The sequence below is a fragment of the Bacillus sp. 0102A genome, assembly GCF_036765155.1.
Taxonomy (GTDB): Bacteria; Bacillota; Bacilli; order Bacillales; family Bacillaceae; genus Bacillus; species Bacillus subtilis_G.
The window spans coordinates 1-53,142 of sequence record NZ_JBAIZW010000013.1; the positions used below are offsets into that span (position 1 = coordinate 1).

Consider the following 53,142-nt stretch of genomic DNA (forward strand, 5'->3'; position numbering starts at 1 on the left):
GCTTTTGAAATCAGCTGAATATCTAAAGAAACATTACAAAACAAAAAAGCTTGTAGAAAAAACATCGTTTTCTCTACAAGCTGAAGGTATAAGGCTTAAGGCCTTATACCTTTTTGATTAATCATTCCATTGATACGTCCAATATACTTCTTCTTCAAACCATGTTGCCATAACAGGTTCATTGTTTTTTAATTTTTCTTCAAGCTCTCTAAGCATGCCTTCTGTTTGAGTTCGGTGAGCTCGTAATGCATTCAATTTAATATCAGCTACTTCTTTGATATCAAGTACGACATCAGCTTCGCCGAGTACCTCTTCTCTGTTGCGAGTAATCGCCATGCAGAGTGTGCGCGGACGGTCTTCTTTCTTTTTGCGGTACAATGCACGAATGACCGCTTCCCCGCATGCATCATGGTCAGGGTGCACACCGTGTTCAGGATAAAAAGTGACAATTAAACTTGGTTTTACATCATCTATGATCCCTTCCATGATATCAGCTAAATACTCATCGTCCTCAAATTCGAGCGTTTTGTCACGGAGCCCAAGCATCCGAAGGTCATTGATATCCATTTCTTTGCAAGCGTTAATGAGCTCTTGTTTTCTTAGCAGCGGCAACGTCTCCCGATTCGCGAAAAATGGATCGCCCATATTTCTGCCCATTTCACCTAAAGTGGCGCACGCGTACGTAACGGGAATGTCTTTTTTTCTGTTTAAGGCAATTAGGCCTGCCACTCCGTATGATTCGTCATCAGGGTGAGGCAGGATTACAAGTACGTGTTCTTTCATTATTTTTCACCCTTTTCTTTAAACTGTGAACGGTTTTTCACTGATTTGCAGAGAAATAGCCAGTTTACCGCCCGGCAGGTGTCCCGCCATTAATAAGCGGTTTTCTTCATCCACAGTGTATTCAGTCAAGCCTTCAGCATAAATCCAGCCTTCTTCTGTTTTTAAGCCAATACGGTAAGGTCCGCTGCCTTTGATTTTTGCCTGATGATAGGTGACTTTTGCATTGCGGATGTATGCAACAACCGTCATGTTTTTTTCATTTAAGTGCGCTGAATAAGAACCGGTTGTGGTTTCTAAATGGATATATACAGGGCGGTCCGCATATCGTTCTAAAGATGCTTGCACATCTTCTTTTATGATTGCTTTCATGATTGCTCCCCTCTTTCTTCTTTTAAATGCTCTGCACGTTCTGTATGTAATTTGATCAGCTGATATTTCACAGCCGGTTCGAGCTGTGAATTCACAATGCGCTGGATCGCAGCATAAAATTTTTCGAGCATCGGTTTCCGGAGTCTCGGATGTGTTCGTTTATCCAAGAGCTCTAGGTCAATCGCCTCTGCTACAGCTTCTGGGTCATCACTTGCGAGAGATCGATTGTTCCAAAGTGAAGCGTAGGCTTTCACTATCTCTTTATCATTGTCCATCGTCTCGCTCCTTTATGTCTTACATACATGAAATGATTATACATAATATATGCTTCAGGTGAAAAGCCAAAGGCCTCAATGGCTTTTTGATGCCCGTTTCCAATTTATTTGTGAAAACGTAAACAAGAGCAAAGCAGCCCATATACAGCTGAATGTAAAAGCCTTCGAAATTGAAAATGGCTCATGATAAACAAACAGCCCGATCAGCAAGGTAATGGTCGGTGCAATATATTGTAAGATGCCGACTTGGTACAGCGGCAGCCGTTTCGCTCCTTCCGCAAACAATAATAGCGGTAAAGCCGTCAACACACCGGCAAAAAAGAGAAGCATCCAACTCCCGCCGCTTCCCGCACCTGCGGGATGGATATGGCCGCTCAGCAGCAAATACCCCAAAGCAATCGGCATAATCATGAATGTTTCTAGCGTTAAACCAATAGCGCTTGACAGGCTTGTTCTTTTTTTGCTGAACCCGTACAGCCCGAAGCTGAATGCGAGCAGAAGCGCAACATAAGGAATGGAGCCGTATTGGAATGCTGAGATGATAACCCCGGCCGCAGCAATCGAAACCGCCATCAGTTGCAGGCGATTCAGCTTTTCCTTTAAAAATAAAATACCGAGGAGCACGGATACAAGCGGATTAATGTAATAGCCAAGACTAGCCTCAAGCAAAAAGCCATGGTTGACGGCCCATATGTATACAAACCAGTTAATCGAAATCAGGATGGAAGCGAGAAATAAAGAAAGGATGCCGCCCTTGTTTTTCAAAGTGCGCAGCTCCTGCCACCCCGTTTTCCATTGACGCAGGAAAAAAAGCACGATACACATAAAAACAAAAGACCATATGATACGGTGAGCCAAAATATCAAGTGCCGGCAGCTGTTCGAGAAGCTTCCAATAAAGCGGAAACAGCCCCCACATGATAAAGGAAACGGCTGTGAAGAGAACACCTTTTTTAGTTTCTGAATATTGCATTGATATCCCTGCCTTTCTTTAGAGCATCTTAGATTATATCACGTGAAAGATCGGGCGGGCATATACTATTTTGTCCGTGAAGAAAGGGTGTGACAACGATGTTTGAGTGGAACAAGTACTTTCCTTTCCACAATCAATTTTCCAAGGAAGCATTAAAAAAAGCAGATCCAAAAGAAGTTGAAACGTATGTAAATCGTGTAATGGAAAGTGTGTTCGGCAGTGATTATGCGGCTCAATTTCCTTTCCGCGATCCTCTCCCCAAAAAAGACCAGCCCGCCAAATCTGACCCTAAACCTGATATCGATCTATTTGAAACAACAGACCATGTGTTTGTAAAGGTGCCAATCAGTGAAAGCCAGCTGGAACAGTTGAAAATTAAACACACTTCTCACGCATTAATGATAGAAAATTTCCCGAATTTGGACCATCCCAAAAAGATAAACCTGCCTTGTTTAGTCAAACGCAAAGGAACAAAAGCCGTCTATAAGGACGGCCTTCTGGAAGTGATGTTTCAGAAGCAGCATGACTACAATATGTCCGAGGTAGAAATCATTCGATAAAAAACGGCCTGCACCGATGCAGGCCGTTTTTGTTAATAGAAACCGGGGTATCCGCCGTATGGCACGCCGGCACCAAAACCGTACGGTGCGCCTCCGTAACCGTAAGGGCCAGACGGATAAGCATAGGGACGAGGATAGTTAAACAGAGCACTCCCGAGAAAGCCGCCTAATAAACCGCCGACTAAAGGAGCGCCAAACAAGAAAGGACTTCGCGCCGGGTATCCGGCTGGACCTGGATTCCCGCGATAATAGGAATGAGGGTACATGATTTTTCCTCCTTTATGTCTGCCTATATGTAAGATATTCAACAAAGAAGAAAAACGATTGGGCTAAGACCTGAATCTAGGTATTGTTACATCACAAGCTCTGCCAATAACACACAGCCAAGCCCAGTTACTGAGAGAACTGTTGTAAGCAGCGGTCAAGTTTGAAATTTCTTTCATGCTCAAACCGAAAAATCCCTTTACCATCCAAAATCCAGCATCATTTACATGACATGCGATGACATCCGCTCCTGTTTGCAGTGCCATTAATGCCGGGTTTACACTGCCCGCCCCCATAAGCTGCCATTCCCGCTTCAATTGAAAGAACGATTTTATTGATATCCATCCCAAGTCCGATGGCTACTAAAAATAAAACTACAATAAGTGAGACAAACGGATTTCATTTTACTTTAATAATTAATGAGAAATAACAGAATCAGCATTCCGTACAGAAAGCGCTTTCTCTGATAACTAAAAAAAATGTTTTGGCGATATGATTATTATCTTTTGGTTAAATGACATATTCAAACTAATCTCCTAATCTATGTTGTGTCAATTATACTATGAGTTTCCCTCGATCCCCTTTCACCTATCCAAATGATTTTTAGTTATATGTTGATTAACTTTTGGTTATATGTTATGTTTTTTTCAAGTTAGCCCAGTCTTTATATCTATTCATTGTCTGGAAACAAACAATGTGAAAACAGACAGACACAACTTCACAAGAGGAGGAAATTCACATGCCATTATTACGTTTTGATTTAATTGAAGGCCGTGATGAAAAAGCATTGCAATTGTTATTAGATACTGCTCACCAAGCGATGGTCGAAGCGTTCGGTGTTCCGGAAAGAGACCGTTATCAAATTGTCCATCAGCATCCGGCAAACGAGCTTATCATCCAGGACACAGGATTAGGATTTCAAAGAAGCAAGGATCTGGTCATTATCAGTATGACAAGCAAAACAAGAACAGAAAGCCAAAAGGAAAAATTGTATGCCCTGCTGGCTGAAAAGCTAGAAGCAGAATGCGGCATTTCCCCAGAAGATTTAATGGTTTCAATTACCGAAAATGGTGACGCCGACTGGAGTTTCGGTCTTGGTGAGGCGCAATTTTTGAATGGAAAACTATAAGATAATGAAAATGGCATAAAGTTTGCATGTAACAACCGGCTGCTCCATAGCAAAAAAGAGAGAGTTTCATCAGATACTCTCTCTTTTCTTCACTCATTTCTTTTTTATAAAAGCGGAAACCACCAAGACGAGGTATAGCGGAGTAATCCAAATGTGGTGGATGGAGTCTGGATTCCCTTTTTTTAAATCCAGTTTCGATGCCAATGTAATTCCAATGGAAGCTGGCTGGGTTTTGAGCGTAAATATAAACTTCAGGCAGATAGAGTTCCGCTTACTGATGTGCAAAACGAGATAAAATATCATCCCCATTAATCATAGGTTTGCTGCTAATAACTTTGTCACGCAATGATCATTTCCTATCTTTGTATATCATCTTCATATTAACCTTTTGCAAATCTGTAAAAGCTATTCTAACGAATATAAAAAGTCATGTAAACGGCATGAACCGCCCCTCATATGACTTTTTCATTGAACATAGGGTCTTTCCCGGACGCCTCTTTCCTTATTTCTCTTCTTCGCACACTGTTTCGCCGGGCTCGCAAAATTGATCGGCCCACGCCTGCATCTCTTGGAATACAGCTTGAAGCGCTGTTCCTTTTTCAGTCAGCGTATAAATGACTTTGACTGGCGTTTCAGGAAGAACCTGACGTTCGACGATCTCGTTTTGTTCAAGCTCCTTAAGGCGCTCCGCCAGCATTTTTTGGCTGATCATCGGTATTGTTTCCGTTATCTCTTTAAAGCGTTTCGGCCCATCCATTAGCACATGGATGATCAGACCGTTCCATCTTTTTCCCAGCAATGAGAAAGCAGATTCCATTTTAGGGCACATAGTATTTCCCACAAGTCCTCATCCCTTCATCTATTGTTTGACATGTATTCGATGATCCATTACAATAATCTTTCAAGTTACATTTAGTAAGTTTCTAACTTTTCTATTATCATACCACGTTTATCCGAAGGAGGAAACACTATGACGAATACTCTGGATGTTTTAAAAGCACGTGCATCCGTAAAGGAATATGATACAAATGCCCCTATCTCTAAAGAGGAGCTGACTGAGCTATTGGACCTTGCCATTAAAGCCCCTTCAGCTTGGAACCTACAGCATTGGCATTTCACAGTATTCCACAGCGATGAATCAAAAGCGGCGCTTCTTCCTGTAGCCTATAATCAAAAACAAATCGTTGAGTCTTCTGCTGTTGTTGCCATTTTAGGCGATTTAAAGGCAAATGAAAACGGTGAAGAAGTATACGCTGAATTGGCAAATCAAGGCTATATTTCAGATGAAATCAAACAAACATTGCTCGGCCAAATTAACGGTGCCTACCAAAGCGAGCAATTCGCTCGTGATTCCGCTTTCTTAAATGCTTCTTTAGCCGCTATGCAGCTTATGATTGCCGCAAAAGCAAAAGGTTATGATACTTGCGCAATCGGCGGATTTAACAAAGAGCAGTTCCAAAAGCAATTTGATATCAGTGAGCGCTTTGTTCCGGTTATGCTTATTTCAATCGGCAAAGCAGTAAAACCTGCCCATCAAAGCAACCGCTTGCCGCTTTCAAAAGTATCAACTTGGCTGTAAGGATATGAAAAACCTTAGTCCGAATGACGGACTAAGGTTTTTTTATACAATCGCATCTTTGTACCATTCTCGAGCCTGTTCAGCTTCATGCTGCGTCAGCTGATGACCCCCACCCTGCCAGAAAACGGAGGCTGATGCCCCGCTGTCACGTAAATAGCGGTGAAGCTCTTCTGATTCTTCCTTCGTGCAGAGAGGGTCGTATTTCCCGGCACCGATAAAAACAGGGAGTCCCGTCATATCAGGCAGCTTGATACCGCGAATCGGAACCATCGGATGATGGAGAATGGCCCCTTTTAAGACATCTTTATAATGGAAAAGCAGGCTTGCCGCAATATTTGCGCCGTTTGAATAACCGACCGCAATCACTCGGCCGCGATCAAATTGATGCGTTTCTGCAGCCTCGTCGATAAAATCTTTCAATTCTCTTGTCCGCTCCACGAGGTCCTTTTCATCAAAGACACCTTCACTCAGACGTTTGAAAAATCGCGGCATTCCATTTTCAAGCACAGATCCTCTGACACCAAGCAAATGGGCATGAGGGTCTATAAACCGTCCCAATGAAAGCAGATCGTGCTCATTTCCGCCGGTGCCATGCAGCAGCAGCAGTACGTTGTCAGATGTCCCTTTTTCATAAATATGCTTCATAATAAATTCCCCCTTTTAAAGTTCAGGCAACATGTCTGTTATCTGTTGTCTATGTTTCTCCAGCCATTCAGGCAGTTTTAATGAGGTCCCCAGCTCCGCAAACGTTTCATCTGTCATAAAATCCGGTTCATCTGTGGCGATTTCAAATAAGATACCGCCTTTCTCCCTGAAATAAACGGATGTAAAGTATTCTCTGTCAAGGATTTCTGGCGAATGCTGTGACGTGATGCAATCCTTCTGTTTTCATTTTCCTACTCCTATTTATCTCGATTTCGAGATATTTATTATTTTAAACCTTTATTAAGCAGGATGCAAACGATGGGTTTTTGATTAAATAATTGAAAAAATCATTTTTTTCTAATAATTTTCTTGTGATCTTTTCTTACAACTGCTATTATAGTGAGAATTATCATGTTTCAGGAGGAAAGTAAATGGTTAAAAAAGCACTTATTGTTATTCTCATTCTTTTGCCATTCGTTCAGCTTGCGCTATTGCCGCTTGTGAATCGAATTGAACCGATTATGTTCGGCCTTCCGTTTTTCCACCTTTGGCTGCTATTGTGGATTATCATTACGCCGTTATGCTCGTTTGGCATTTACCAGATGCAAAAAAAAGATGGAGGGCTTGAATAATGCAAGGGAATCTCACTGCACTTCTCATTACATCTGTTATCGTTTTAACCGTTGTCTGTATCGGATTTCTCGCCGGAAGAGACAAATCCTCACGCGCCTCGGTGGAAGAATGGTCTGTCGGAGGCAGACGCTTCGGCGGCCTTCTCGTCTGGTTTTTAGTAGGCGCCGACCTTTATACGGCATATACTTTCTTAGGGTTAACCAGTACGGCATTTACGGGCGGAAGTGTTGCGTTTTTCGCCATTCCTTATTCTGTTTTGGCCTACTTTATCGCCTACTTCTTCCTGCCGAAACTTTGGAAAGTTGCGAAAACTCATAAATTAACAACACTGGCGGATTACGCCCGGGAACGGTTTGACAGTAAGCTTTTGGCAAGCCTTGTTGCCATTGTCGGTGTGCTCATGCTTATTCCGTACATATGCCTTCAGCTGAGCGGCATTCAAGATACGCTTCAGGTTGCCGGCACCGGATTTATTAACGTAAAATTCGTTGTGATCATCTCATTTATTCTTGTTGCTCTTTACACATTCTTCAGCGGGATTAAAGGGCCTACATTTACAGCCATCATTAAAGACATTCTAGTGTGGGTCATTATGCTGTTTATGGTAGTGTCTCTCCCTCTCATTCATTTCAACGGCTGGACGCCAATGATTGACACGTTAGTGAAGGAAGCGCCGCAAATGCTGACGATACCGGCAGAAGGGCCAAAAGGCATTCCTTGGTTTATCACAGCATCTATCGTTTCCGCCCTGGCACTTTTTATGTGGGCACATGCAGCAACAGGTGTTTTTACAGCGAAAAGCGCCGATGCAGTAAGAAAAAACAGCATGTTTTTGCCGCTTTATAATATTGTGTTAATTTTGGTCATTTTTCTTGGCTTTATCGCCTTCCTTGTCTTGCCGGAAGATACAAATCCAAGACTGGCGCTTCTGCATTTGATTCAAACATCTTACGGCGGGGTGGCACAAGGTTTTGCATATGCCACTATCGCTCTTGCTTCATTGATTCCTTGTTCCATCATGGCAATCGGGGCATCAAATTTATTTGCCAATAACCTATATCGGGATTTGATTCATCCGAATGTGTCCCAAAGCAAGCTGACCCTTGTCACACGTTCAATGGTGTTTGTTGTTATCGGCCTTGCGCTTCTGTTTGGAATGCTGTTCCCGACTGCTCTAGTGACACTCCAGCTGTTAGGCGTATCCGGCATGGTGCAAATCTTCCCGGCGATTGCTGTCAGTCTATTCTGGAAACAACAAACGAAAGAAGCGACGGTTATCGGATTATTAGTCGGCCTTGCGGTAACGTTTATTGTGTATACCACTCAATCCGCACATGGCATTTATGAAGGATTCTGGGGATTAGCAGCCAATATCATCGCTGTGGTGATTCTCAATCCGCTGTTCGCCAAAAAGGCAGGGTCCAATCCTGTTATTGAGGGGTTATTTGGTAAAAAACAAGCGCCTAATCCAAATCAGAGGGGCGCATAAAAAACCCCCTGCGCGGCTGCCGCGCAGGGGGTTTTTTACATTTCTTTTTTCAGAGTTTCAATTGCTTTCTCCATTTGCGTATCATTATTTGACAGCTTCTTTTGAAGTTCTGTCATTAATTTCGTTGTTGTATCGCCAGTCAATACGCCTGTTTCTTTTAGCTTCTCTTTTTGCTGGAACTGTTTGACGACAGATACAAAATCCTGATCATACGTACTGTTAACCTTTACCTTGTAGCCAAGTGCTTTGAACATTTGCTGAGCCACTTTGACGTTTGTGCCTGAATCACCGGATTTATACGTTTTATCCGCGTCCAAATACGGGAGCTTCGCGTAATCAGGCAGCTCTGCTTTCACCTGAGGCTTGATCCCCTTTTTGTGAATCCATTCACCGTCAGCAGTTAGCCATTTGGCGACTGTCAGTTTGACGGTAGAGCCATCATCATATTCTTTTGCTGTCTGTACCGTGCCTTTGCCAAAGGTTGTTTCCCCGATTAACGGTATGCCTGACGATTCATGAAGGGCAGCGGCCATAATTTCCGCGGCGCTGGCTGTGCCGTCATTTATTAAAACGACGGTAGGCTTGGTCACTGTTCGTTCTTTTTCTGCCTTCATGACTTCTTTAGAACCGTTTTTATATTGAACCTGCATGATGTTTTTTCCTTTATCAATGAACAGGTTGCTCATTGTAATCGCCTGCTCCATTAAACCGCCCGGGTTGCCCCTCAAGTCTAAAATAAAGCCTTTGGCGCCTTTTTTCTCTAAACTATCAATGGCATTTGTCAGCTCTTTAGCAGTTGTTTCAGAGAAAGAAGTAATTTGGATTTCGCCGATTTTGTTGTCTTTCATCTCGGAATAGACGGTCTCTACAGGAATGGTATCGCGCTTAATGGAAAGATCGATATGTCCGACTCCCGCTCTATTCAGCTCAAGCTTCACTTTTGTGCCCTTTTTTCCGCGGATTAAAGCGACGGCTTCATTTACATTCATGCCTTTGACGCTTTTTCCGTTCACCTTAAGGATTTGGTCCTTCGGTTTGATTCCGGCTTTTTCAGCAGGTGAACCTTTAATTGGCGACACAATAAGGATTTCACCGTCTTTCTCCTCTACTTGTGCACCGATCCCTTCAAAGGATGCAGAAATTGTTTCGTCGAATGATTTTGCTTCCTCTTGATCCATATATGTGGAATACGGATCATCCAGAGATTCAATCATTCCTTTAATTGCTCCGTCTACTAATTTTTCATCATCTGTCTTTTGGTAGTAATCACTTTTGATTTGCTCATACGCTTTATTTAACTTGTCGAACTGGCTGTCTCCCGCGCTAATTGATTTCTGGCCCAGGATACTGGAATTGCCCGTAATAAATAAAGTAAGCGCCGAAGCGACAACCGCAGTGATCAGCACAATAAAAAACAGTTTAAATTGCCGTTTCAATTAAACACCACCTTTTTCTTCTTACATTATTATCATGGACGAATTCTTATTCGTCAACTCGGAGCAAAAATGAAAGAGAAACGCCCTTCTTTCGCTTTTCATAAACCTATGTCTTTATACGACATATGATAAAGAAAAAGGAGGATTCGAGATTGAGCCGATATTTAGAAATGCTGTCCTTATTCGGTGTCGCAGGAGCTCATCCGGGCGGGCTGGCTTTTTCAAAAGCGGTCTTGCAAAAAGCTGCGCCCTCCCCCGATCAGCCGATTCTTGATGCCGGATGCGGAACAGGACAAACAGCGGCTTATTTAGGACATTTGCTGTATCCTGTAACAGTTGTTGATAAAGACCCTATCATGCTTGAGAAAGCGAAAAAAAGATTTGCAAATGAAGGGCTTGCCATCCCTTCATATCAGGCGGAGCTGGAACACCTCCCGTTTTCTTCCGAGTCCTTTTCATGCGTTTTGTCAGAGTCAGTCCTCAGTTTTTCCCATCTGTCATCCTCTCTTCAGGAGATTTCAAGAGTATTGAAGCCCGGCGGGATGCTGATTGGTATTGAAGCAGCTTTAAAAAAACCGATGCCGCCTGCAGAGAAAAAGCGAATGATGGATTTCTATGGTTTTACTGATTTACATGAAGAAGCCGAGTGGCATAAACTCCTAAGGAGTTATGGCTTTCAAAAAACGGAAGCGATGTCACTTCTTCCGGACGACATGGAATTTGAACCAACCACTGAAATGGATTTATCGCAAACGATTGCTCCTATCTATTACGATACGCTTCAAACACATTATGAACTTATGCAGATCTATAGTGAGTACATGGGTCATTGTATCTTTATCGCGTATAAGTAAAACGGCGTATCACCCCCTGTTTTCGTCCAACCTTTTTATCCTATCTATCATATGCTGATAGAAAGTCAGTATAGGAGGGAAACAATATTGGAGAGATATTACCATCTTTGCAGAAACCATCAAGGTAAAGACGTCAGAATTACAGAGAGAGGCGGGAGAGTTCACGTCGGCAGAATTACCCGTGTAACAAGAGACAGAGTTTATATAGCTCCTCATGTCGGCGCAGGGCCTAGAGGTTTCGGTTACGGCTATTGGGGCGGCTATTGGGGGTACGGAGCAGCTTACGGTATTTCCCTCGGTTTAATTACAGGAGTGGCTCTGGCTGGTTTATTCTTCTGGTAAGCATAGAATCATTGTCTGACCAAATGCTAGATTCACCAGACACAGTGAAGCCCGCTTACCAATTGTAAGCGGGCTTTCTCTTTTAGATTTTCTTCACTTTTTCAAAGTACTCTTCCAGCGTTAAATCATTGTCGTGGATGTCCTTTGCGGCCTTTTTGCCTACATAACGCAGGTGCCATGGCTCATATTCATATTTCGTGATATCTTCTTTATTTTTCGGATAGCGAATGATAAAACCATATTTATAAGCATTGTCTTGCACCCATTTTCCGTCGGCCGTGCTTCCGAACGCTTCATTTATCTGAAAGCCATTACTCCGGCTCGAGATGTCCATCGCCAGGCCTGTTTGGTGCTCGCTTTCACCCGGGTAAGCGACCGCTTCCCTTGCCTTCTTTTCCCCTTTTAGGTTTACTTCATTGTTAAAAATGACTTTCTGTCTATCATACGCACGGTATCCTGAGACAGCTGCCAATTCATAGCCTTCCTTTTTCGCAGCATCGAACATCGTTTTTAATGCGTCAGCCGCTTCCTTTCTGATGTAACGTTTTTGAATCTTTTCTTCAAAAGAAAACTTTACATCAGGTATAACAAGATCGCTAGGTTCATAGTTTTCGGGCAATGCGTATTCTTTATTGACCAAAGCGAGTATATTTTCTGGATTTTGAATGGTTTCCAGACCGTCTACTTTTTTAGTCTCATTGAAATATTTGCTTTCCAATAAAAACTCACTATCCTGAGTGTTTTCTTTTTTGCTGTCAGCTGTTTTTTGTTCGGTTTGCTTCGTTTCTTCTGTGGTTTTCGTATCCTTTTGAGCATCTCCGTTCGATATGCTGCAGCCGGCTCCGACGATTGCCGTTACACTCAGAGCGGCAGCCAGTGAGAACCATTTACCGGACTTTTTCATTTACATTACCTTCCTTTTATCAATCGTTTCCGCATTCATAAAGAAGAGGCTGCCGGCACCCAGCACGCCTCTTGATTTATTTTACTGTGATACGGAATGTAAAGCCACTTCTATCATATCATGAAATGTGGTTTGACGCTCTTCCGCTGTCGTTTCTTCTCCTGTTAATACGTGATCACTCACGGTGAGAATTGACAGCGCTTTTCTTCCGTGCTTCGCTGCTAATGTATACAATGCAGTCGTTTCCATCTCTACGCCCAGCACACCGTATTTTGCAAGCTTTTCGATTTGCGAATCGTCGTTGTAAAACTGGTCAGCTGTAAATACGCTTCCTACACTCACCGGCACGCCTTTATCCTTTGCGGCATCATAAGCGTTTTTTAAAAGTTCGAAATCGGCGCAAGGCGCATAATCAATGCTTCCGAAAGCGACTCTGTTCATTTGTGAATCAGTAGAGGAAGTCATAGCCAAAATGACGTCCCGCACTTTGACATCTTTACGGATAGCGCCGCAAGAACCTACTCTTATTAGATTTTGCACATCGTAGCTTTGCATTAATTCATTCACATAAATTGAAATAGACGGAACGCCCATTCCTGTTCCTTGCACGGAGATTTTTTTGCCTTTATATGTACCTGTAAATCCATACATGCCTCTCACTTCATTGTAGCATTCTACATTTTCAAGATACGTTTCAGCAATAAATTTTGCTCTGAGAGGATCTCCCGGCAAAAGCACTGTATCCGCAATCTGTCCTTTTTCAGCACCTATATGTACACTCATCTCATATCCTCCTAAATCTAAATTATCGTCCAGTCCGTTCATTTTACAACGAATGTCATGATGAGACAAACTTCAGCATTGATTATAAAGGAATATGGCACAAAAAGAAATGTTCCGAGGCCGTTTGGGCACTTCCTGAGAAAAACGGGATAATCGAGGTGTTTATTTGAAAACCTAACCGCAGGAAGGAGGGATGAGACATGGGTAAAAAACAGCGCAATCGGATCACCGGCCAAAAAAAGAACAATCACATACCTGCAAAAGATGTCATTGCAGCTGAAGAGGCGCACGAGAAAGAGTATTCCGCTGCCAAACGCAAGCCTTAAACTTAAGAAAACTGCGGAAATCCGCAGTTTTCTTTTTGTTATGTCGTTTGCACAATCAGACGATTGATTTTCCTCCATCCGGCGGGAAGCAGTTTGTAATATGTTTTCCCTTTTCTGCCTTCATCAATCAGAATCACGTCTCCTGTGGCCACAAATCTCGCGTCATAATCACTTGGAACGGTGTCAAATACATTAAACAAAGAGAATGCTCTTTTCAGCACGTCTTGATGATCGCTCCCGTTCAGTTCAGTTCGATAGACGGCTCTGTAGCCCTTTTTTTCGCCAAACCGGGGTGTTTGAAATATTGTCACGTCATAGGAACAAGACTTCTTTTTAAACACGGATAACATCATCAAGATCCCCTCCCTTTTATTTCTTTAACATATTGGCGTTTTTGCCCGGTTTTCCTTTCTCTATTTTTGTCGAAACCGCTTAATCTTTTCGTCAAAACCTTTTACTAGGAAATACAGAAGCAGGCCGAGACTAAAGCCTCCTAACACGTCGGAGACAAAATGAACCCCCAGATAGACTCTGCTTATGCCGACCAAAACAGTGATCACGCCGGCTATGGTATATACCATTTTTTTATGTTTGGACAAAAACGGGAGGTGCTTCACTAAAAAATAGGCAATGACAGGATAGACACAAGCAGCATTCATGGAGTGGCCGCTCGGAAAACTGAAGGATGATTCATGAACCAGCGGTGCAAAATCAGGCCTCACTCGTTCAATCCATTCTTTTAAGACTTTATTTAACAGCCGATCTGCACCGAATACCAAGAACATCAATAGGCCGTCCCATGTTTTTCTGTAAAAAAACAGGCCCGCCCCAATGATCAGGATAAGAGGGAGGAGAAAAGAAGAAGCACCAAGGTGCGTGATCCCTGTCATGACATCATTAAGCCATGGATGGCGGATCAAAATAGCCGCCCTGCTTATCGCTTCATCTGCAGATTGAACAGCATTTGTATGAATGGCCGCAGCTAAAAAAAGAAAAATAAGAAACAAGCTAACAGGCTTGTACAACATTTTAACCACCTCGATTTTCACAGAAGTCATAGAACACGAATAATAAAACCGGAGCAGAACACCCCGGTTTTAAGCCTCAATCATCTTCATCCAGCTCTTCATCTATCATACATTTTTCTATCAAATAATCAAAGGTAATATCAGCGATTTCAAACAGCTCATCCTCACTAGGTATGTAGCCCCGCCGCGCAAGCTCTCTGTAAAAAAATTCAGCGATTTCTTCCGTATCAATCACAAGATCTATTTCTTTCATCTCCGTACCGCCTCCTTTTTTATGTTTTATGAAAAAACAGGCTGAATTATACCCAGTGTTCTAAACAATTCTTTCAGTCATATACATTGAATAAAAAACAAGCCATGGGAGGCTGACACTATGATTGCTAAAATGATGGAAGCACTGGACGGAGACAGATTTGATATCTTAATGGAAAAAACGCTCAAAGGAATGACGCATGTGATGATTTGGGGCTGTCTGCCTTATTTTTTATATGTCTTAATCCGTATGTTCTTAAACTAACTGAAATGCTCTTTTAAACTTTCCAGAACAAACATCATCATATCTTTATATTCTTCATCTCGAAACATTTCGTACAGAATCTTGTAGTCATTATAAATATCCAGAAGCTCATCAACAATTGATACAGCAAGGATGTGAAGGGTATCTTGATCTTCATCATCGCCTTCAAACTGAAGAAGAGCAGACGATGCGATATCTTCGCCGATCTCATGGCCAGTTTCTCCGACATAGTGGACAAACAACATCTGGTGTACAAACTGGTCCATTTCATATTTTCTCAGCACCAGTGTGAGATCCTCTTCCTCCGTTTCAAGCCACTCTCCATCCTTTAAACGGGTCAGCTCATAAATGATATCTTCCCAGCCATCTTCTAAATATCTCCAAATTTCTGTTCTGTGACCGATAATGCGAAAGAGTTCTTTTCCATAATCTTCCACATAAACGACGTCCCCAATAAGGAATTCATACTCAATATCAAGCTTTTCCATGTCGACAATGACACCCTCATAATCTTTGTACAGCTGAATGGACGATTCAAAGTATAAGACTTCATTATGATTGACTTCATAAAGATAGTGTTTATCAATTTGGTGTACTTTAGTGACGGTGCCGACTGTTCCATACATAATGACGACTACGATATCCCCTACTTGGAATTTCGGTTTATTTTGCTTCATGGTGTCTCCCCCTCGCCGCAACATTTCTCATACGCTATCGTATGCCGGGTGACGCCAATTCGCATGGGCATGAAAACCAAAGGAAATATCCAATTATGGTGTGGATGAGGACATAAAAAAATCCGCAATGATCTGCGGATAAACAGCTGCTATCTGCCGTGCACTTCAGCCTCGTATTGATCCCAAGCTTCATCAAACGTTGCCATCGTGTGCAGGTAATCAGCGCTCAGCTCCAAATATGAACTGATTTCATGATAATCGGTTGAGGTTTTCGGAAAGCTGTGATCCTCATACGCCTGATTGGCAAATTCACTGATGCTGTCCTGCGGCTTAGGATGTCTGTATTTCAATAAATAATGATAAAAGGATTTCATGGATTTCCCCTCCTGATGTCTGTCTTTTGTTGTTCTATTATACAGTTCAAGTGTAAAATTACAACAAAAGAAACCGAAACATCGTTCAGGAGAAGTCAAAATAGTTGCGTTTCAGAATCCTTTCTGTCTCCATGAGCTGTCGATAGGTCAGGCTTTGAGGCAGTTTTTTTGTTTGAATCAAAAGCAGCTGATCCTCAATCTCCTTTATTGTGGCTTCCTCCTGATAGGTCATTCCGCAGGAAGCACAAACCATGGCGGGCGTGTCTGTCAGTTCTATAGCTCTTGTTCCGTCAGGGAGCTCCCAGTACACCGTGTTCCTGCCGGTTACCGCTTCAAGCTCGCCGCACCATTCGCATGTTTTCATGAAGAATCCCCTCCGTTTTCAGCCTCTTTCTGTTTTTTCTGCTGCGCCAAAAATTTCTTTTCTTTTAGCTGATCTCTTTTCTCACGCCGGTCTTTTAATGTTTCATGTTCCGGATTCGCGGTGAATGCCTCTCTCCTTTTGATTCTGGCTACATTTTCCGGTGTAAACGAAACCTCTTTGTCAGCCAATATAGCACTGAGCCCGATCGGCTCCTTTTTGTCAGCGATTTCAGGGAAAACGGACTCAAAATAGGCGTCAGCCTGGTTAGGGATATAATTCTCCGGTTCTGGATATGACGTAATCACACCTTCAAAATTTCTTAAGATGACTTTGTCAGGGCTTTGCGACAGTACATAGTTCGGCTGCAGGGCGATTTTCCCCCCGCCGCCTGGTGCGTCAACGACAAAGGTCGGAACCGCATAGCCTGAGGTATGGCCTCTCAGCCCTTCAATGATCTCCAAACCTTTGGAAACGGGGGCTCTGAAATGCCCGATGCCCTCTGACAGATCACATTGATAAATATAATAAGGACGGACTCTGATTTTCACCAAGTCGTGCATGAGCTTTTTCATAATTGGAACCGAGTCATTAATACCGGCTAGCACGACGGCCTGATTTCCGACCGGCACGCCTGCGTTCACCAGCTTTTCACAGGCCTCAACGGATTCCTCTGTCATTTCGATGCTTGTGTTAAAATGGGTGTTCAGCCAGACTGGATGATATTTTTTCAATATCTCGCACAGATGATCGGTAATGCGCTGCGGAAAGACGACCGGCGCCCTTGTTCCGATTCTAATTACTTCCAGATGCGGGATGCTGCGCAGCTCCTTTAAAATGTATTCTAAAATTTGGTCATTAATCAAAAGCCCGTCACCGCCAGAAATTAAACAATCGCGGATTTCAGGTGTTTCCCTGATATAAGCAATCGCAGCATCTAGCTGTTTTTTAGGGACTCCCATTCCGATTTGTCCGGAAAAACGCCTTCTTGTGCAGTAGCGGCAGTACATGGAACATTGATTCGTGACAAGAAACAGCACACGATCGGGATAGCGGTGTGTCAGACCGGGTACCGGTGAATCTTCATCCTCATGGAGCGGATCTTCCAGATCGTATTTTGTTTTGTGCATTTCTTCAGAAAGCGGTACAGACTGCATACGGACCGGGCATCTCGGATTATCGGGGTCCATTAAAGAAGCATAGTAAGGTGTAATATTTAAGGGGATCGTTTTGGTAGAAATTCTAACGCCTTCCTCTTCATCCTCGGTCAAGTTAATCACTTTTTTTAAATCATCTACTGTTCTTACCGTATGTGTCAGCTGCCAAAGCCAATCGTTCCATTTCTCTTCCGGAACGTCCTTCCATAACTCGATCTCCTTCCAATGCCGTTTCGGTTTATACCATTTGCTTGCCAAATGAATTCCTCCTCGTGCATTATTTGTCTTACAGGTGCTTGCTCCAAATATTCATGTTTTCAAGACCTTCGGCTATATAGCAATTATTGATTAGCCTTCCGCCATACTGATAACCAGAACGGTACAACACAGCATTCATCCCAAAAGACGCAGCACGGGCGAGAGAAAATACGTGAAAGATTTCCTTCTCTGCCATTTCTTTTTCTAATTCCTCGATTAAAAAGCTTGTCAGCGAATGGCCCCGATATTCCGGAAGCACAGCGCAGTCAGTCATTTCTGCATGCCCAAGCTCTGGATTCATGTCTGCGCTTGCTGCGCTGATCAGGCGGTCATGATCAAACATGACATAATACATCGTATTTTCATTCATCGTCTTTTCAATATATGCGGGATCAAAAACCGGGGTCGGATACGTACGAAATACTTTTTTATACAGCATCGAAAGCTGGTACATGTCATTTGTTTCTGCTTTTCTCATTGTAAAGGATGGCCTGTTTTCAGTGCGGAGGTGAAGTGCTGTGCGATATAAGGCTTCGATCATCTCCTGTTCCTTTATATAAGAATCGGTTTGACTCCGTTTTTCTGTGAGGAAACGGACCATGACACAAGCCGGATGGCCGAGATAATAGCCCTTTAAATAACCCTCCGGCGCAAACAATTGTTTGGCAAGCACAGCCACATCATGCTGTTTCGTATAGATGATAATTTTTTCCGCGTCCTCTTCTTTTGCCGCCGCCACGATATCAGGCAGGGCCTTCTCAATGGCTCCGTCATAACGAACGACTCTCATTCGTTTATTAAAGCTGTCATGGTCCAGAACTGCTGTGACACCGTTACTCTTTATCGACTTGAGCATCCTCATTCTCCCCCTCCCCGCCTGTATAAAGCCCGCACCAATCCATAACAAAAAGTGCAATAATTTTAGCAGATTCTAGCATGGCTTCAATCTCAATGTATTCATTTGCCTGATGAGCTGTTTTTGTTTCCCCAGGCCCGAAGACAATCACTGGCGTATCGCCTGCATGGTATAAAAGCCCTCCGTCCGTTCCCCATGGCGAGGCTTCGATGATGGGCTCTGTCTGTTTCATTTTTTGATAGGCTGATTGCAGTACTGAAATTAAAGGGTGATCATCAGGTAAATCATTCGGGAGCCATTGAGCGCCGAACCACTCTACTGTAATCGGATGGCGTTTAAACCATTCATCACGGTAATCTAAATCCTTCAGCCAGTTTTCCAATTCAAGTTTAACTGCTTCTGGTTTTTCATAGGGCGCAATTCCGCATCTCCCTTCTATGACGACACGGTCTGCAACTGAAGATGGCCATGCGCCGCCTGAGATGGTGCCGATATTCACCGGTACCGGTATTGGGACATGATCATACAGCGGATCTGAGATTCTCGCATTACGGACTTTTTCCAGCTCCTGTATGGCTGTGATAACGTGCATGCTTTTTTCAATCGCACTTACCCCTTCATAGCGTGTGCCTCCATGTGCCGCTAATCCCTGCACTGTGATCCGAAACCACATCGACCCCTGTTGCTTGATAAAAAGTTTCATATTGGTCGGTTCCGGAATCAGCGCCCCGTCAGCCCGATACCCTCTCATGATGGCAGACAGTGTTCCCGCGCCGCCGCACTCTTCATCTACAACGCTTTGAAACAATACATCTCCCTTCAATTTAACATTGCAGGCGTGCAGGGCTTCTAAAGCAAAAAGAAGGGCTGTATTGCCGCCCTTCATATCCGTTGAGCCGCGGCCGTATATTTTACCGTTTTCTTCGACAGCTTGAAACGGTTCATACTTCCAATCCTTCACGCTTCCTTCAGGCACAACATCGATATGACCGTTTAAAATCAGCGACCGGCCCCCGCCCGCTCCCGTTTTTTTTGCAATGATATTCGGACTCTCATCAAAATCGGAACGGTCTGATTTAAAATAGGGATGCTGTTTTAATTGCTTTAGGCTTGGCTCCCACACGTCAATGTCCATTTGAAATTGCCGCAGCTTCTCAAGCACAACAGCTTGGGCGTTAAATTCTGAGCCCAATGTGCTTTTTTCTCCAATCAGCCTTTTGAGAAGACGAATGGCTTTGGCCGAATGCTGATCGAGCCACCCGATTACTTTTCTCTCAATGTCTTGCATCCTCATTCCCCCTTTAAGAAAAAGGCATATCTATTTTGATTTCAGCTTCAGTCAGCCTCGTCACCTCGTCGATTGTCGAGCCATTCATCAGCTCTTTTAATATGAAATAATGGGCTCCGACCTCAAGAACCGCTTTTTCAGTAATGATCAAATTTACACAGCCTGCTGCAGTTAACGGAAGCGTGCATGTTTCTGTTAATTTAGGCCTTCCCTTTTGATCTGTATGACTCATGACGACAACCACTTTTTTCGCTTTTTGGGCTAGTTCCATCGCTCCGCCCATGCCCGGCACCTTTTTTCCCGGGACAAGCCAATTTGCCAAATCGCCTGACTGGCTCACCTGCAGGGCGCCTAAAATCGTAATGTCAATTTTGCCTCTTCTGATCATCGCAAAAGACATCGTTGTATCAAAATAAGAAGCACCTTTTACAGCTCGGACAGGAAATCCCGCTGCGTTGCATAAATGTTCATCCTCTTTTCCCTTTTCAGGGCTTTCGCCAATGCCAAGCACACCGTTTTCAGCCTGCAGCATGACCTGCATGCCAGGCGGCAAAAAGTTCGGCACCAAGGATGGGATGCCGATACCGAGATTCACAATCATGCCCGGCTTGATTTCAGAAGCGGCCCGTTTTGCGATTTGTTCTCGTTCTGCTATTCCCAAGCCCATTTCCACTTCACTCCTTCGCTTCTCACAACCCCCTCGACAAAAACCCCCGGTGTGACAATCATTTCTTCTGAAATCTCCCCCATCGGGACGATACGCTCTGCCTCGACAAAGGTTCTACTTGCGGCCATTGCCATAACCGGATTCATATTGCGCGCTGTTTTGTCATACGTTAAATTGCCGAATTCATCCGCAATGTGCGCATTGATAAATGCAAAATCTGCCGTCAGCGCTTCTTCAACCAAATATCGCTTTCCAGCCACAGACACGATGTCCTTTTTTTCATAAACCATTTGATTCGCAATCCCGATGTCAGTTAAAATCCCGCCGAGTCCCGCTCCGCCGGCGCGAATTCGTTCTGCAAGCGTTCCTTGGGGTGAAAATTGAACGTCTAACGTCCCGTCTGTCATCTGTTTTCCCGCTACAGGGTTAGAACCGATATGCGATGCGATCAGGGTTTTGACTCGCTGATTGACAATAAGCGGGCCGATCCCTATTTCCGGAAAGCCGGCATCATTGCAAATGACAGTTAAATCCGTTACACCGCTGTCCAATATAGCTTCAATCAATGAAGGAGGCGAGCCGACTCCGCCAAAACCGCCAAACATTAGGACCGACCCGTCCTGAACACCTGAAATTGCTGTTTCGACGCTGATTGTTTTTTGAAATGGCGTCATTTAATTTCAATCCCTTTTCAGTTTTTTTTCGACCGCTGCAACTGTTTCTGAAAAAATTGATATGAGCTCTTCAGCCTCGCCGTCTGACATTGTAAAAGGCGGAGCAATAATGACAGCATCTCCTTCCCCGCTGTCTATTCCCGCTTTGGCAGGATAAACAATTAGTCCGCGTTTTTTCGCTTCGCCGACCATGTGCTGGGTAACCGCCTGCTCTGGCGAAAAAACGTTCTTCGTGTTCTTGTCTGCTACAAATTCAACGCCTAATAGCAGTCCTTTTCCGCGAACATCACCAATGATGCCGCTTTGAGACGCTGCCTCAACAAGCTTCTTTTTCAGTACAGCTCCCTTTTTTTCTGATTGCTTGATCAAGCCGTGCTTTAATACATACCGCAAAACTTCCAGAGCGGCTTTGGCTGAATAGGGATGTGCACTGTATGTGTGACCGCTCATAATCACACCTGAACCTTGTTTTATCGTTTCAATAATAGAATCAGATACAACAGCAGCGGCAATAGGCGCATACCCCGCACCTAGCCCCTTCCCCAGTACAGCAATATCAGGAACGGTGCGCCAATGCTCTGTCGCGAGCATCCTTCCTGTTCTTCCAAGCCCTGTCATCACTTCGTCTGCAATAAAGAGCACTTCGTGTGTGCGGCATACCTCACTTAATCTCTCATAATATCCCGGAGGCGGGGTGATCGCTGCACCTGCGGCACCAATAATAGGCTCAGCCACAAAGCCGGCGATAAATTGGCTTCCGATTCTTTTGATCGCAGTTTCCAGTTCATCAGCGGCAGTCTGAACAAAGTCTTCATCCGTTCCATGATTCCGCCGATACATATGAGGAGCTGAAATAGCGGGATAGCGTTCAATGAGATGGGTGAACCGGTATCTCCTTTCATAAAAACCAGATAATGAAAGCGCTCCCAAAGTTATTCCGTGGTAACTGCTCCACCGAGACAAAAAGATGGATTTTTGTGTTTGCTTTTTTTCCTGCCAATACTGAATGGCGATTTTCATCGCTGTTTCTATGGCTTCTGATCCGCTGTTGACAAAAAAAGACCAATTCACATCTCCCGGCAGCTCCTGCGCCAGAAGAGCGGCTAATTGCTCGGCAGGCTCGCTTGTAAACTGTGAGCGGTAAGCAAAAGACACTTGATCAAGCTGTTCTTTCAGCCTCTCAGTCACATCACGAACCCCGTGGCCGATATTGCATGTCACCGCACCTGATGAGCCGTCAAGATATCTTTTTCCGGTCTGATCATAAACATATGACCCCTTCGCATAACTGACAACCGGATAGGCCGAACTAAGCTCCGGCTTAATCAAATAACTGCTCATGCTCCCACCTCAACAAACCTTTTAACATATTATATGAGTGTCCAAATTGCGGCATGACGTCCCCGCAAAAACTTTTCACACAAAAAAGAGCCTTCCTTAATATGGAAAGGCTCTTTTGGAATTTCGCCCTCTAGCAAATAAAAGCGGCTCCGACAATAATTAATAAAATGAACAAGACAACAATCAATACAAACGTATTTGTCCCGCAGCCAAATCCGTAACCGTATCCAGGGTATCTATGCATGCTGTTTTCATCCTTTCTTATCACGATATACGGCATTTTATGCGGGCCAAGTCCCAAATGGTTTGTGCAAACGCCTATTTCATGTAAGGAAATAATGAAAAACAGTATGCACCCGCTCATATTTTTTAAACGTCAGCTTTTCGTAAAAACGGGTTGCACCGTCAGTGCTTGTAGTCACTAAATAGGCTGCTTCCATTCCTAGTGATTTGGCAATGGACAGCATTTCTTTCACTAAGATACTGCCATAGCCCTTTCTTTGAAACTGATCCAAAATGGCAACTTCTTCAATTTTAGCCGTTTTTTCTTGCGGATGAATGAACAGCTCTCCGCATCCAATGGGAATCTTCTGTGATGGGTCGCTGTAACAAACAACAAGGATGATCGTCCCCGCTTCATAAAAGGGATATTTTCTTTTTAATTTTTGTTCAGCGATCGTTTCCCCAATATAAATGGAATCATAAATTTTCATGATAGAAGATCCATCGCTGAAGCTTTTTGCCGTTCCCCATGCCGTTAACGGATGTCCTATCTGCCCTTTCCAGTCACTAAGCTTCATGTCATACAACAGCTCATCCTCGACAACAAACCCGCTTTTGACAAGCGATTGCTTCAAACCGAGCGGAAAAACATGCTGAGGCGACGCTTTTAAATGGAGATAATTCGCATTAAGCAGCTTTGGTACGGATGGCAAAAAGTCCAGTAACCGCTCTAACGGAAACGTATCATGAAGCTGAACAAAGTTATGAGAAAAAATTTGCGGAAGCTTCGGATCTTTATATACGCTGTAATGATCAAACGATGCCGATTCAGACGTTAACAATATATATTGCTGTTCCGTTTTTGAATAATGTCCTATCATGAACGTCTCCTTTTTATGACCTATGCTTTTACTCAGTTGCAATATTCAAATTCTTTATAATCTCATCGTACACTGGATAAAACGGCTTTCCAATTGGAAATTGCTGAATATTTCGGAAAGAAGCGGAGATTGGCTTATGATGTAAAAAGAATTTCCTTACTACTTGTTCACGAATCGGATGAAAGACGCCGTTTAGAAACAAAAACGGCTCGCGTTCTATGAAAAAAAGCCTTCGGCCAGGCGGATTTTCGATCAAACCAGATCGTTCCCGCGTAATTGGCAGCCCTTCCGGCAGCGCCTCCAGTTCTTCTTTTTCAATGGTCAATATGTCTTTTCTTTTAAATTGATAAAACTGAAAAGCATACTGATCCAAAATCCGTCTTTTTTTTCCGGCTTCGATATAGAATATTGCAGGATGACCAGCTTCCTTTACTAAAATATAATTCGGAATCTTTAAAATGTTTCCGATTTTATATTGGAATAAATACGGGTCTGGAATGGCCACAGTCCGATTTAGATACAACGAATCCCACCTTTCCCCGACAGGATGCCTCACACCCTGATCAATAAAATATACGTTTTGACCTGAACCCTTTACAAAAGATCCGTCAATCATATCGGCGGGCAGAAACCGATACGCATTTTGAAATGAATCGGGGGTTTTATAGGTTGTATCTAATACTTCATTTATCGGCAGAAATGGAGCAAAGTTGTTGATTCTGGCCCAAAAAATTGAGTCGCCATGATTCCAATGCTTCATATCATCGTCCCAATAGCTTCCATATATATGGTGAATACGATCAAGTAATGAACGACGATGCATAACTGAGCAATGATCGACTTGAAAAGCGGCCTGATGAAGCACTGCATTGGCATTTCTATAGAAATGGGAGATTTCTTCTCCCCTATCGTTAACATGTACAACTTTTTGCTTTGAATAAACAGCCTGCGCCTCAGGCTTATGTGAAAACATCTGCAACATACGGCTCAGCCGCTCTGGATGATATACAGTGTCATCAGTGAGATAGGAAATGTAATCGCCGTCGGCAAATGGGAGCGCTGTGTTTATTAATGTGGCATAACGGGTTGTTTTTAATCGATCTGCAGGATGCACGAAACTATTTTCATAACAAATGCGGGGGTCATGAAGGTACTTGTGAATCACCGCAGTTGTTTCGTCATTTGAATGATCATCCATGATAAAAAGCTCCCAGAGATCATGCGTTTGCTTCATGACGCTTTCGATCGCCTTTTGCAGATAATCAGGTTTGTTGTAACTCGTTAAAATAATGGACACTTTCTCTCCCATCTATACAGCCCCCTATCACCAAACATAAAACCGGCTCCGCACAAGCAGAGCCTCTGTCATCATTTAAAAAGCACCCCAGCTTACAATACTTGAGAGTGCGACATGAGATCTTGTGTTATTTAACGGGTTTTGAAAAATAACCAAATCAGTCAGAACCTCTTTTACGATGACGTTTTGAAGTGTATCTCCATTCAACAGATGAACGGTTGAAACCGGTACGCCAAGCTCTTTTGCAAATACGAGCTGACGTCTGAGATCAGATGGATTTCCTTCAGAAGACGATTGTCGAATGAGCAAAATCAATAAAAGCAGAATAAAATGAAGTTCATCTTGATTTTCTTCTTGATTCACGTGTTTCTCTAAATCCAAATAATCCCTCTCCTTTATCCTTTACTCTGTTTCACAATATGAACTGATTCCGATTATGGTATAGGCTATGTCCACTCATTTAAAAAATCAGCATTTTCCTTAAATATATGAAAAATAGGTCAGGTACGGCATTCGACTCATACCAAACGGCGGCCAGTAGAATATGATTAACGTGAGTTCACTATTGAATAGGAGGTGTGTGTAATGAGCTCTGAAAACGCAGAGTTAAAAAAGGATTTGATTAAAACCCTTTTAAACCCTTTATTTCCAACTGCAACAGAAGGAGGAGAAAACGTGGAAAATCATCTTAAAGACTTGCTTGAAGCTGCAATTGATCAAAAAGTAGATCAAAGTGAAATGATTACGGCTGAATCTACTTCCCTTCCGGCAAGATGGATTTTTGCCAGAATTACGCCAGGCACTACGATCAGCATTGTGACTGATTCGGGTGATATGATCGGTCCGGTTGTCTTCGTTGCTTTCGACCAAGTTCACGGTATCGTATTTGTAACGCAGGAAAGCTCCGTTACCCCGGAAGGCCAAGCTACAACATTAATTGATGTAGACAAAGTAGAAAGTGTTACGTTCTTTTCATAACATCTGATGAAAGTTTTGTATATCCAGTCGGGATACGGAGGAATATACAGATATTTTGACCGCTGGGCTGAAGAATGTTTTCTGAATACTCATACAGAGTACATGTCTGCAGATACACTGGAAGCAGAATCTCTAATAAAGGCTGAAAAGTTCCAGCCGGACTTCGCACTCATGATGGTTGGAGACCGTGTTCCCCACGACTGGCTGACCTGGTTAAAGGATAAGGGTATTCCTGTGTTTGTTTGGCTGACCGAAGACCCATTTTATATTGATATCAGCCTTCGGGTGATAAAGCACGCTGACGCCATATTAACGATTGAACAAAATGCCGCTCTTTATTATCGGGAGCTCGGCTGCCAGAACGTCTACTATGTTCCGATTCCAGTTAATCATCGGCTGTTTAAAAAAATGGACACAGAACATTCTTTTCATTCAAATCTGCTTATCATCGGCTATCCTTATCCTAATCGGGTTCAGCTTATGAAAGAAGCGGTACATCTGCCTTTCACCGTTCGGGTAATCGGAAAGGAATGGAGAAAATACCTGCCTAAAAAAGTGCTCAAACAGCCGCATATTGATATCGTCAGCACATGGGTTCCACCCGAACAGGCCGTTCATTATTATAACGGGGCAGATATCGTGATCAATGCGCATCGGCCCTATCATTTTGCTTTCAATAAAAATAATATCCGCATCAAAAACGCCAGTTTTAATAACCGGACGTTTGATATCGCTGCATGCGAAGCATTTCAATTAACAGATTTACCCGCGGCATATCCTTTTTCATCCTTTATTTCTTATCACAGCATCAACGACTTTAAGGAAAAAGCCGCTTTCTATATCAACCATCCTGAGGAACGGCAAAAAGCTGCAGCATCCAATTACAAAGAGACCGTACCCGCCCTTACGTTTGATGAGCTTCCTGCAAAACTAAAGGCGATTCATCTGGCGCTTACTTGAAAAATCGTTCATTGTTATGAACGATTTTTTCATTCACAGAAAAAAGCAGCTGAATGAGCTGCTTTTTTTAGCCGTCAGAACGGTCCCTCATCTTCCTCGGATTCACCTGTTTATGAAGGTCAGGCTTTTCGCCTAGATGCTGTGCTATCTGTTTCCACGACACAATTTTGAAATTTTGATTGACGGCTTGTCCATTGTCAATATTTTCACCGTCTTGCGCGACAAAAATCCCGTACGGATATTTTGGGCCAAGTCCGAAACCGAGAACATCAATACCGTCCGTATCACTAGTACCGTCTATCTTTTCGCCATCTGCAATGTCAAAGTTGGCAACATAGCGATTGCTTCCCTGCCGTTCATACATTGCATAGCTGTTATTTCCTTGACTTGAGGCCATGAGATATCCTTTGCCGTCTGGCGCATAATAGATCGTCAGTCCTTCAATATCAGCTGTCAAACGTTCTCCTGTCGCATGGTCGACAACCTGCCCCTTTGATCCTCCGTCTGGCTCAGCATTAAATTTCCAGATGGCTTCGTTTTCCTCTGCTATATACAGGTTCCCGTACTCATCATCCGCAACAAGGCCTTCAGTCTGAGAATTCAATTTAAATTCACGCACTTTTTTCCCTGTTATATAACCCTTTCCATTGTCAACAATTTCATACTGCTCAAATTCTCCTTGTTTGCCTGTCACTAATGCGTAAAATGCTCCTGTTTTCTGGCTGTGATACAGGCTGAAGCCATATACCTCAGAAATATCAGCTGAAATCGGATGGTTTGGGTCTGTAATGCTTTTCAACTTTCCTTTATCCCCGTCAAATTCATATACTTCGATTGTATTTTTTCCTTTAGAACGGTTTGAGGCGGCAGCAATATCAATTTTTTCTCCGTTCAATGGAAATTGATAACGCAGATCGACATTATTGAGCTTGCCAAACTCGTAAGATTGGAGCTGTTTGCCGTTTAAATCATACACGACTAGTCCTGACTTCTTATTTGTCGTGATCAACTTGCTTTTTTCCGGATGCTTTTCATAAACCCAAATGGCCGGGTCATCTGCTGCGTCATCGCCAGAAGCGACAGGATCTGTCTCCGTTTGCGCCGTCACTTTAAAATGATGTTCCGCTTTTACATGATGAGCCGACACCGAGTTAGTTGTCAGGCTAAGCAATAAACCCGCAGCAGTGCTTAGCAGCATTGTTTTTGAAACCTTCATTTGGTCTCCTCCTTTTAATCACTATCACTCCTTATTGTAAAATATATACAGTCATTTAATAGAGAGGAAAACGAACCTTTTTTTATAGTATTTCTGACTCATAAATCACTTTTCCCTAAAAAGTACGTGAAATGACTCCGTCAAATTTACTTTTATGGTGCGAAATAAACCAAAATGAATATTTAGTACATTGTTTATGTAGTTTTATATTTTGTCTGTTACGTCTATTTTTCCATTTTCTATTAAAAAAGAACACTTTGTGACATGATCATTCCCCTAAATTTTGTTTTATTGGTTGCTTTCATTAACTCGATTACAAAGTTGAACATATGATGCATGGTAGAGAAACGAGAGTTGGAGGATAAGCCATGCCTAAACAGCAAACAGCAGAACTAGAACCGTTTTTCCATAACAAAACAGTTTTAGTCACTGGCGGAACAGGTTCAATCGGGAGTCAAATTGTCAAACGCCTTTTGCTGCTAACACCGAAACAGGTGATTGTATTCAGCAAAGACGACAGTAAACAGTATGTCATGAGTCAAAAGTATGCGGAGGATAAGCGGCTTTCATTTGTGCTCGGAGATGTGCGGGATCACAGAAGGGTGAATCAGGTGATGAAAGGCGTGGATATCGTCTTCCACGCAGCTGCGCTGAAACAGGTTCCGACATGTGAAGACCATCCATTTGAAGCGATTCAGACCAATCTCATCGGCGGACAGAATGTGGTGGAGGCCGCCCTATTACACCGGGTCCAGCATGTCATTAATATCAGTACCGATAAAGCTGTATCTCCTGTGAACACAATGGGTGCCACCAAGCTGTTATCTGAAAAGCTGTTTCATCAAGCAAACCGCCACGTTCAAAACAGAGGAACCGTGTTTTGTTCAGTCCGCTTCGGAAATGTTCTCGGCTCAAGGGGTTCGGTCATTCCAATTTTATTTGAACAGATGATGGAGGGTGAACCGCTAACCATCACTGACAAAAACATGACCAGATTTTTCATGTCAATAGACGATGCGGCTACACTGACATTGCAATCAGCTGCTATTACAAAAGGCGGAGAAACTTTTATTTTTAAAATGGAATCACTGAAACTTGAAGAACTGATCCATGGATTTGAAGAATATGCATCGCAGCACGGGCTCCCGCAGCCGTCTGCGGTAGAAGTCGGCAAGCGTTCAGGTGAAAAGCTTCACGAAGAATTAACATCCCCTCATGAAATTGATTCTCTGTATGAATGGGGCAATCTTTATGCGATTCTTCCAGAACCTGAAAAACATCCTGATTTTCGCAAAGTCCATCTGTCTGGATATCAATCAGATCAAGCCCCACTCATCACAAAAGACAGAATTGCCCAGATTATTGAGAAATTACACCAAGAAAAAAAGGCATAAAAACAAGCCTGTCTATCCATTAGGCAGGCCTGTTTTTTGTGTTTATTTATCAAAAAGATGCAGATAGCTTTCGTATCCTTCTTCTTTCAGCTTATCCTTCGGCACAAACCGCATTGCCGCTGAGTTTATGCAGTAACGAAGCCCGCTTGGCTCCGGTCCGTCATTAAATACATGACCAAGATGAGAATCGGCAGTACGGCTTCTCACTTCTGTGCGAATCATGCCGTGGCTCGTGTCTCGTTTTTCTTCCACTTCTGCTTCTTCAATCGGCTTTGTGAAGCTTGGCCAGCCGCAGTGGGAGTCAAATTTATCCTTGGATGTAAACAATGGCTTGCCTGACACAATGTCTACATACAGCCCTTCTTCCTGATGATCCCAATATTCATTTTGAAAAGGCGGCTCCGTGCCGTTATTTTGCGTCACTTCATATTGCATGCGGTTTAGTGACTTGATTTTTTCTTCTTTATTGTGCCCCATTATTTCGCCCCCCAATGCTCGCTGATAAATCCGGCTCGTCCAGACCCCGCCCGGTAGCGCTGGTAATGTCCTGGATTCTTTTTATAAAAATGCTGATGGTAGCCCTCCGCTTCATAGAAAGGCTCAGCTTTTAAAATGTCCGTTACAATCGGATCTTTAAAGATGCCGCTTTCCGCCAGACGCTGCTTGGAAGCTTCCGCAAGCTCCTTTTGTTTATCATTATGATAAAAAATGGCTGCACGGTAGGAGCTGCCGCGATCTGCAAACTGGCCGCCGGCATCTGTCGGGTCGATTTGCTGCCAAAACAATTCAAGCAGCTTTTCATAAGGATACACATCAGGATGAAACGTGATTTGAACGGCTTCACGATGTCCTGTCGTTTCACTGCACACCTCTTCATACGTAGGGTTTTCAGTATGGCCGCCTGTATACCCGGACACCACTTTTTCAATTCCCGGCTGTTCGTCAAAAGGTTTGACCATACACCAAAAACAGCCTCCTGCAAATGTGGCGATTTCTTTTTTTTCAGACATACTGGTGCCTCCTTTGTTAATACGTGGTATTATTATATTATAGCATGTAATAATAGAATGAAAATGATTCTGCTTTTCATAAAATCTATAGGTTTTAAGCAATATGCTTACGTAATGGAGGTTCACAAATTTGAAAGTAAGAACACAGATGATGTACGATATGGAAAATTTACTCCGTAAAGTCTTTAAACAAATACGCAACGAAATCAATGAAATTCTTGATAAAGAGCTGTCACGGAATGAATTCACCATTCTGCGGATCCTCAGTGAACAAGGGCCTAAAAAAGTCACCGAATTTGCACCTATTTTAGAGGTATCAGCAAGCCACATTACAGCTGTGACTGATGCGCTGGTGGAAAAGGAATGGATTACAAGAATCAGATCGAAGGAAGACAGGCGCATCATCCGCATTCATATCACCGAAGCGGGCGAAAAAGTCCTTCAGCATTTTAACGAGAAAAAAACGGAATATTTCTTTAAACGCTTTGACTGCTACACTGATGCCGAACTGGCCTCATTAATCGAGCTTTTCAGCAAACTTGATAAAAAACGATGAAAAAAAGCACATACCGCTATACATGGGTATGTGCTTTTTGCAGCCCTTCACTTATTTTTCAGCGAACAGTTTCATTGTTTTCCATCTTCCGTATCTGTAATACAAAAACGCCGCACAGCTGCTTAATAAAAAACTCATTCCGATTCCGAGCCCGATTCCTTTCTGGCCAAACCATGCTGAAAATAGAGCCGTGAAAGGATATCTCAAAACCCAAAACGATATCAAATTTAAAACCAGCACCTGCAGCATCGCTCCCGCAGCCCTGACGATTCCGTTCAGCACGAAATTAATCCCGATAAAAGGGTAGAAAAACGCGATCCAACGCAAATATTGTTCGCCAAACGCAACCGCATCAGGCTCGCTGATAAATAGTCTCATAAGGTATTTGCCAAATACCCAAATGATAACGGCAATCATCAGCATGCAAGAAATAACAACTATAACACCTAGCCTCGCAATTGTTCCCACTCTTTTATCGTTTCCGATTCCGATATTTTGCCCTGCCATACTGTTGACCGCCGTACCGGCAGCCATAGCGGGAAGCGTGATGATGCTGTCGAGCCGCTGCACCGCGCCGAAGCCTGACACCACATGCTCCCCGTAGGAGTTGACAACACTCATAATCGCCATCATTCCGCCTGTAATCACCATCATCTGCAGACCGGCTGGAATCCCAAGTTTCAAAACCAGCGCGGACTCTTCCCACTTGGGAACTCGCGGAATAGAGAACGGTACAAGCTTGTGTCTGATGACGTAAAACAACCCGTACAGAAACGCAATGCCCTGTGACAAAATTGTCGAATAAGCTGCTCCCGCTATTCCCATGTGCAGCACAGAAATAAAGAACGGCGCCAACACTGTATTCAGCACAACTGCAAACGCAATAAACCGGAGAGGTGTCTTGCTGTCACCGAGCGCCCGAAGCACCGTACTGATAAAGTTATAACCAAACAAAAATAAAATTCCAATAAATTGAATTTGTAAATAGGTCTCAGCAAGCGGTATCATCGACTCCGGCGTTTTCAGAAGACGAAGCAAAAGCTCTGACAGAAAAAAACCGGCCGCGCCGAATCCGACGCTTAGGCCTGTTAATAAAACGACAAAAGCGTTTATATACGACGCCATTCCTTTTTCATCATCTTTACCCTTTTGCTGTGACAAAATAGTTAATGTCGCATTGTTAAGGCCCAAAATAAAAGACAGCACGGTTAAAACAATCGTGCTTGATACCGCGGCTGCCCCAAGGGCCTTCGCCCCCAGTAAATTGCCGATCCACAAACTGTCTATCAATTGAAAGGAAACCTGCAATGCGTTTCCGAGCATAATCGGCATTGAAAACAGCACAAGCTGTTTCAGCACGTTCCCCTGTGTAAAATCGTATGCTTTCATTTTTTCTCCTTGTGATCTTAAATTTTCACCGGATCACACGAAAAAAGAGACGTTGTTTCATGTCTCTTTTTTCATGACTTATCGGTTTTTTTTCGGTCTCTCATACCGAATGTTAGCACCATCACACTTAAGAACAAGGCACAATAGGAAATGTTCAAATACATTTGGTCCATATCTTCAGCGGCCAGATGATGATAAGCAAGCCAGCCGAAATACAGGGAAAATGTAAAGGATAATAAACTGAAATACTGGTAAATCCGTTTCATTTTCAGTCACCTCTATTGTTTAGGATGGTAATAGGAAAACTCAATTTCATCTTTTTCTAAATTTATTTTATCCGCTCTGACATACATTCCATTCGTTAAAGGCATTTCTGAAAGACGCACCTCAATGCTTTTATCGCCGGGATGGACGTGGACAAATGACGGCAATTCGTAAAAACTGTCCATATAATTTAACACAAAGCTAATCGGTATACTCAATTTCCCTAACGAAAATTTCGTTACATTCAGCTCCACATCGCCATTTTTTTTCACGGTCGGTTCAAAAGCGATAAGCGCATCAATGGTCGTGGAAAAAGCCTTGATTTCCCCGACGACATGAACATCATCATCGATCTCTACTTTATAATCAAGCTGGTTGGATGCTTTGTCTTTTAAATATGAGTTGACAAACGCAGCTAATGATTCTTTTGTGCTTGTCACTTGAAATCCATACTCGCTCTCAGATGAATCCTTCACCTGAGCTTGCTTTCCCGGCAGCATGACTAGTGTCACAAACCCAGCGGCAAGAATCAGATTGATGGCAAGCAATATAAAAAACAGTCGTTTCCACTTATTCATGATGTCACCCTACTCTTTCGGTAATCCTTCTTTTTCAATGGCTTGATAGACGCGCTTCGCGATAAGGGAATAACCCGTACCATTAGGATGAAAATCATCATCCTCAGAAATTCTGCTGCTGTCGCTTTTTTGATTGAATAAATCTTCAATATAAATGATTTTCGCAAACTTATCTTTTTTCAGCTCTTTTTCAGCTACTTGGTTCCAATCAGTAACAACACCGTTTATTTCATTTAATTCAGATAACGTAAATGTAAACGGATTATACATGCTGACATAAATCAGCTCAGCGTGATCATTCAGTTCCCGAATTTCAGAAATGATTTTTTTAAAACGCTTTTCATACGGTTTTTCCGCTTCCTGAAATGGTTCCATTGTTAATTGCAGAAAGTTTTGCCGAAGGACTTTCATCAAATCGTTGCCGCCAATTGTAAAAAAGACATAATCAGCGTCCTTTATGCCTTTTTGAACCTTTTTATCTTTTAATTTCTCTAATAAATCATCAGAACGGTTCCCTTTCACGGCATAATTTTTTACGTCTACCGTTTTGACTTGTTTATCTGACCGGATAGAATCCGCAACCATGCCGACATATCCCTTACCGGCGGGATCTCCGACACCTTCTGTCAGCGAATCTCCGACAGCCGCAATGACAATGTGCTCTTTCGTTTTCGGTTCATGATCTTTTTGTTTCCCCTCAGATGCTGTACGTATGCTCGTACAAGCAGCAAGAAGCAAAATCAAACTGGCCATGAGTGAAAAAATGCGCAGCTTCAATCTTGTTGCTCCTTCCCATTCTACTAGTGGAAAGTGTATCATGTTTTAGAAGATTTGCAAATGCCTAGTCCCCTAGTTTACTTGAGTGTACTGGCTGATTTCACATCTGCGATAATATCATCGTACGGTGTATTTTCCACTCCATTGTAATCTTTCAGCACCTTACCGTCCGGACTCACCAAATAAAATGAAGATTGATGAATGACTTGGTCTTTTCCCTCCGGTTTCTTCACAATCGCTTTGAAGCTCTTAAGCGCGAACGCCTCAATGTCACGCTGGCTGTATCCCGTGAGGAAATCCCAGTTATCAAAAGATAGCGGATAATTCGCCGCAAATTTCTTCAGCTGTTTTGGCTTATCGTTTTCCGGGTCAACACTAAAGGATACGATCCGGACATCTATATTCTCGGCTTTTAGTTTTTTTTGCAAATCGGTCATATGAGCAGTCATCGGCGGACATACAGTCTCGCAATTCGTAAAAATAAAATCCGCCAGCCATACTTCTCCTTTTAAACTCTTTAATGAAACATTTTTGCCGTCTTGGTTTTGAAATGTAAAAGGCTCCACCTCATAATTGAGCGGATCTTTAATTTGTTGTCCTCCGCAGGCACACAAAAGCAGAAAAAACAGCCCTGCCGCTAAACCCTTGATCACCTTCATGACATTCACCCTTTCCAGCCGGTAAAAGCGCATTCTAAAACCGTTCTTGCCTGCTATATCCTCTATTTTATATTTATATTCGGTACCGGCAAAAAAAAATCCTGCATGCCTCCCACTCAACGGTTACAAAGGGAGACACACAGGTAAAAACGGCATATTACGCGTTGTACTTTAACACCTCTTGATGAAAAACAGCCTGATAATCTGCCCATTTCATCCGGCGCTTCATATAATGTCGGAAAGAATACACTTTTGCCCTGCTGTTTGATGAAAACACTTCTTTTAAGTAGAACTGCAAATGGTGATGTAACATAAAGAAATAGTGCTCATCTTCCTTTAATACAGGTATTTCTGTCACTTTCACCTGAATCCCGTCACTGCGTTTGAACTCTAGGCTTTTGAGTAACAAGCTATCAATCCTCTTTTTCGTTTTTCTTCTATTATATACAATGCTAGCCGGACTGTCTGTCATTTTACGCGGTTGTGCGAAAAATTTAGATCAGCAAATGGAACAAGTCTTCATCCTTATTCACTTCTACATAATGAAACGGTTTTTTGTTCATTCGTTCAATCAGCGGCCCATAGTCAGCCTTGTCCTGCAGCTCGATGCCGACAAGAGCAGGTCCGTTGCTTTTATTGTTTTTCTTCGTATACTCAAACCTTGTAATGTCATCATTCGGCCCAAGTACTTCGTCAAGAAATTCACGGAGCGCCCCCGCTCTTTGCGGAAAATTGACGATAAAATAATGCTGAAGTCCTTCAAAAATCAAGGATCGCTCCTTCATTTCCTGCATCCTTCCGATATCATTATTGCCTCCGCTGACTACGCAAACCACATTTTTGCCTTTTATTTCATTCTTGTACAAATCAAGCGCTGCGACAGATAGAGCACCAGCCGGTTCAGCAACAATCGCACATTCGTTATATAATTCAAGAATGGCTGTACATACTTTCCCTTCAGGAACAAGGAGAATGTCATCCACGACTGATTGCAGTGTCTGGAACGTTTCCTCCCCAATTTTTTTAACAGCCGCTCCATCTACAAATTTATCAATTTTATCCAGCGTGACGACATGCCCGGCTTTGTTTGATTCAAAATAGGATGCCGCCCCTTCCGGCTCAACAGCAATGACCTTTGTTTCAGGAGATACATTTTTCAAATAAGTGCCTACCCCTGAGAGAAGGCCGCCTCCTCCGACACTTGCAAAAAGAAAATGCGGTTCTGTGTCAATATCATTTAATACCTCGACGGCTAGCGTCCCTTGCCCGGCCATCACATCCGGATCATCAAACGGATGAATAAACGTTCGTGATTCCGCCTCACAGCATTCAACCGCGCTTTTATACGCATCGTCAAACGTATCACCTATCAAAATAATATCGATAAACCCTTTTCCGAACAGTTCAACTTGAGAGACTTTTTGTCTCGGTGTTGTAGACGGCATAAAAATTTTCCCGTGAATGCCAAGATGTTTACATGAGAACGCCACACCTTGAGCGTGGTTTCCGGCACTGGCACATACAATTCCGTTTTCAGTTTGCTCGCTGGAAAGCTGTTTCATTTTATGATAAGCCCCTCTGAGCTTAAAAGATCTGACAACTTGCAAGTCTTCACGCTTCAAATAGATATTGCATTCATATCTCTCAGAAAGTCTTTCATTCCTTTGCAAAGGTGTGTGAATCACAACATCCTTCACGTTTTGATGAGCCTTCAAAATGTCTTTTACTTGGATGAGAGAGTTTTCTTTAAGCAACGGTTTCATGTACAGATTCCTTTCTTGTTTTAAATCCCTATTTAATATGCCATTATAACACGAATATTCAAAAAATAAGACAATTATTTTAATTTAATATTTAAAAAATACAGACCCGCAGTCGCCATATCCCCTGATGCATCTCCGTCGTCAGCATTCTGAAGACCTAAAAAAAGACCATTACAAATAAAAGGTGTTTTGAGGCGAAAGGCGTGATATAATAAAACCAATTAGAACCAAAAGGAGCCAATAGATGAATAGCGCACCAACACTCAACACGTTTCATAATCTGATCGGAGAACATCAAACATTCCTGGAAGCAAAACGAATCGCTAAGCAGTTCTCATCATCTGAACTTCCTGTCCTCATAACAGGAAAAATCGGAACAGGAAAAGATCATTTCGCACAAGCGATACATCAGGAGTCCTCGAGAAGCAGAGAACCTTTTATTAGCGTCAATTGCAGCATCCATTCAGAAGAAAGCCTTATGCTTGAGCTTTTTGGCCAAGACGGTAACTCAGGCGCGTTTCAAAAAACAGCACAAGGAACCCTTTTTCTTGGTGAAGTGTGGCGCATGCCTGCTGCTGTACAAGCTCAGCTGCTAAGAACGCTTGATTCACACACCGAGCTACCGCGTATGATCTGTGCTGCCACAGACGGATACACTGAACACGCATTCAGGCAAGACTTATTTTACAGGCTGAATATATTAACACTCACGCTCCCAGAATTATCTGAACGAAAAAGCGATATACCTCTTTTGGCACAGTACTTTCTCTCAAACTCAGGCCGACAATTGTTAATCGATCCCTCAGTCTTCCCGATGCTTGAACAGCACACATTCGAAGGCAATATCAGGGAATTAAAAAATGTCGCAGATTATATGGCTGCGGTGTCTAGCGGAGAAACGATTTATCCTTATGACGTGCCGTCATACATGAGGGGAGCAATAGACGGAAAAGCATTAAAGAAAAAAGCGAAGCTGCTGACTTTAATGGAAAAAGCCGAGTTTTTGTTTATTTTGGAAACAATAAGAGTGTTAAACGAAAAAGGAGAACCAGCCAGCAGACGGATCATTTCAGAACACAGCAAAAACACTCAAACCTCTTTATCTCCGCAGCAGGTCAGAAGCCGCCTCGATTATTTGGAGAAAAAAGATTATGTCACAAAAAGCCGCGGGCGCGCCGGCACTAAAATCACTTTAGAGGGTTTGAGCTTTCTGGAAACATTGAAAAATCAAATGATCTAGCGATCGAAAGGAGAATGTCCATGTTTACAATCAAAGAAGAAATCGCCAATGCAATTACACACGGCATCGGTGTGCTCTTATCCATACCAGCATTAGTGTTTCTGATCCTATTTGCGGCTCAATACGGGTCCGCATGGGACATTGTCAGTTTTACAATATTCGGCGTTTCTATGTTGCTGTTATATTTAAGCTCCACACTGCTTCACAGCATTACACATAAAAAGACGAAGGATATTTTGGAGATTATTGATCATAGCGCCATTTACGTACTGATCGCCGGAACCTATACGCCTTTTTTGCTGGGGCCGCTGAAAGGCACACTTGGCTTCACCCTGCTGGTTATCGTATGGTCTCTTGCATTAGGCGGAATCGTTTTTAAAATTTTCTTCGTAAAACGCTTTATCCTATTGTCAACCTTCGTGTATTTGATTATGGGATGGCTGATGATTATCGCGGTAAAACCTTTATACGCTTCGCTGAGCGGAGCGGGATTCAGCCTCCTTTTTCTCGGCGGCATTTTATACTCGGTCGGAACCATCTTTTACATTTGGAAAAAGATCCCCTTCCATCACGCCATTTGGCACAGCTTTGTATTAGGCGGAAGCGCTGCGATGTTTTTCTGTGTACTGTTTTATTGTGTGAAGGTGCCGTTTATTTCGTAACAGAAAAGCGCAGTCTTTAGGACTGCGCTTTTTATGCACGTAATTGTTCTTCATTTGCTGGTATATAAGCTTTTGAAAATGACAATTCAATGTCTGCTGGTTTTAAGCGTTTAAAAAACGATCCCTTTTGCAGGTCATCTGTTCCTTTCGTTTCCACCATCACCAATGGAAGATGATAGCAGGCCGCAAGTTCAATAGGATCTATAGAACCATCTAATGAAAGAATCAGGCTTTGTCCTTTTTCCAGCTGTTTCGTTACATCTTCATATACCTTTTCTGAGTCGCCGTCTGAAATCACATCCATCCGATCTAGCCATTGCCCGATTAAAGGAAAGCGAAATCCTTTTGGATTGGCAATAAAGCCGGCCGGTTCCTCAATATACCCAGCAATTAAGGCCAATTCAGCCAAACGCAAACGGGGATGCACATACAAAACAGGACCGTGCGGTATTGGCTCAGGCTGATGGATCGTCACAATTGAACCGGTGATGCCGACACAGCCTTCCAAAAACGCCTTTGGCTGCTCGTAGACAAGAGTCATCTGTTTTTTGTATGACAAACGGGGGTCAAGCATCCTTTGATTAAATAATTGTTTCATATTTTTTAACAGCATATACACAATATAAATTACTAGCAAGCTGTAGCGAACCAATTAAAATCCTCCCGCTTCAGAAGAATTCTTTTTTTCATACATCAGAAATTCGTAATCGTACGGGTTTTTTTCGTCCTTGATCCCCCGCTCAGAAGAAACCAGCTTCCAATTGGTTTCATCAAATTCGGGGAAGTGACGGTCACCCTCAAACTTATGATGAATTTTCGTCATATACAGTCTGTCCGCATAAGGAAACAGCGCTGTATAGAGCTGAGCCCCTCCGATCACAAAGCATTCGTCAGAGCCTGAACAAATGTCCAGCACATCCTTTAACGAACTGACAACCGTACATCCCGGAAATTCTGAAGCCGGCGCTGATGTGACGACAATATTTTTCCGATTTGGAAGCGGACGTCCAATCGATTCAAAGGTTTTCCGGCCCATAATGATGGAATGGCCAGAGGTTACTTTTTTAAAGTATGCAAGGTCATTGGGCAAATGCCACGGCAAATCATTGTCTTTGCCTATCAGCCTGTTGGCATCCATCGCAAAAATGAACGAAATCATACACTGACCGCTCCTTTAATATGAGGATGCGGATCATAATCCTCGATGATAAAGTCCTCAAACGCAAAGTTGAAAATAGAATCAACCTCTCTGGCGAAACGAAGCTTCGGAAGCGGGCGAACATCCCTTGTCAGCTGCAAATTGATCTGTTCAATATGGTTCTGATAAATATGGACATCGCCAAATGTATGAATAAACTCTCCCGGTTCAAGCCCAGTCACATGAGCAATCATCATAGTTAACAGGGCATAAGAACCAATATTAAACGGAACACCAAGGAAAACATCAGCAGAGCGCTGATACAGCTGGCAGGACAGCTTGCCGTCAGACACGTAGAATTGGAACAGGCAATGGCACGGCGGCAATGCCATTTTATCAATTTCACCGACATTCCAGGCGCTGACGATTAAGCGTCTAGAATTCGGATTTGTCTTAATATCTTCAATAAGACGGGAAATTTGATCAACGGTTTCTCCGTCAGCTCCCCGCCAAGAACGCCATTGGGAACCGTATACAGGTCCGAGTTCACCGTTTTCATCAGCCCACTCATTCCAGATCCGCACTCCGTTTTCCTGCAAATAGCGTACATTGGTATCCCCTTTTAAAAACCAAAGCAACTCATGCGCAATCGATTTAAAGTGGAGTTTTTTTGTTGTCAGCATCGGAAAACCTTCCTGTAAATTAAATCTCATTTGATATCCGAAGGTGCTGACTGTACCGGTCCCTGTCCGGTCTCCCTTTTTTTCGCCATGCTCTAACACATGTCTGCATAAATCCTTGTACTGTTTCATCTTTTCCATCCTTTAAAAGTAGTCTTCTAGTAGTGTAACACAATAAAAAATCATTTCTGAACCCAGAAATGATTTTTTTATTAGTCATCTGACGACAGGCTTTTCATCCTGTTCTTTTTCTTCATCTTGCAGATCCTGATGCGTATGGGCAATTCTGCTCGCAGCGGCTGCTGCAAGTGCTGCCACAATATCATCCAAAAAGGTATGAATACCGTCCGGGCTTTCATCAAGTTCTTTAATGATTCCAATCTTCTCTTTATCCAAATAACCGAAGTTGGTCAGGCCGATCGACCCGTATACATTAACGATTGAAAGAGGGATAATTTCATCAATGCCGTAAAGCGGTTCATCCGTTTCAATAAGGTGCTGCAGCGGTTCCGGAAGAAGTTTCTGCTCAGCGAGCTGATCAAGCGCAAGGCCAGTTAAAACAGCATGAATAATTTCACGTTTGTTCAGCACTTTTTCTACATTCTCCATACATACACTAAGTGGCAAATTTGGATTGTATTTTTCCTGAAGTTTTTGAACAATCCGCGCAATATCTTCGATCATAACGCCCCGTTTGTTCAGCATAACTTTTGTTATATCGACCATTTCATTCATTGTGTACTTTTTCATGTCTAATGGCATCTCCTTTACGCACTCATCCAGTTGGGAGGCGTGTTGCGGTCCCAGTATATGCTTCCAAGCTCATGATGTGATTGAAACCCATCTTCTGCTGTATGATAATGAAAATTAAACCAGTAGCCGTCATGAGGCGGGTGGTCTCTGCGCACATGGAATCTGATGAGATCTTTTCCAGTCGTCCGATTGTAAACGTTGAAAATTTTTTCCGTTTGGCCCGCTGAAGGCATGCTTGAGATCACAACATCTTGATACGCCTCATCCTCTTGCAATGTCGCCAAATAATCACTAATCACATTTTCGATTTTCGGCATGATCTCTTTCCGATAGTCATCCTCAATGACCGCAGCGATTTTGCTGCCGAATTTCACAAAGGACTGATCCTCAGCGCTGTCAAGGAGCTGTTCCTTGTACGTTTGAAAAAGCAGTTCAGGATCTCGCCTGCCTTCCGACTCATCATCGTACAGGTCATGCTCATCATAAAAAGCGGTGTAATCATTCTGCTCAAGACTGCTCGGCTGTCCGGAGGGCTTGTCCGCCATAAGAGCAGCCGGAGGAGATACGAGCCCGAATGTTACGATGGTAAATAAAACCACAAGGGTCTTTCTCATCCACATTTTCATGATTGCTTATTCCTCTCTATTTTTTGTTATGTTTCTCTTATTTTAGCACACCCGAAACATGCAAGTCATGTACGATATGAAACTGATATGCAAATTAGGAGATTCGTAACTTTGCGGTTTGTGTAAAAACGCTTACAATATTCTGTGAAAGGAGGCTTTCCACATGATTGACGCTCTGTTTGCCACAGTTTCACTCTTAACATTGTTATACTTTGTCGTCATGGAAGTCACCGATTAACAGAAAGCCCGTGATTCGTCACGGGCTTGTTTTACTTGCGGCTTGAATGACACCATAATGGAACAGCGCTGTTTTTCTTTTGATGACGTTAAAACCAAACTGTTCAAATCGCGGGCTTTTCCAGTGGTCTTTCAGTACAACGCTTTTTCTGGCAGCGCGCACCGCTTCTTTGATACACCCTTCATCCAAAGCTGAATCCTCCGCAAAGTTCCGTAAAGGCGCGATGCCGTCAGACGTCTCTACAGGCTCATGAAACATTGGATCGAAATATATCACATCAAAAGAGTTGTCAGGAAGCTGCTTGATGTATTCATAGCAATCTCCATTCTTTACTTGGATTTTACTCATCGCGGCTTGAAGCTCTTCTATATCCGTTTCCCATGATTGCAGTCCCATCCTCACCAGAACGGAAACAAGATGGTTTTTTTCAATCCCAATCACAGAACCCGTTTCGCCTACTGCCATACTTGCGATAATGGAATCCGAACCCAGCCCGAGTGTGCAATCTAAAAACGTATCCCCTTCCGATAAGCCAGCTGCCCGAAGCATCGGCTCTCGCTCACCCCGTAAAAAGCGTTTAGCTCTGAACATCGCTGTATTCGGATGAAAAAAGAATTTGGCACCTTGTTTCGTATACAATTCGTACCGTTCTTTGCCGACCACAAGCAAATCACGCGCAGCTGACTTCAGCAGGTTTTCAACCGTCTGTTTATTTCGGCTGCAGTATGGCATATCAAGCTCTTTAGAAAGCAGCTTTGCGGTTTTTACGGTATCTTCAGTCGGTCTATAGCTTGTTGTTATCATCTTCTGTACTCCCTAAAAAAAGAAAATGCCCGGAAATCGGGCATTTAGCAGTTTGCATCGAAGGCAGCCGTCAAATTTTTCATGATCTCTTCCATATCATGACCTTCAATTTCATGACGCGGAATAAAATGGACGACTTCCTTGCCTTTCAAAAGAGCCATTGACGGTGAAGAAGGCTCCTGTCCAGTAAAATACTCACGCATTTTTACAGTAGCTTCTTTATCTTGTCCCGCAAATACAGTCACTGTATTGTCAGGTGTTTTGTCATGCTGGAGGACTGCTTGTGTTGCCGCAGGACGCGCAAGGCCAGCCGCGCAGCCACATACAGAGTTAACGACAACAAGAGTTGTGCCCTCTGCCTTTTCCATAAAGTTTTCTACTTCTTCCGCTGTTGTTAATTCTTCAAAACCTGCTCCAGTCAGCTCGCGGCGCATCGGTACGACAAGCTGGCGCATGTATTCTTCATAAGCCATTGACATAAAAAAAGCCCCCTCTATTATCCTTCATCTGAAGTAAAGGATACTATAGAGAGGGCCGGATTTCAAATGTTCACGCCTTAAAATAAGAGAAAGGATTCCCTGCTGTCTAGATTTTCATGATACCGCCAGTATTGGCGCTTGTCACAAGTTTGGAATAACGGGCCAAGTAGCCGGTTTTCACCTTCGGCTCAAAACCTTTCCAGTTCGCTTTCCGTTTTTCCCATTCTTCCTCAGGCACTTGAACATCCAAGATGCGTTTTTCAATATCAACGATGACATGGTCTCCGTTTTCCACAAAGGCAAGCGGTCCTCCCTCTGCCGCCTCTGGTGATACGTGGCCGATTGAGAGGCCACGAGATGCTCCGGAAAAACGTCCGTCCGTAAGCAATGCCACTTTTGGTCCGAGTCCCATTCCAACGATTTGGGATGTAGGAGCAAGCATTTCCGGCATACCAGGTCCACCTTTTGGCCCTTCGTAACGGATAATGACCACGTCGCCTTCTTTTACTTTCCGGTTGATAATGCCGTCAAGCGCCTCATCCTGAGAATCAAATACGACAGCCGGCCCTTCGTGTCTCGTAATTCCGTTCTGTACGCCGCCCGTTTTAATGATAGCGCCATCCGGAGCCAGATTGCCGAATAAAACAGCAAGACCGCCCTTTTCAGTGAATGGTCGATCCAGCGGATGGATGACGTCATAATCCTTTACTTCATGTCCGGCAATGGTTTCTCCGAGTGTTTTTCCTGTAACGGTCAGTGCGTCTAAATGAAGCGCCCCTTCTTTCTTGGAAAGCTCATTCAACGCCGCAGACACACCGCCGGCTTCATGAAGATCTTCAATATACACATCTGATGCAGGCGCCAGTTTGGACAAGTGCGGCACGCGCTCAGCAACTTCGTTAATGCGTTCTAAAGAGTATTCAACACCAGCTTCGTTTGCAAGGGCAAGCGTATGAAGAACGGTGTTTGTTGAACCGCCGAGCGCCATATCGAGCGCAAACGCGTTATCAATCGCTTTTTCTGTGACGATATCACGCGGTTTGATATCTTTGCGAATCGTTTCCATTAATTGAGCAGCTGATTTTCTGACAAACTCTTTGCGTTCCGGTGCTGTCGCAAGAATGGTTCCGTTACCCGGCAAAGCAAGGCCGAGTGCTTCGGACAGGCAGTTCATTGAGTTCGCCGTAAACATGCCTGAGCAAGATCCGCACGTCGGGCATCCGAACTGCTCTAATTCTTGAAGTTCGTTTTCGTTGATTTTTCCGGCTTGGAAAGCGCCTACTCCTTCGAAAACTGAGGAAAGAGAGATTTTTTTTCCGTCACTTGTTCTTCCTGCCGCCATCGGCCCCCCGCTGACAAAAATGGTTGGAATGTTGATGCGCATTGCCGCCATAAGCATTCCCGGCGTGATTTTGTCACAGTTCGGAATACAGACCATACCGTCAAACCAGTGCGCGGATACGACCGTTTCCACAGAGTCTGCGATAATTTCACGGCTCGGCAGCGAATACCTCATGCCGATATGCCCCATCGCGATGCCGTCATCTACTCCGATTGTATTAAACTCAAACGGTACGCCCCCAGCTTCTCTGATTGCTTCTTTTACGATTTTCCCAAACTCCTGCAAGTGAACATGACCGGGAACGATATCAATGTATGAATTACAAACCGCAATAAACGGTTTGCCAAAATCCTCTTCTTTTACACCTGCTGCACGGAGCAAACTGCGGTGCGGAGCTCTATCGATTCCTTGTGTGATCATGTTACTGCGTAATTCTGCCATGGTGATCCTCCTAAATACTTTCAATTGTTAGACTGGATTTTATTTTAACAATTTTCAGTTTATTTTCGGGCTGTTTTTGCAAACAGATGACGTTCAGGCCGCCCTTGCCTTGATTGTTTCCTTCATGTTTTTATATTTATATAGCTTTCTGTCGATGTAAACCCTCCAACTATTAATATTGTTACTTACTATAAATAGTTTTCGGATATTTTTCAACAATATTCGAAATAATTTTTATAAAAAGTGAATTCACAAAAAAAAGATGCAGGATCTGCACCTTTTTCATTCTTTTATTCGCCCTTTTTTCTACTCTCTGTCATTTGTTTCCAAACAGAACCTTTTGCTTCTTCTCCATGCTCAATACGTTCAAGCGCCATTTTCACTTGAAGGCTGACCTCAAATTCGGGATCATCTTCGGCAGTGCGTAAAGCTTCAATGGCACTTTCATCGCCGACTTCGTACAGGAACATAGCCGCACGCCAGCGGACAAGCTTGCTGGAGTCGCTTAACGACTTGATCATAGCAGGAATGGCTTGAGAGTCGCCGATATCTGACAGGCAGTCTCCTGCCGTTCTTCTGACTGAGACAACTTTGTCCTCAAGTGCTTTGTATAATAAAGGAAGAACATCGGATGTTTCAATCATTCCTAAATATACGACAGCCTGTCTTCTGATAGACACCTTGGGATCATCCAATGCCTTCTGTAAAACCGGGATATCCTCCTCTTTCGGATCCATCTGCTCCAAATGCGCATAACGCTTTTTCCAGTCCTCATCATCCAGCATGTCAAGCGTTACTTTATACGCTTTGCGCTGTACAGCTTGTTTTGCTTCGCCTTTTCCTTGAACGGCTGCTTCTGTCAGCCGTTTCAGCCGTTCATCACTGTAAGCGGCCTGAAGCTCTTCTGTCACGTCATGACCGATTTCATTAAAATCACCGAATCTGACGCCTTGTTCTTTCCAGGTCCGCTCAAACACAACATTTGAAGCTTCAGATCTGAGTTTTAAGATCGCCTGCTGAAAGCGTTCCGGTAACCCGAAGCGCTCTTCCCGCTCCCCATCAGTTAATTTAACCTGCATAGGAATGCCACTGAACATCTGCACAAAAACTTTTACTTCTCCAAAAGACTCTTGGTCAGAGCGGTTTCCCTCTGTATTTTCAGCACTTTCCATCCCAAATGCAGAGCGGACTTGCGGTAAGATGTCTTTCCAATCGTATCTCGCGTTCCGTTCAACAGCGAGAAAATCAGCGACATGATATACGCCTTTAACGCCTTCTATTTTAAGGATTTCTGCTATAACAGGCGGTGCGCCTTCTGCTTGATCCGGTTTATAGTTATTGCTTTTGCCCGCCGGAAGCTCTTCCGTTAAGATGACCTTCATTGTATTGGGACTTGGCGTAGGTTCAATTGATTTTATCTTCATGATCGTCCTCCTATAACATATCTGTGACTTATTCTATCATAGTCGTTCCAAGCCTTCTATTACGACGTTTCGGCATCAATCCCGGGTACGTCTTTTTCTAATTGGCGGACAAACTGAAGCATAAAATCATGTCTTTCTTCTGCCAGTTTCCGTGCGGTGTCTGTATTCATCATATCTTTCAGCCGGAGCAGCTTATGGAAAAAATGAGCGTAGGCACTTTGATCATTTCCATAAAGGCTGTGCCCTTTTGCGCCCGCAAACATAAAAGCTCTGGCAATCCCTACAGCACCGATGGCATCAAGCCTGTCAGCATCCTGTACGGCTTTTGCCTCAATTGAATGCGGCTCTTTCGCCAGCTTATCCCTATCCCGAAAGGACATTCTTGTGATGATATGAATCACTCTGTCAGCATCCTCTTTTTCAACTCCGAAAAAAACGAGCTGATCATATACTTCGCTCACTGAAAACCTAAACGTGTCAGGCATCTTGACATCAATTAAATCATGAACCAAAGCCGTGATTTCAACTATGAACAAATCCGCATTTTCCTTTTCTCCAATATATAAAGCAATATCTGCAACTCTTGATACATGATGCCAATCGTGTCCAGAGCTTTCGCCGGTCAGCACAGACTGGACCCATGCCCTGATTTGCCCTGTCCGCTTCAATTCCTTCACAAAAACACCCTCTTTATTGCCCTAACAGCTTCACGATAACGTCTTCCAGCTCTTTCGGATTTGTATTCGGAGAATAGCGGCCAATGATTTCTCCGTTTCTGTCCACTATAAACTTCGTGAAATTCCACTTGATTGCCTTAGTTCCCAGCATCCCTTTCGCATGCTCTGTCAAATACACAAACAGCGGGTGGGCGTTTTTTCCGTTTACTTCTACTTTTGAAAACATAGAAAACGTAACACCGTAATTTGTTTCGCAAAATTCTTGTATATCTGCCTCATCACCAGGCTCCTGGCTCATAAATTGATTGCAGGGGAACCCTAAGATCTCCAGTCCCTCCTGCCGATATGTATCATATAACTCCTGAAGCTGTTTCAGTTGCGGCGAAAAGCCGCATTTGCTCGCTGTATTCACGATCATCAATACCTTTCCGGCAAAAGGCTGAAGTGTCATCTCTTTTCCTGTTATTGTACGTACCTTCATATGATATATAGACATGTAAGTCCCTCCTATGTCACTGCTGCTGATTATTTTACCGTTTTTATATCTCAATTCAAAATAAACACCTTTTATTAGAACTTATAAGAGCAGAGTCAAATAAACCTGATATGCCGGCTGTTATTGCAAAGGAGTGGCTGGTGTTCAAAATAATGTTATATACACATGCGTGCTTCTTTTGTTATCTTAACCATTCTATAAAACATGACAGTTCCCTTCTGGGATAAATCATCGAAAAAGCATTTTCCAGTGAAACCAAAAGGCGTATCTATGCGTTTTATTTAAAGAGTTTTCTGTTGTTTCCCCCTCAAACACTAATAGATAGATTGAAAATTGGCGTGAAAATTCCTATAATGAAGAAAATTAAACGGGGAAATAATGGAGGTGGCACGTTGCCTATTAATATACCAACACACCTGCCGGCAAAACAGGTGCTTGAGAGTGAACATATATTTGTAATGGATGAAAGCAGAGCATTTCACCAGGATATCCGGCCGCAAAAAATTATCATATTGAATTTGATGCCGAAAAAAATCCAAACAGAGACACAACTTCTCAGATTGCTTGGAAATTCGCCTTTACAGGTTCATTTTACATTCTTAATCCCAAGCACACACACGCCGAAAAATACTGCAAGAGAACATCTTGACGAATTTTATACGACTTTTTCCAATATCCGTCACAAGAAGTTTGACGGCATGATTATCACCGGTGCGCCGATCGAGCATTTGGCGTTTGAAGATGTTTCATATTGGGAAGAGCTCAAAGAGATCATGGAGTGGAGCAAAACGAATGTCACTTCAACCTTGCATATATGCTGGGGCGCCCAAGCAGGTTTATATTACCATTATGGTGTGGAAAAAATTGAAATGCCGAAAAAAATCTTCGGTGTGTTCGAACATACAGTACTTTCAAAACATGAAAGATTGGTAAGAGGTTTTGACGAGCTATACTACGTGCCGCATTCCCGGCATACAGATATAAATATGGAACAGCTTCAAGCAGTGCCTGAGTTAAATATTCTTACTGCATCAAAGGAAGCCGGAGTTTGCTTAATTGTGTCAAAAGACGAAAAACAAGTCTTTTTAACAGGGCACCCTGAATATGATACAAATACGCTTCTTCAAGAATATGAAAGAGATCTGGAACGAAATCTTTCTACTGTCGCGGCGCCTAAACATTATTTCGCAGTAGACAGCAAAGAGCCAGTGAATCGCTGGAAAGCGCATGCGACGCTATTGTTTATGAACTGGCTGAATTATTACGTTTACCAAGAAACTCCTTATGAATGGGACTAATTTTCTTTTTTAGTGATACGCTGAGCAAAAAATATGATAAAATACATCTGATTCAGTCTGCGTATAACAAAAAATTAAAATACTGGAATCAAATCTTTTAAAATTAGCTTAATTTTTTCACTGCATTAATAATTCAATTATGTATTTGTGTTATGTTTATGTATAGACAATAACTCCTTACGATGCATGAAGCTTGCTTGTTGTTGATTACATTGAGGTGAATTTACTTGAATACCAATAAAAGAGTATTAATTTTGACTGCAAATTACGGAAATGGACATGTGCAGGTAGCCAAAACGCTTTATGAGCAATGTGTACGGCTCGGCTTTCAGCATGTAACAGTTTCTAATTTGTACCAAGAGTCAAATCCGATTGTTTCAGAGGTAACTCAGTACCTTTATTTAAAAAGCTTCTCAATCGGGAAACAGTTTTATCGTTTGTTTTATTACGGAGTTGACAAAATCTATAATAAACGTAAATTTAATATTTACTTTAAAATGGGAAATAAACGATTGGGCGAACTTGTCAATGAACATCAGCCCGATATTATTATTAATACATTTCCGATGATCGTCGTGCCGGAATACAGACGCCGAACCGGAAGAGTCATTCCTACCTTCAACGTTATGACTGATTTTTGCCTTCATAAAATTTGGGTTCACGAAAACGTGGATAAATATTATGTGGCGACAGATTATGTGAAGGAAAAACTGCTGGAGATCGGCACTCATCCAAGCAACGTAAAAATCACCGGAATTCCAATCAGACCGCAATTTGAAGAATCTCTGCCGGCGGAGCCGTTATATCAAAAGTACAATCTTTCACCAAACAAAAAAGTGCTTCTGATCATGGCAGGCGCACACGGTGTATTAAAAAACGTAAAAGAGCTGTGCGAAAACCTTGTCAAAGATGACCATGTGCAAGTGGTTGTCGTGTGCGGGAAAAATACGGCTTTAAAAGAATCTTTAAGTACGCTTGAAGCAGAAAACGGTGACAAATTAAAAGTTCTTGGTTATGTGGAGCGCATTGATGAGCTGTTCCGGATCACAGATTGCATGATTACAAAACCTGGCGGTATTACTTTGACAGAAGCAACTGCCATCGGTGTGCCTGTCATTCTGTACAAACCCGTACCCGGCCAGGAAAAAGAAAATGCGAACTACTTTGAAGATCGCGGAGCTGCCATCGTCGTGAACCGTCACGAAGAGATTCTCGAGTCAGTCACTTCCCTTCTCGCAGATGAAGATACCTTACAGCGCATGAAGAAAAACATTAAGGACCTTCATTTAGCAAACTCCTCTGAAGTGATTTTAGAGGATATCCTGAAGGAATCAGAAATGATGATGACAGCTAAACAAAGAGCCAAAGCGCTATCGTAATGATGTTCATAAAGAGCACGCAAAAATCGCGTGCTCTTTTATTTTATTCACCTATTTATAAGAGCGGTTACATTTTTTTGTGAAACTTTCCCTTCTTTTTAAAAATAAGCAGTTTCGGAACTTGACGGGTGCTCCCAGATGGTGTATAGTTGAACCATCATTTAACAATGAATCAAAGTTAAATGGTGACAAAATTTTTTTTAGCACACGGGTGCTACAGTACTAGGAGGAATTAAGCAATATGCAAAACGGTAAAGTAAAATGGTTCAACAACGAAAAAGGATTCGGCTTCATTGAAGTTGAAGGCGGAGACGATGTATTTGTTCACTTCACAGCTATCGAAGGAGACGGATACAAATCATTAGAAGAAGGACAAGAAGTTTCTTTTGAAATTGTCGAAGGTAATCGTGGACCTCAAGCTTCTAATGTTGTAAAACTCTAAACTCAATACATGATGACAAATAGAGGAGAGGCAAATGCCTCTCCTATTTGATTTTCATCTGAATTTCAATGGCCAAAATATTTTGTTTGCACCTCTGTTCAATCTCTTCGACATGTTTTTCCATTGACGGCTTCCCTTTTTTCGCGATATCCGCGAGTTCTTCTAAATCACTGTATATTTCTATAAATGTTTTGTGAAGGATCGACCTCAAGTCTTTATCATCCATAGCTTCGTTCCCCTTCTCTGCCAAGATACCTCAAATAGTAAAACAGTCCTATTTATTCTGGTTCAATAGTTATATCGGCTTATTTTTCATTTTATTTTCTATTTTGGTACATAAATTTCAAAAAACCTCTGCAAAATAATTGCGGAGGTGTTTTTTATGACATCAGAATTTCATGAAGAGGAGCAAACTGGCTTTACGGATAAGCGGCAGCTGGAACTAGCGGTGGAAACTGCTCAGAAAACGACAGGAGCTGCGACGAGAGGCCAAAGTAAAACATTAGTCGATTCCGCATACCAAGCCATTGAGGATGCAAGAGAACTATCACAATCTGAAGAACTGGCAGCTCTCGATGATCCTGAATTTGTAGAGCAGCAACAGCAGCTGCTGGATGATAGCCAGCATCAGCTGGATGAATTCAAAGAATAAAAACCGCAGCTTCTGCGGTTTTTATTCTTTAGTGATTGGTTAAGACATCGCCGTATGCTTTCAGCTTTTCACCTACTGTACATTTATTAATACAAAATGAATGTGCATAAGTTTTGCCAAAATCTTTACGAAACTGTTTCTTAATAAAACAGTCCTTGCAATATTCATCTTGCAGTTCTGTCAGTTCTTTAAAGATCATTTTCTTATCCAATATCGTCATCTCCGTTACGGTCTAATTTCGTATGGCTTTCTACGAATTGATGGGATAGAATTTTTTTAGCGAGGCCGTCAGCTTCCTGGTTGTCTTTCCGCTGTATGGTTTCGTAAGTTGGAGTGAGCTTCAGCGATTCAAGGAGTGCTTCTATTTTGTCCAGCCATTCATTATGAGACGGATCATAGCAAGGCCAGCTGCCGTCAAGCTGATTCAGCACAACAAGCGAGTCCCCTTTGATTGTAATTGAATTTCTGCTAGCCCCAATCTCTCTTACTTCTCTTATTGCTTCATAAAGCGCCGCGTATTCAGCTTCATTATTGGTTTTCAGCCGGAAGCTTTTATTTTTTCTCAAGCGATGCCGGCTTCCTCCCAATGAATAATAAATGACGATTCCGAGTCCAGCCAGTTCGCTTTCCTTATCGAAACTGCCGTCAAAATAAACAGTAATGTCATCAGGCTCTTGAGCAAGCTCCTCTGTCAGCTTTTCCAATTCCTTCAGCGTCCAGCTGCCGCCTTTCTCGTCTTCGAACTCGAGCTCTTTCATATATGGAAAACGGCCTAGTTCTCTGGCGAGCATACGTGCCTGCTGAGCAGTCAGCCAGTCTTCGCCTAAAAATGAGACGGATCCCGTCCCTTTCGCTTCTATCTTCATATGCGGTCTGAGCTTCATTATGATCACCTTACCATTCATTAGTTGCCGGGCATGTGCTATAATCAAACCAATCTTATCCCGGAAAGGAAGCTTTTTCATTTTGTTTAACAATTCATTTTGGATCATTTTTGCGATCATTCATTTTATCATTGTTCTTTTATTTTATAAAGGATTTGGCAAAATGGGACTGTTTGTTTGGATTGGTTTTGCGACAGTTTGTGCCAACCTTCAAGTCGTCAAAACAGTCGAACTGTTTGGCTTAACAGCAACGCTCGGGAATGTGATGTACGGCACAATCTTTTTTGCGACAGATGTGCTGAATGAGAAATACGGTCCGGCGGAAGCCAGAAAAGCGGTATGGCTCGGATTCTCAACGCTCCTGACGCTGACATTTGTCATGCAGGGCGTGTTGCTTTTCGAACCGGCTTCCAGCGACATATCGCAAACAGCGCTGGAAACGATTTTCGGATTCCTTCCGCGAGTCGCGTTAGGAAGTCTGCTTGCCTTTATCTTCAGCCAAACGCTGGATGTTTATGTATATTCGTCAATTAGAAGGATATTTCCTTCTGATCGGCTTTTATGGCTCAGAAATGGCGGCAGTACAGCAGTCAGCCAGCTGTTTGATACATTGATATTTACTGGTGTCGCTTTTTTCGGCATTTATCCGGCAGGAATTTGGCTTCATATTTTTATTTCCACATATTTAATTAAGTTTGCGGTATCTTTGATTTCACTGCCTTATGCTTATGCAGCAAAAAGAATGGTACCGAATGATGAGAGGAGTTCATAATGCCTACAGAAATATATGTAGACGGTGCAAGCGCCGGTAATCCCGGGCCATCCGGCATCGGCATTTTTATCAAACATGAAGGACAAGCAGAGTTTTTCTCTATTCCAATCGGAATGCATACAAATCAGGAAGCGGAATTTCTTGCTTTAATTGAAGGGATGAAGCTTTGTGCAAAGCGCGGGTATCAATCTGTTTCCTTTCGCACCGATTCAGATATTGTGGAACGAGCC

Annotated in this window: 72 protein-coding genes and 2 pseudogenes; 22 read left to right on the forward strand and 52 right to left on the reverse strand. The window is 42.9% G+C overall.

Annotated features, from left to right (window positions below):
- Nucleotides 1–117 precede the first annotated feature (117 nt).
- From bshB2 to rarD, 4 genes are all read right to left on the reverse strand, one after another.
- Nucleotides 118–783 carry a bacillithiol biosynthesis deacetylase BshB2 gene (gene bshB2 / locus V6D41_RS20720; protein ID WP_087990421.1) on the reverse strand — a complete coding sequence of 222 codons (666 nt, stop codon included), beginning with the start codon at nt 781–783 and terminating at the stop codon, nt 118–120.
- 18 nt (nt 784–801) lie between these two features.
- Complete coding sequence (locus tag V6D41_RS20725; RefSeq protein ID WP_148961582.1) at nt 802–1,152, reverse strand: YojF family protein; 351 nt, start codon at nt 1,150–1,152, stop codon at nt 802–804.
- Entirely contained in the window at nt 1,149–1,427 is a 279-nt protein-coding gene (locus V6D41_RS20730) for a hypothetical protein (RefSeq protein WP_148961581.1), read from the reverse strand. The genes V6D41_RS20725 and V6D41_RS20730 overlap by 4 nt, the downstream gene beginning before the upstream one ends.
- Before the next feature lie 75 nt (nt 1,428–1,502).
- Nucleotides 1,503–2,399, reverse strand: coding sequence for an EamA family transporter RarD (rarD, locus tag V6D41_RS20735; protein ID WP_148961580.1), 897 nt, complete (start codon nt 2,397–2,399; stop codon nt 1,503–1,505).
- A 98-nt stretch (nt 2,400–2,497) separates the two neighbouring features.
- Between rarD and V6D41_RS20740 the strand changes: the two genes are divergently transcribed.
- Nucleotides 2,498–2,959 (forward strand): Hsp20/alpha crystallin family protein, encoded by a 462-nt coding sequence (locus tag V6D41_RS20740; RefSeq protein ID WP_333519489.1) that lies wholly within the window; start codon nt 2,498–2,500, stop codon nt 2,957–2,959.
- A gap of 32 nt (nt 2,960–2,991) precedes the next feature.
- On the opposite strand, the gene V6D41_RS20745 is transcribed toward V6D41_RS20740, so the two are convergent.
- Complete coding sequence (locus V6D41_RS20745; protein WP_148961578.1) at nt 2,992–3,225, reverse strand: hypothetical protein; 234 nt, start codon at nt 3,223–3,225, stop codon at nt 2,992–2,994.
- 86 nt (nt 3,226–3,311) lie between these two features.
- Nucleotides 3,312–3,522, reverse strand: a pseudogene (locus V6D41_RS20750) (GntT/GntP/DsdX family permease); the annotation flags it as partial.
- A gap of 440 nt (nt 3,523–3,962) precedes the next feature.
- Between V6D41_RS20750 and V6D41_RS20755 the strand changes: the two are divergent.
- Entirely contained in the window at nt 3,963–4,352 is a 390-nt protein-coding gene (locus V6D41_RS20755; RefSeq protein WP_333519490.1) for a tautomerase family protein, read from the forward strand.
- A 502-nt stretch (nt 4,353–4,854) separates the two neighbouring features.
- Here V6D41_RS20755 and yodB read toward each other — a convergent pair.
- Nucleotides 4,855–5,193: a transcriptional regulator YodB gene (gene yodB, locus V6D41_RS20760; RefSeq protein WP_003220087.1), complete on the reverse strand. Its 339-nt coding sequence runs from the start codon at nt 5,191–5,193 to the stop codon at nt 4,855–4,857.
- Between the two features lie 129 nt (nt 5,194–5,322).
- Between yodB and V6D41_RS20765 the strand changes: the two genes are divergently transcribed.
- Nucleotides 5,323–5,931 carry a nitroreductase family protein gene (locus V6D41_RS20765; protein ID WP_148961576.1) on the forward strand — a complete coding sequence of 203 codons (609 nt, stop codon included), beginning with the start codon at nt 5,323–5,325 and terminating at the stop codon, nt 5,929–5,931.
- Nucleotides 5,932–5,973: 42 nt separating this feature from the next.
- On the opposite strand, the gene V6D41_RS20770 is transcribed toward V6D41_RS20765, so the two are convergent.
- Both V6D41_RS20770 and V6D41_RS20775 read right to left on the reverse strand, forming a co-directional pair.
- Nucleotides 5,974–6,576, reverse strand: coding sequence for an alpha/beta hydrolase (locus tag V6D41_RS20770; RefSeq protein ID WP_148961575.1), 603 nt, complete (start codon nt 6,574–6,576; stop codon nt 5,974–5,976).
- A gap of 15 nt (nt 6,577–6,591) precedes the next feature.
- A pseudogene (locus V6D41_RS20775) lies at nt 6,592–6,786 on the reverse strand (ring-cleaving dioxygenase); the annotation flags it as partial.
- Between the two features lie 221 nt (nt 6,787–7,007).
- Here V6D41_RS20775 and V6D41_RS20780 point away from each other — a divergent pair.
- Nucleotides 7,008–7,208, forward strand: a complete 201-nt coding sequence (locus V6D41_RS20780; RefSeq protein WP_087990430.1) for a DUF3311 domain-containing protein — start codon at nt 7,008–7,010, stop codon at nt 7,206–7,208.
- Nucleotides 7,208–8,698, forward strand: coding sequence for a sodium:solute symporter family protein (locus V6D41_RS20785; RefSeq protein WP_333519491.1), 1,491 nt, complete (start codon nt 7,208–7,210; stop codon nt 8,696–8,698). Before V6D41_RS20780 ends, V6D41_RS20785 begins: the two co-directional genes overlap by 1 nt.
- A 35-nt stretch (nt 8,699–8,733) precedes the next feature.
- Here V6D41_RS20785 and ctpA read toward each other — a convergent pair whose 3' ends face one another.
- Complete coding sequence (gene ctpA, locus V6D41_RS20790; RefSeq protein WP_148961573.1) at nt 8,734–10,134, reverse strand: carboxy-terminal processing protease CtpA; 1,401 nt, start codon at nt 10,132–10,134, stop codon at nt 8,734–8,736.
- Nucleotides 10,135–10,286: 152 nt separating this feature from the next.
- On the opposite strand from ctpA, the gene V6D41_RS20795 reads away from it, so the two are divergent.
- Entirely contained in the window at nt 10,287–10,988 is a 702-nt protein-coding gene (locus V6D41_RS20795; protein WP_333519492.1) for a class I SAM-dependent methyltransferase, read from the forward strand.
- Nucleotides 10,989–11,075: 87 nt separating this feature from the next.
- Nucleotides 11,076–11,330, forward strand: a complete 255-nt coding sequence (locus V6D41_RS20800) for a hypothetical protein (protein WP_333519493.1) — start codon at nt 11,076–11,078, stop codon at nt 11,328–11,330.
- Nucleotides 11,331–11,412: 82 nt separating this feature from the next.
- Here the strand turns inward: V6D41_RS20800 and V6D41_RS20805 are convergent, their stop codons facing one another.
- Nucleotides 11,413–12,234 (reverse strand): M15 family metallopeptidase, encoded by an 822-nt coding sequence (locus V6D41_RS20805; RefSeq protein WP_333519494.1) that lies wholly within the window; start codon nt 12,232–12,234, stop codon nt 11,413–11,415.
- Between the two features lie 81 nt (nt 12,235–12,315).
- Complete coding sequence (gene deoD, locus V6D41_RS20810) at nt 12,316–13,017, reverse strand: purine-nucleoside phosphorylase (protein WP_148961570.1); 702 nt, start codon at nt 13,015–13,017, stop codon at nt 12,316–12,318.
- Nucleotides 13,018–13,217: 200 nt separating this feature from the next.
- Between deoD and V6D41_RS20815 the strand changes: the two genes are divergently transcribed.
- The gene (locus V6D41_RS20815) at nt 13,218–13,343 is read left to right on the forward strand and encodes a hypothetical protein (RefSeq protein WP_003241588.1); all 126 of its coding nucleotides are present in this window, start codon (nt 13,218–13,220) and stop codon (nt 13,341–13,343) included.
- 38 nt (nt 13,344–13,381) lie between these two features.
- Here V6D41_RS20815 and yodL read toward each other — a convergent pair whose 3' ends face one another.
- The 3 genes from yodL to V6D41_RS20830 all read right to left on the reverse strand — a co-directional run bounded on the left by yodL (nt 13,382) and on the right by V6D41_RS20830 (nt 14,624).
- Nucleotides 13,382–13,696, reverse strand: coding sequence for a shape determination protein YodL (yodL, locus tag V6D41_RS20820; RefSeq protein WP_087990437.1), 315 nt, complete (start codon nt 13,694–13,696; stop codon nt 13,382–13,384).
- Nucleotides 13,697–13,756: 60 nt separating this feature from the next.
- Nucleotides 13,757–14,368: a phosphatase PAP2 family protein gene (locus tag V6D41_RS20825; RefSeq protein WP_333519495.1), complete on the reverse strand. Its 612-nt coding sequence runs from the start codon at nt 14,366–14,368 to the stop codon at nt 13,757–13,759.
- Between the two features lie 79 nt (nt 14,369–14,447).
- Nucleotides 14,448–14,624, reverse strand: coding sequence for a YozD family protein (locus V6D41_RS20830; RefSeq protein WP_003241581.1), 177 nt, complete (start codon nt 14,622–14,624; stop codon nt 14,448–14,450).
- Between the two features lie 120 nt (nt 14,625–14,744).
- Between V6D41_RS20830 and V6D41_RS20835 the strand changes: the two genes are divergently transcribed.
- Nucleotides 14,745–14,888 carry a hypothetical protein gene (locus tag V6D41_RS20835; protein ID WP_148961568.1) on the forward strand — a complete coding sequence of 48 codons (144 nt, stop codon included), beginning with the start codon at nt 14,745–14,747 and terminating at the stop codon, nt 14,886–14,888.
- Here the strand turns inward: V6D41_RS20835 and V6D41_RS20840 are convergent.
- From V6D41_RS20840 to cgeC, 13 genes are all read right to left on the reverse strand, one after another.
- The gene (locus V6D41_RS20840) at nt 14,885–15,565 is read right to left on the reverse strand and encodes a hypothetical protein (RefSeq protein WP_333519496.1); all 681 of its coding nucleotides are present in this window, start codon (nt 15,563–15,565) and stop codon (nt 14,885–14,887) included. The genes V6D41_RS20835 and V6D41_RS20840 overlap by 4 nt on opposite strands.
- Before the next feature lie 149 nt (nt 15,566–15,714).
- A complete protein-coding gene (locus tag V6D41_RS20845) occupies nt 15,715–15,939 on the reverse strand; it encodes a YozE family protein (RefSeq protein ID WP_148961567.1) in 225 nt (74 codons plus the stop codon).
- 85 nt (nt 15,940–16,024) lie between these two features.
- The gene (locus V6D41_RS20850) at nt 16,025–16,303 is read right to left on the reverse strand and encodes a YokU family protein (protein WP_333519497.1); all 279 of its coding nucleotides are present in this window, start codon (nt 16,301–16,303) and stop codon (nt 16,025–16,027) included.
- On the reverse strand, nt 16,300–17,715 hold the full coding sequence (gene ablA, locus V6D41_RS20855; protein WP_333519498.1) for a lysine 2,3-aminomutase: 1,416 nt from the start codon (nt 17,713–17,715) through the stop codon (nt 16,300–16,302). Before ablA ends, V6D41_RS20850 begins: the two co-directional genes overlap by 4 nt.
- A gap of 28 nt (nt 17,716–17,743) precedes the next feature.
- The gene (gene ablB, locus V6D41_RS20860; RefSeq protein WP_333519499.1) at nt 17,744–18,571 is read right to left on the reverse strand and encodes a putative beta-lysine N-acetyltransferase; all 828 of its coding nucleotides are present in this window, start codon (nt 18,569–18,571) and stop codon (nt 17,744–17,746) included.
- The gene (locus V6D41_RS20865) at nt 18,549–19,865 is read right to left on the reverse strand and encodes a peptidase (RefSeq protein ID WP_333519500.1); all 1,317 of its coding nucleotides are present in this window, start codon (nt 19,863–19,865) and stop codon (nt 18,549–18,551) included. The genes ablB and V6D41_RS20865 overlap by 23 nt, the downstream gene beginning before the upstream one ends.
- Nucleotides 19,866–19,872: 7 nt before the next feature.
- Nucleotides 19,873–20,526: a 3-oxoacid CoA-transferase subunit B gene (locus V6D41_RS20870; RefSeq protein ID WP_333519501.1), complete on the reverse strand. Its 654-nt coding sequence runs from the start codon at nt 20,524–20,526 to the stop codon at nt 19,873–19,875.
- A complete protein-coding gene (locus tag V6D41_RS20875) occupies nt 20,511–21,200 on the reverse strand; it encodes a CoA transferase subunit A (protein WP_333519502.1) in 690 nt (229 codons plus the stop codon). The genes V6D41_RS20870 and V6D41_RS20875 overlap by 16 nt, the downstream gene beginning before the upstream one ends.
- Before the next feature lie 6 nt (nt 21,201–21,206).
- Entirely contained in the window at nt 21,207–22,541 is a 1,335-nt protein-coding gene (locus V6D41_RS20880; protein ID WP_333519503.1) for an aspartate aminotransferase family protein, read from the reverse strand.
- 130 nt (nt 22,542–22,671) lie between these two features.
- Nucleotides 22,672–22,905: a YjcZ family sporulation protein gene (locus tag V6D41_RS21595; protein ID WP_141113370.1), complete on the reverse strand. Its 234-nt coding sequence runs from the start codon at nt 22,903–22,905 to the stop codon at nt 22,672–22,674.
- Nucleotides 22,865–23,644, reverse strand: coding sequence for a GNAT family N-acetyltransferase (locus tag V6D41_RS20890; protein ID WP_333519504.1), 780 nt, complete (start codon nt 23,642–23,644; stop codon nt 22,865–22,867). Before V6D41_RS20890 ends, V6D41_RS21595 begins: the two co-directional genes overlap by 41 nt.
- Before the next feature lie 28 nt (nt 23,645–23,672).
- Nucleotides 23,673–24,953, reverse strand: a complete 1,281-nt coding sequence (locus tag V6D41_RS20895; protein ID WP_333519505.1) for a glycosyltransferase family 2 protein — start codon at nt 24,951–24,953, stop codon at nt 23,673–23,675.
- A gap of 63 nt (nt 24,954–25,016) precedes the next feature.
- A complete protein-coding gene (gene cgeC / locus V6D41_RS20900; RefSeq protein WP_333519506.1) occupies nt 25,017–25,322 on the reverse strand; it encodes a spore maturation protein CgeC in 306 nt (101 codons plus the stop codon).
- A gap of 204 nt (nt 25,323–25,526) precedes the next feature.
- Here cgeC and cgeA point away from each other — a divergent pair, with 204 nt between their 5' ends.
- Together cgeA and V6D41_RS20910 are read left to right on the forward strand one after the other, a co-directional pair.
- On the forward strand, nt 25,527–25,919 hold the full coding sequence (cgeA, locus tag V6D41_RS20905) for a spore crust protein CgeA (RefSeq protein WP_333519507.1): 393 nt from the start codon (nt 25,527–25,529) through the stop codon (nt 25,917–25,919).
- A 6-nt stretch (nt 25,920–25,925) separates the two neighbouring features.
- On the forward strand, nt 25,926–26,879 hold the full coding sequence (locus V6D41_RS20910) for a CgeB family protein (protein WP_333519508.1): 954 nt from the start codon (nt 25,926–25,928) through the stop codon (nt 26,877–26,879).
- Between the two features lie 67 nt (nt 26,880–26,946).
- On the opposite strand, the gene V6D41_RS20915 is transcribed toward V6D41_RS20910, so the two are convergent.
- Nucleotides 26,947–28,095 (reverse strand): phytase, encoded by a 1,149-nt coding sequence (locus tag V6D41_RS20915; protein WP_333519509.1) that lies wholly within the window; start codon nt 28,093–28,095, stop codon nt 26,947–26,949.
- 368 nt (nt 28,096–28,463) lie between these two features.
- Here V6D41_RS20915 and V6D41_RS20920 point away from each other — a divergent pair, with 368 nt between their 5' ends.
- Nucleotides 28,464–29,489, forward strand: coding sequence for a nucleoside-diphosphate sugar epimerase/dehydratase (locus V6D41_RS20920; RefSeq protein ID WP_333519510.1), 1,026 nt, complete (start codon nt 28,464–28,466; stop codon nt 29,487–29,489).
- Nucleotides 29,490–29,531: 42 nt separating this feature from the next.
- Here the strand turns inward: V6D41_RS20920 and msrB are convergent, their stop codons facing one another.
- Nucleotides 29,532–29,966 carry a peptide-methionine (R)-S-oxide reductase MsrB gene (msrB, locus tag V6D41_RS20925; protein WP_333519511.1) on the reverse strand — a complete coding sequence of 145 codons (435 nt, stop codon included), beginning with the start codon at nt 29,964–29,966 and terminating at the stop codon, nt 29,532–29,534.
- On the reverse strand, nt 29,966–30,499 hold the full coding sequence (gene msrA, locus V6D41_RS20930) for a peptide-methionine (S)-S-oxide reductase MsrA (protein WP_333519512.1): 534 nt from the start codon (nt 30,497–30,499) through the stop codon (nt 29,966–29,968). The genes msrB and msrA overlap by 1 nt, the downstream gene beginning before the upstream one ends.
- A 130-nt stretch (nt 30,500–30,629) precedes the next feature.
- Here msrA and V6D41_RS20935 point away from each other — a divergent pair, with 130 nt between their 5' ends.
- Nucleotides 30,630–31,055, forward strand: a complete 426-nt coding sequence (locus V6D41_RS20935) for a MarR family transcriptional regulator (protein WP_039074221.1) — start codon at nt 30,630–30,632, stop codon at nt 31,053–31,055.
- A 51-nt stretch (nt 31,056–31,106) separates the two neighbouring features.
- Here V6D41_RS20935 and V6D41_RS20940 read toward each other — a convergent pair whose 3' ends face one another.
- From V6D41_RS20940 to ilvA, 7 genes are all read right to left on the reverse strand, one after another.
- Complete coding sequence (locus V6D41_RS20940) at nt 31,107–32,444, reverse strand: MATE family efflux transporter (protein ID WP_333519513.1); 1,338 nt, start codon at nt 32,442–32,444, stop codon at nt 31,107–31,109.
- Nucleotides 32,445–32,515: 71 nt separating this feature from the next.
- Complete coding sequence (gene ypmT, locus V6D41_RS20945; RefSeq protein ID WP_087990457.1) at nt 32,516–32,710, reverse strand: protein YpmT; 195 nt, start codon at nt 32,708–32,710, stop codon at nt 32,516–32,518.
- Nucleotides 32,711–32,722: 12 nt separating this feature from the next.
- Nucleotides 32,723–33,286, reverse strand: a complete 564-nt coding sequence (locus V6D41_RS20950) for a YpmS family protein (protein ID WP_333519514.1) — start codon at nt 33,284–33,286, stop codon at nt 32,723–32,725.
- 9 nt (nt 33,287–33,295) lie between these two features.
- Entirely contained in the window at nt 33,296–34,063 is a 768-nt protein-coding gene (locus V6D41_RS20955; protein ID WP_253268389.1) for an SGNH/GDSL hydrolase family protein, read from the reverse strand.
- A gap of 77 nt (nt 34,064–34,140) precedes the next feature.
- Nucleotides 34,141–34,722: an SCO family protein gene (locus tag V6D41_RS20960; RefSeq protein WP_148961549.1), complete on the reverse strand. Its 582-nt coding sequence runs from the start codon at nt 34,720–34,722 to the stop codon at nt 34,141–34,143.
- A gap of 157 nt (nt 34,723–34,879) precedes the next feature.
- A complete protein-coding gene (locus V6D41_RS20965) occupies nt 34,880–35,131 on the reverse strand; it encodes a DUF2535 family protein (RefSeq protein WP_087990460.1) in 252 nt (83 codons plus the stop codon).
- An 85-nt stretch (nt 35,132–35,216) separates the two neighbouring features.
- Nucleotides 35,217–36,485, reverse strand: coding sequence for a threonine ammonia-lyase IlvA (gene ilvA / locus V6D41_RS20970; protein WP_333519515.1), 1,269 nt, complete (start codon nt 36,483–36,485; stop codon nt 35,217–35,219).
- 244 nt (nt 36,486–36,729) lie between these two features.
- Between ilvA and V6D41_RS20975 the strand changes: the two genes are divergently transcribed.
- Together V6D41_RS20975 and trhA are read left to right on the forward strand one after the other, a co-directional pair.
- Nucleotides 36,730–37,725 (forward strand): sigma 54-interacting transcriptional regulator, encoded by a 996-nt coding sequence (locus tag V6D41_RS20975; protein WP_333519516.1) that lies wholly within the window; start codon nt 36,730–36,732, stop codon nt 37,723–37,725.
- A gap of 20 nt (nt 37,726–37,745) precedes the next feature.
- Entirely contained in the window at nt 37,746–38,387 is a 642-nt protein-coding gene (gene trhA, locus V6D41_RS20980) for a PAQR family membrane homeostasis protein TrhA (RefSeq protein WP_333519517.1), read from the forward strand.
- A 31-nt stretch (nt 38,388–38,418) separates the two neighbouring features.
- Here trhA and V6D41_RS20985 read toward each other — a convergent pair whose 3' ends face one another.
- From V6D41_RS20985 to V6D41_RS21035, 11 genes are all read right to left on the reverse strand, one after another.
- Nucleotides 38,419–39,039 (reverse strand): 1-acyl-sn-glycerol-3-phosphate acyltransferase, encoded by a 621-nt coding sequence (locus V6D41_RS20985; protein WP_333519518.1) that lies wholly within the window; start codon nt 39,037–39,039, stop codon nt 38,419–38,421.
- A complete protein-coding gene (gene dfrA, locus V6D41_RS20990; RefSeq protein WP_148961544.1) occupies nt 39,040–39,546 on the reverse strand; it encodes a dihydrofolate reductase DfrA in 507 nt (168 codons plus the stop codon). It abuts the gene before it with no gap.
- Complete coding sequence (locus V6D41_RS20995; RefSeq protein ID WP_148961543.1) at nt 39,543–40,337, reverse strand: thymidylate synthase; 795 nt, start codon at nt 40,335–40,337, stop codon at nt 39,543–39,545. Before V6D41_RS20995 ends, dfrA begins: the two co-directional genes overlap by 4 nt.
- An 84-nt stretch (nt 40,338–40,421) precedes the next feature.
- Nucleotides 40,422–40,955: a phosphatidylglycerophosphatase A family protein gene (locus tag V6D41_RS21000; RefSeq protein WP_333519519.1), complete on the reverse strand. Its 534-nt coding sequence runs from the start codon at nt 40,953–40,955 to the stop codon at nt 40,422–40,424.
- 17 nt (nt 40,956–40,972) lie between these two features.
- The gene (locus tag V6D41_RS21005) at nt 40,973–41,584 is read right to left on the reverse strand and encodes a YpjP family protein (protein ID WP_333519520.1); all 612 of its coding nucleotides are present in this window, start codon (nt 41,582–41,584) and stop codon (nt 40,973–40,975) included.
- A gap of 256 nt (nt 41,585–41,840) precedes the next feature.
- Entirely contained in the window at nt 41,841–42,626 is a 786-nt protein-coding gene (locus tag V6D41_RS21010) for a class I SAM-dependent methyltransferase (protein ID WP_333519521.1), read from the reverse strand.
- Nucleotides 42,627–42,670: 44 nt separating this feature from the next.
- On the reverse strand, nt 42,671–43,105 hold the full coding sequence (gene brxA, locus V6D41_RS21015) for a bacilliredoxin BrxA (protein ID WP_333519522.1): 435 nt from the start codon (nt 43,103–43,105) through the stop codon (nt 42,671–42,673).
- Nucleotides 43,106–43,211: 106 nt separating this feature from the next.
- Nucleotides 43,212–44,888 carry a dihydroxy-acid dehydratase gene (gene ilvD / locus V6D41_RS21020; protein ID WP_333519523.1) on the reverse strand — a complete coding sequence of 559 codons (1,677 nt, stop codon included), beginning with the start codon at nt 44,886–44,888 and terminating at the stop codon, nt 43,212–43,214.
- Between the two features lie 290 nt (nt 44,889–45,178).
- The gene (locus V6D41_RS21025) at nt 45,179–46,312 is read right to left on the reverse strand and encodes a conserved virulence factor C family protein (protein ID WP_333519524.1); all 1,134 of its coding nucleotides are present in this window, start codon (nt 46,310–46,312) and stop codon (nt 45,179–45,181) included.
- Between the two features lie 59 nt (nt 46,313–46,371).
- The gene (locus V6D41_RS21030) at nt 46,372–46,989 is read right to left on the reverse strand and encodes an HD domain-containing protein (protein ID WP_333519525.1); all 618 of its coding nucleotides are present in this window, start codon (nt 46,987–46,989) and stop codon (nt 46,372–46,374) included.
- Between the two features lie 13 nt (nt 46,990–47,002).
- Entirely contained in the window at nt 47,003–47,485 is a 483-nt protein-coding gene (locus V6D41_RS21035; RefSeq protein WP_333519526.1) for a glutathione peroxidase, read from the reverse strand.
- Nucleotides 47,486–47,877: 392 nt separating this feature from the next.
- On the opposite strand from V6D41_RS21035, the gene metA reads away from it, so the two are divergent.
- The 4 genes from metA (at nt 47,878) to cspD (ending at nt 50,604) form a co-directional block, all read left to right on the forward strand.
- On the forward strand, nt 47,878–48,783 hold the full coding sequence (gene metA / locus V6D41_RS21040) for a homoserine O-acetyltransferase MetA (RefSeq protein ID WP_333519527.1): 906 nt from the start codon (nt 47,878–47,880) through the stop codon (nt 48,781–48,783).
- Between the two features lie 227 nt (nt 48,784–49,010).
- Complete coding sequence (locus V6D41_RS21045) at nt 49,011–50,162, forward strand: diglucosyl diacylglycerol synthase (RefSeq protein ID WP_148961534.1); 1,152 nt, start codon at nt 49,011–49,013, stop codon at nt 50,160–50,162.
- Nucleotides 50,163–50,241: 79 nt separating this feature from the next.
- Nucleotides 50,242–50,388, forward strand: coding sequence for a hypothetical protein (locus tag V6D41_RS21050; RefSeq protein WP_148961533.1), 147 nt, complete (start codon nt 50,242–50,244; stop codon nt 50,386–50,388).
- A gap of 15 nt (nt 50,389–50,403) precedes the next feature.
- A complete protein-coding gene (gene cspD, locus V6D41_RS21055; protein ID WP_003230776.1) occupies nt 50,404–50,604 on the forward strand; it encodes a cold-shock protein CspD in 201 nt (66 codons plus the stop codon).
- A 43-nt stretch (nt 50,605–50,647) separates the two neighbouring features.
- Here cspD and degR read toward each other — a convergent pair whose 3' ends face one another.
- Nucleotides 50,648–50,830 carry a transcriptional regulator DegR gene (gene degR, locus V6D41_RS21060; RefSeq protein WP_010327956.1) on the reverse strand — a complete coding sequence of 61 codons (183 nt, stop codon included), beginning with the start codon at nt 50,828–50,830 and terminating at the stop codon, nt 50,648–50,650.
- Between the two features lie 156 nt (nt 50,831–50,986).
- Between degR and V6D41_RS21065 the strand changes: the two genes are divergently transcribed.
- The gene (locus tag V6D41_RS21065) at nt 50,987–51,256 is read left to right on the forward strand and encodes a DUF2564 family protein (RefSeq protein ID WP_087990477.1); all 270 of its coding nucleotides are present in this window, start codon (nt 50,987–50,989) and stop codon (nt 51,254–51,256) included.
- 28 nt (nt 51,257–51,284) lie between these two features.
- Here the strand turns inward: V6D41_RS21065 and V6D41_RS21070 are convergent, their stop codons facing one another.
- Together V6D41_RS21070 and V6D41_RS21075 are read right to left on the reverse strand one after the other, a co-directional pair.
- Nucleotides 51,285–51,467, reverse strand: coding sequence for a zinc-finger domain-containing protein (locus V6D41_RS21070; RefSeq protein ID WP_087990478.1), 183 nt, complete (start codon nt 51,465–51,467; stop codon nt 51,285–51,287).
- The gene (locus tag V6D41_RS21075; protein ID WP_333516523.1) at nt 51,460–52,140 is read right to left on the reverse strand and encodes a ribonuclease H family protein; all 681 of its coding nucleotides are present in this window, start codon (nt 52,138–52,140) and stop codon (nt 51,460–51,462) included. The genes V6D41_RS21070 and V6D41_RS21075 overlap by 8 nt, the downstream gene beginning before the upstream one ends.
- 82 nt (nt 52,141–52,222) lie before the next feature.
- Between V6D41_RS21075 and V6D41_RS21080 the strand changes: the two genes are divergently transcribed.
- Together V6D41_RS21080 and V6D41_RS21085 are read left to right on the forward strand one after the other, a co-directional pair.
- Nucleotides 52,223–52,912: a queuosine precursor transporter gene (locus V6D41_RS21080; RefSeq protein WP_333519528.1), complete on the forward strand. Its 690-nt coding sequence runs from the start codon at nt 52,223–52,225 to the stop codon at nt 52,910–52,912.
- Nucleotides 52,912–53,142: RNase H family protein (locus tag V6D41_RS21085; protein ID WP_333519529.1), on the forward strand; the 231-nt coding region annotated here is incomplete at its 3' end. The genes V6D41_RS21080 and V6D41_RS21085, both read left to right, overlap by 1 nt.

Coding starts and splice junctions, on each gene's coding strand:
- V6D41_RS20725 (WP_148961582.1), bottom strand. CDS start 1,152: ATGAAAGCAATCATAAAAGAAGATGTGCAAGCATCTTTAGAACGATAT.
- V6D41_RS21035 (WP_333519526.1), bottom strand. CDS start 47,485: ATGTCTATATATCATATGAAGGTACGTACAATAACAGGAAAAGAGATG.
- dfrA (WP_148961544.1), bottom strand. CDS start 39,546: ATGATTTCGTTCATTTTTGCGATGGATGCCAACAGGCTGATAGGCAAA.
- V6D41_RS20910 (WP_333519508.1), top strand. CDS start 25,926: ATGAAAGTTTTGTATATCCAGTCGGGATACGGAGGAATATACAGATAT.
- degR (WP_010327956.1), bottom strand. CDS start 50,830: ATGGATGATAAAGACTTGAGGTCGATCCTTCACAAAACATTTATAGAA.
- V6D41_RS21010 (WP_333519521.1), bottom strand. CDS start 42,626: ATGATAACAACAAGCTATAGACCGACTGAAGATACCGTAAAAACCGCA.
- V6D41_RS20895 (WP_333519505.1), bottom strand. CDS start 24,953: ATGGGAGAGAAAGTGTCCATTATTTTAACGAGTTACAACAAACCTGAT.
- V6D41_RS21000 (WP_333519519.1), bottom strand. CDS start 40,955: ATGAAAAAGTACACAATGAATGAAATGGTCGATATAACAAAAGTTATG.
- V6D41_RS20830 (WP_003241581.1), bottom strand. CDS start 14,624: ATGAAAGAAATAGATCTTGTGATTGATACGGAAGAAATCGCTGAATTT.
- ablB (WP_333519499.1), bottom strand. CDS start 18,571: ATGCTCAAGTCGATAAAGAGTAACGGTGTCACAGCAGTTCTGGACCAT.
- msrA (WP_333519512.1), bottom strand. CDS start 30,499: ATGTCTGAAAAAAAAGAAATCGCCACATTTGCAGGAGGCTGTTTTTGG.
- ilvD (WP_333519523.1), bottom strand. CDS start 44,888: ATGGCAGAATTACGCAGTAACATGATCACACAAGGAATCGATAGAGCT.
- V6D41_RS20995 (WP_148961543.1), bottom strand. CDS start 40,337: ATGAAACAGTACAAGGATTTATGCAGACATGTGTTAGAGCATGGCGAA.
- trhA (WP_333519517.1), top strand. CDS start 37,746: ATGTTTACAATCAAAGAAGAAATCGCCAATGCAATTACACACGGCATC.
- V6D41_RS20865 (WP_333519500.1), bottom strand. CDS start 19,865: ATGAGGATGCAAGACATTGAGAGAAAAGTAATCGGGTGGCTCGATCAG.
- V6D41_RS21005 (WP_333519520.1), bottom strand. CDS start 41,584: ATGAAAATGTGGATGAGAAAGACCCTTGTGGTTTTATTTACCATCGTA.
- V6D41_RS20740 (WP_333519489.1), top strand. CDS start 2,498: ATGTTTGAGTGGAACAAGTACTTTCCTTTCCACAATCAATTTTCCAAG.
- V6D41_RS21065 (WP_087990477.1), top strand. CDS start 50,987: ATGACATCAGAATTTCATGAAGAGGAGCAAACTGGCTTTACGGATAAG.
- cspD (WP_003230776.1), top strand. CDS start 50,404: ATGCAAAACGGTAAAGTAAAATGGTTCAACAACGAAAAAGGATTCGGC.
- V6D41_RS20835 (WP_148961568.1), top strand. CDS start 14,745: ATGATTGCTAAAATGATGGAAGCACTGGACGGAGACAGATTTGATATC.
- V6D41_RS20785 (WP_333519491.1), top strand. CDS start 7,208: ATGCAAGGGAATCTCACTGCACTTCTCATTACATCTGTTATCGTTTTA.
- brxA (WP_333519522.1), bottom strand. CDS start 43,105: ATGTCAATGGCTTATGAAGAATACATGCGCCAGCTTGTCGTACCGATG.
- deoD (WP_148961570.1), bottom strand. CDS start 13,017: ATGAGTGTACATATAGGTGCTGAAAAAGGACAGATTGCGGATACAGTG.
- V6D41_RS20940 (WP_333519513.1), bottom strand. CDS start 32,444: ATGAAAGCATACGATTTTACACAGGGGAACGTGCTGAAACAGCTTGTG.
- V6D41_RS20745 (WP_148961578.1), bottom strand. CDS start 3,225: ATGTACCCTCATTCCTATTATCGCGGGAATCCAGGTCCAGCCGGATAC.
- V6D41_RS21595 (WP_141113370.1), bottom strand. CDS start 22,905: ATGAGCGGGTGCATACTGTTTTTCATTATTTCCTTACATGAAATAGGC.
- V6D41_RS20870 (WP_333519501.1), bottom strand. CDS start 20,526: ATGGGCTTGGGAATAGCAGAACGAGAACAAATCGCAAAACGGGCCGCT.
- V6D41_RS20755 (WP_333519490.1), top strand. CDS start 3,963: ATGCCATTATTACGTTTTGATTTAATTGAAGGCCGTGATGAAAAAGCA.
- ypmT (WP_087990457.1), bottom strand. CDS start 32,710: ATGAAACGGATTTACCAGTATTTCAGTTTATTATCCTTTACATTTTCC.
- rarD (WP_148961580.1), bottom strand. CDS start 2,399: ATGCAATATTCAGAAACTAAAAAAGGTGTTCTCTTCACAGCCGTTTCC.
- yodL (WP_087990437.1), bottom strand. CDS start 13,696: ATGATGTTATCCGTGTTTAAAAAGAAGTCTTGTTCCTATGACGTGACA.
- V6D41_RS20850 (WP_333519497.1), bottom strand. CDS start 16,303: ATGAAAACATGCGAATGGTGCGGCGAGCTTGAAGCGGTAACCGGCAGG.
- V6D41_RS20890 (WP_333519504.1), bottom strand. CDS start 23,644: ATGATAGGACATTATTCAAAAACGGAACAGCAATATATATTGTTAACG.
- V6D41_RS20805 (WP_333519494.1), bottom strand. CDS start 12,234: ATGAAAAAGTCCGGTAAATGGTTCTCACTGGCTGCCGCTCTGAGTGTA.
- V6D41_RS20840 (WP_333519496.1), bottom strand. CDS start 15,565: ATGAAGCAAAATAAACCGAAATTCCAAGTAGGGGATATCGTAGTCGTC.
- V6D41_RS20770 (WP_148961575.1), bottom strand. CDS start 6,576: ATGAAGCATATTTATGAAAAAGGGACATCTGACAACGTACTGCTGCTG.
- V6D41_RS20730 (WP_148961581.1), bottom strand. CDS start 1,427: ATGGACAATGATAAAGAGATAGTGAAAGCCTACGCTTCACTTTGGAAC.
- V6D41_RS20880 (WP_333519503.1), bottom strand. CDS start 22,541: ATGAGCAGTTATTTGATTAAGCCGGAGCTTAGTTCGGCCTATCCGGTT.
- V6D41_RS20815 (WP_003241588.1), top strand. CDS start 13,218: ATGGGTAAAAAACAGCGCAATCGGATCACCGGCCAAAAAAAGAACAAT.
- V6D41_RS20915 (WP_333519509.1), bottom strand. CDS start 28,095: ATGAAGGTTTCAAAAACAATGCTGCTAAGCACTGCTGCGGGTTTATTG.
- bshB2 (WP_087990421.1), bottom strand. CDS start 783: ATGAAAGAACACGTACTTGTAATCCTGCCTCACCCTGATGACGAATCA.
- V6D41_RS20950 (WP_333519514.1), bottom strand. CDS start 33,286: ATGAATAAGTGGAAACGACTGTTTTTTATATTGCTTGCCATCAATCTG.
- ilvA (WP_333519515.1), bottom strand. CDS start 36,485: ATGAAACCGTTGCTTAAAGAAAACTCTCTCATCCAAGTAAAAGACATT.
- msrB (WP_333519511.1), bottom strand. CDS start 29,966: ATGGGGCACAATAAAGAAGAAAAAATCAAGTCACTAAACCGCATGCAA.
- V6D41_RS20875 (WP_333519502.1), bottom strand. CDS start 21,200: ATGACGCCATTTCAAAAAACAATCAGCGTCGAAACAGCAATTTCAGGT.
- V6D41_RS20960 (WP_148961549.1), bottom strand. CDS start 34,722: ATGAAGGTGATCAAGGGTTTAGCGGCAGGGCTGTTTTTTCTGCTTTTG.
- V6D41_RS20975 (WP_333519516.1), top strand. CDS start 36,730: ATGAATAGCGCACCAACACTCAACACGTTTCATAATCTGATCGGAGAA.
- V6D41_RS20920 (WP_333519510.1), top strand. CDS start 28,464: ATGCCTAAACAGCAAACAGCAGAACTAGAACCGTTTTTCCATAACAAA.
- V6D41_RS21025 (WP_333519524.1), bottom strand. CDS start 46,312: ATGAAGATAAAATCAATTGAACCTACGCCAAGTCCCAATACAATGAAG.
- V6D41_RS21075 (WP_333516523.1), bottom strand. CDS start 52,140: ATGAAGCTCAGACCGCATATGAAGATAGAAGCGAAAGGGACGGGATCC.
- cgeA (WP_333519507.1), top strand. CDS start 25,527: ATGAGCTCTGAAAACGCAGAGTTAAAAAAGGATTTGATTAAAACCCTT.
- V6D41_RS20845 (WP_148961567.1), bottom strand. CDS start 15,939: ATGAAATCCTTTTATCATTATTTATTGAAATACAGACATCCTAAGCCG.
- V6D41_RS20780 (WP_087990430.1), top strand. CDS start 7,008: ATGGTTAAAAAAGCACTTATTGTTATTCTCATTCTTTTGCCATTCGTT.
- V6D41_RS20765 (WP_148961576.1), top strand. CDS start 5,323: ATGACGAATACTCTGGATGTTTTAAAAGCACGTGCATCCGTAAAGGAA.